The 54534-nt window shown below is 66.6% G+C and carries 58 protein-coding genes, 1 tRNA gene and 1 other RNA gene (2 of these 60 cut by a window edge); 31 read left to right on the forward strand and 29 right to left on the reverse strand.

Annotated features, from left to right (window positions below; genetic code table 11):
* Positions 1-81: the beginning of an ABC transporter ATP-binding protein gene (locus Ga0080574_RS22525; protein ID WP_076704933.1), read on the reverse strand. Its footprint begins 1059 nt before the window's first position; the window shows 81 of its 1140 coding nt (coding positions 1-81); its start codon is at positions 79-81; its stop codon lies off the left edge, out of view.
* Here Ga0080574_RS22525 and Ga0080574_RS22530 point away from each other — a divergent pair.
* Positions 56-1093 (forward strand): LysR family transcriptional regulator, encoded by a 1038-nt coding sequence (locus tag Ga0080574_RS22530; RefSeq protein WP_198039759.1) that lies wholly within the window; start codon positions 56-58, stop codon positions 1091-1093. The genes Ga0080574_RS22525 and Ga0080574_RS22530 overlap by 26 nt on opposite strands.
* A gap of 193 nt (positions 1094-1286) precedes the next feature.
* Here the strand turns inward: Ga0080574_RS22530 and Ga0080574_RS22535 are convergent, their stop codons facing one another.
* Entirely contained in the window at positions 1287-1694 is a 408-nt protein-coding gene (locus Ga0080574_RS22535; RefSeq protein ID WP_076704935.1) for a SufE family protein, read from the reverse strand.
* Between the two features lie 132 nt (positions 1695-1826).
* Between Ga0080574_RS22535 and Ga0080574_RS22540 the strand changes: the two genes are divergently transcribed.
* Positions 1827-2336 (forward strand): hypothetical protein, encoded by a 510-nt coding sequence (locus Ga0080574_RS22540; RefSeq protein ID WP_076704937.1) that lies wholly within the window; start codon positions 1827-1829, stop codon positions 2334-2336.
* A 92-nt stretch (positions 2337-2428) separates the two neighbouring features.
* On the opposite strand, the gene rnd is transcribed toward Ga0080574_RS22540, so the two are convergent.
* Positions 2429-3586: a ribonuclease D gene (gene rnd / locus Ga0080574_RS22545; protein WP_076704939.1), complete on the reverse strand. Its 1158-nt coding sequence runs from the start codon at positions 3584-3586 to the stop codon at positions 2429-2431.
* A gap of 243 nt (positions 3587-3829) precedes the next feature.
* On the opposite strand from rnd, the gene Ga0080574_RS22550 reads away from it, so the two are divergent.
* Complete coding sequence (locus tag Ga0080574_RS22550; RefSeq protein ID WP_076704942.1) at positions 3830-4021, forward strand: hypothetical protein; 192 nt, start codon at positions 3830-3832, stop codon at positions 4019-4021.
* Here Ga0080574_RS22550 and purN read toward each other — a convergent pair.
* Both purN and purM read right to left on the reverse strand, forming a co-directional pair.
* Positions 4012-4608 (reverse strand): phosphoribosylglycinamide formyltransferase, encoded by a 597-nt coding sequence (gene purN / locus Ga0080574_RS22555; protein ID WP_076704944.1) that lies wholly within the window; start codon positions 4606-4608, stop codon positions 4012-4014. The two genes, Ga0080574_RS22550 and purN, sit on opposite strands and share 10 nt — an antisense overlap.
* On the reverse strand, positions 4605-5651 hold the full coding sequence (gene purM / locus Ga0080574_RS22560; RefSeq protein WP_076704946.1) for a phosphoribosylformylglycinamidine cyclo-ligase: 1047 nt from the start codon (positions 5649-5651) through the stop codon (positions 4605-4607). Before purM ends, purN begins: the two co-directional genes overlap by 4 nt.
* A gap of 236 nt (positions 5652-5887) precedes the next feature.
* Between purM and ssrA the strand changes: the two genes are divergently transcribed.
* The 9 genes from ssrA to Ga0080574_RS22605 all read left to right on the forward strand — a co-directional run bounded on the left by ssrA (position 5888) and on the right by Ga0080574_RS22605 (position 12446).
* Positions 5888-6239: a transfer-messenger RNA gene (gene ssrA, locus Ga0080574_RS22565) on the forward strand.
* A gap of 57 nt (positions 6240-6296) precedes the next feature.
* On the forward strand, positions 6297-6950 hold the full coding sequence (locus Ga0080574_RS22570) for a DUF1194 domain-containing protein (RefSeq protein WP_076704948.1): 654 nt from the start codon (positions 6297-6299) through the stop codon (positions 6948-6950).
* A 49-nt stretch (positions 6951-6999) separates the two neighbouring features.
* The gene (gene chrA, locus Ga0080574_RS22575) at positions 7000-8235 is read left to right on the forward strand and encodes a chromate efflux transporter (RefSeq protein ID WP_076704950.1); all 1236 of its coding nucleotides are present in this window, start codon (positions 7000-7002) and stop codon (positions 8233-8235) included.
* 81 nt (positions 8236-8316) lie between these two features.
* Positions 8317-8784, forward strand: coding sequence for an SspB family protein (locus Ga0080574_RS22580; RefSeq protein ID WP_076704952.1), 468 nt, complete (start codon positions 8317-8319; stop codon positions 8782-8784).
* A gap of 12 nt (positions 8785-8796) precedes the next feature.
* On the forward strand, positions 8797-9426 hold the full coding sequence (locus Ga0080574_RS22585) for a class I SAM-dependent methyltransferase (protein WP_083716927.1): 630 nt from the start codon (positions 8797-8799) through the stop codon (positions 9424-9426).
* A gap of 102 nt (positions 9427-9528) precedes the next feature.
* On the forward strand, positions 9529-10923 hold the full coding sequence (gene fumC, locus Ga0080574_RS22590) for a class II fumarate hydratase (protein WP_076704954.1): 1395 nt from the start codon (positions 9529-9531) through the stop codon (positions 10921-10923).
* A gap of 97 nt (positions 10924-11020) precedes the next feature.
* Entirely contained in the window at positions 11021-11992 is a 972-nt protein-coding gene (locus Ga0080574_RS22595) for a serine hydrolase domain-containing protein (protein ID WP_076706106.1), read from the forward strand.
* 53 nt (positions 11993-12045) lie between these two features.
* The gene (locus Ga0080574_RS22600) at positions 12046-12222 is read left to right on the forward strand and encodes a DUF4169 family protein (RefSeq protein ID WP_076704956.1); all 177 of its coding nucleotides are present in this window, start codon (positions 12046-12048) and stop codon (positions 12220-12222) included.
* Entirely contained in the window at positions 12219-12446 is a 228-nt protein-coding gene (locus tag Ga0080574_RS22605; protein ID WP_076704958.1) for a ribbon-helix-helix domain-containing protein, read from the forward strand. The genes Ga0080574_RS22600 and Ga0080574_RS22605 overlap by 4 nt, the downstream gene beginning before the upstream one ends.
* Positions 12447-12577: 131 nt before the next feature.
* Here the strand turns inward: Ga0080574_RS22605 and lipA are convergent, their stop codons facing one another.
* Entirely contained in the window at positions 12578-13528 is a 951-nt protein-coding gene (gene lipA / locus Ga0080574_RS22610; RefSeq protein WP_076706107.1) for a lipoyl synthase, read from the reverse strand.
* A gap of 233 nt (positions 13529-13761) precedes the next feature.
* On the opposite strand from lipA, the gene Ga0080574_RS22615 reads away from it, so the two are divergent.
* Positions 13762-13848, forward strand: a tRNA-Leu gene (locus Ga0080574_RS22615).
* Positions 13849-14047: 199 nt separating this feature from the next.
* Here Ga0080574_RS22615 and Ga0080574_RS22620 read toward each other — a convergent pair.
* The 4 genes from Ga0080574_RS22620 to recA all read right to left on the reverse strand — a co-directional run bounded on the left by Ga0080574_RS22620 (position 14048) and on the right by recA (position 18635).
* Positions 14048-14335: a DUF1330 domain-containing protein gene (locus Ga0080574_RS22620; protein ID WP_076704966.1), complete on the reverse strand. Its 288-nt coding sequence runs from the start codon at positions 14333-14335 to the stop codon at positions 14048-14050.
* 2 nt (positions 14336-14337) lie between these two features.
* Positions 14338-14622 carry a DUF1330 domain-containing protein gene (locus Ga0080574_RS22625; RefSeq protein ID WP_076704968.1) on the reverse strand — a complete coding sequence of 95 codons (285 nt, stop codon included), beginning with the start codon at positions 14620-14622 and terminating at the stop codon, positions 14338-14340.
* A gap of 4 nt (positions 14623-14626) precedes the next feature.
* Positions 14627-17302 carry an alanine--tRNA ligase gene (gene alaS, locus Ga0080574_RS22630; RefSeq protein ID WP_076704976.1) on the reverse strand — a complete coding sequence of 892 codons (2676 nt, stop codon included), beginning with the start codon at positions 17300-17302 and terminating at the stop codon, positions 14627-14629.
* 244 nt (positions 17303-17546) lie between these two features.
* On the reverse strand, positions 17547-18635 hold the full coding sequence (gene recA / locus Ga0080574_RS22635; RefSeq protein ID WP_076704978.1) for a recombinase RecA: 1089 nt from the start codon (positions 18633-18635) through the stop codon (positions 17547-17549).
* Between the two features lie 180 nt (positions 18636-18815).
* Between recA and Ga0080574_RS22640 the strand changes: the two genes are divergently transcribed.
* Positions 18816-19409: a gamma-glutamyl kinase gene (locus tag Ga0080574_RS22640; protein ID WP_076704980.1), complete on the forward strand. Its 594-nt coding sequence runs from the start codon at positions 18816-18818 to the stop codon at positions 19407-19409.
* Positions 19410-19419: 10 nt separating this feature from the next.
* Here the strand turns inward: Ga0080574_RS22640 and Ga0080574_RS22645 are convergent, their stop codons facing one another.
* The 3 genes from Ga0080574_RS22645 to guaB form a co-directional block, all read right to left on the reverse strand.
* Positions 19420-21666 carry a hybrid sensor histidine kinase/response regulator gene (locus tag Ga0080574_RS22645; protein ID WP_083716982.1) on the reverse strand — a complete coding sequence of 749 codons (2247 nt, stop codon included), beginning with the start codon at positions 21664-21666 and terminating at the stop codon, positions 19420-19422.
* A 181-nt stretch (positions 21667-21847) separates the two neighbouring features.
* Complete coding sequence (locus Ga0080574_RS22650; RefSeq protein WP_076704984.1) at positions 21848-23002, reverse strand: RsmB/NOP family class I SAM-dependent RNA methyltransferase; 1155 nt, start codon at positions 23000-23002, stop codon at positions 21848-21850.
* Positions 22999-24447, reverse strand: coding sequence for an IMP dehydrogenase (gene guaB / locus Ga0080574_RS22655; RefSeq protein ID WP_076704986.1), 1449 nt, complete (start codon positions 24445-24447; stop codon positions 22999-23001). The genes Ga0080574_RS22650 and guaB overlap by 4 nt, the downstream gene beginning before the upstream one ends.
* Positions 24448-24711: 264 nt before the next feature.
* On the opposite strand from guaB, the gene speB reads away from it, so the two are divergent.
* From speB to gap, 10 genes are all read left to right on the forward strand, one after another.
* Positions 24712-25668: an agmatinase gene (speB, locus tag Ga0080574_RS22660; RefSeq protein WP_076704988.1), complete on the forward strand. Its 957-nt coding sequence runs from the start codon at positions 24712-24714 to the stop codon at positions 25666-25668.
* Positions 25669-25782: 114 nt separating this feature from the next.
* The gene (locus tag Ga0080574_RS22665; protein WP_076704990.1) at positions 25783-26925 is read left to right on the forward strand and encodes a CaiB/BaiF CoA transferase family protein; all 1143 of its coding nucleotides are present in this window, start codon (positions 25783-25785) and stop codon (positions 26923-26925) included.
* An 84-nt stretch (positions 26926-27009) separates the two neighbouring features.
* A complete protein-coding gene (locus Ga0080574_RS22670) occupies positions 27010-29046 on the forward strand; it encodes an ASKHA domain-containing protein (protein ID WP_076704992.1) in 2037 nt (678 codons plus the stop codon).
* A 157-nt stretch (positions 29047-29203) separates the two neighbouring features.
* Positions 29204-29782 (forward strand): YqaA family protein, encoded by a 579-nt coding sequence (locus Ga0080574_RS22675; protein ID WP_076704999.1) that lies wholly within the window; start codon positions 29204-29206, stop codon positions 29780-29782.
* Positions 29779-30258 carry a disulfide bond formation protein B gene (locus tag Ga0080574_RS22680; protein ID WP_076705001.1) on the forward strand — a complete coding sequence of 160 codons (480 nt, stop codon included), beginning with the start codon at positions 29779-29781 and terminating at the stop codon, positions 30256-30258. Before Ga0080574_RS22675 ends, Ga0080574_RS22680 begins: the two co-directional genes overlap by 4 nt.
* Positions 30259-30549: 291 nt before the next feature.
* Positions 30550-30795, forward strand: a complete 246-nt coding sequence (locus tag Ga0080574_RS22685; RefSeq protein ID WP_076705003.1) for a PepSY domain-containing protein — start codon at positions 30550-30552, stop codon at positions 30793-30795.
* A gap of 65 nt (positions 30796-30860) precedes the next feature.
* Positions 30861-31400, forward strand: a complete 540-nt coding sequence (locus tag Ga0080574_RS22690; RefSeq protein WP_076705006.1) for a cytochrome b/b6 domain-containing protein — start codon at positions 30861-30863, stop codon at positions 31398-31400.
* The gene (locus tag Ga0080574_RS22695) at positions 31397-31924 is read left to right on the forward strand and encodes a helix-turn-helix transcriptional regulator (RefSeq protein ID WP_076705008.1); all 528 of its coding nucleotides are present in this window, start codon (positions 31397-31399) and stop codon (positions 31922-31924) included. The genes Ga0080574_RS22690 and Ga0080574_RS22695 overlap by 4 nt, the downstream gene beginning before the upstream one ends.
* 32 nt (positions 31925-31956) lie before the next feature.
* Complete coding sequence (locus Ga0080574_RS26325; protein ID WP_198039760.1) at positions 31957-32100, forward strand: hypothetical protein; 144 nt, start codon at positions 31957-31959, stop codon at positions 32098-32100.
* A 105-nt stretch (positions 32101-32205) separates the two neighbouring features.
* Positions 32206-33207: a type I glyceraldehyde-3-phosphate dehydrogenase gene (gene gap / locus Ga0080574_RS22700; RefSeq protein ID WP_076705010.1), complete on the forward strand. Its 1002-nt coding sequence runs from the start codon at positions 32206-32208 to the stop codon at positions 33205-33207.
* Positions 33208-33268: 61 nt separating this feature from the next.
* Here gap and Ga0080574_RS22705 read toward each other — a convergent pair whose 3' ends face one another.
* A complete protein-coding gene (locus Ga0080574_RS22705) occupies positions 33269-33484 on the reverse strand; it encodes a hypothetical protein (protein ID WP_076705012.1) in 216 nt (71 codons plus the stop codon).
* A 200-nt stretch (positions 33485-33684) separates the two neighbouring features.
* Here Ga0080574_RS22705 and Ga0080574_RS26330 point away from each other — a divergent pair, with 200 nt between their 5' ends.
* Both Ga0080574_RS26330 and Ga0080574_RS22710 read left to right on the forward strand, forming a co-directional pair.
* Complete coding sequence (locus tag Ga0080574_RS26330; protein WP_198039761.1) at positions 33685-33855, forward strand: hypothetical protein; 171 nt, start codon at positions 33685-33687, stop codon at positions 33853-33855.
* Positions 33856-34179: 324 nt separating this feature from the next.
* Positions 34180-35565 carry a DEAD/DEAH box helicase gene (locus Ga0080574_RS22710; protein ID WP_076705014.1) on the forward strand — a complete coding sequence of 462 codons (1386 nt, stop codon included), beginning with the start codon at positions 34180-34182 and terminating at the stop codon, positions 35563-35565.
* 117 nt (positions 35566-35682) lie between these two features.
* Here Ga0080574_RS22710 and Ga0080574_RS22715 read toward each other — a convergent pair whose 3' ends face one another.
* The 10 genes from Ga0080574_RS22715 to Ga0080574_RS22760 all read right to left on the reverse strand — a co-directional run bounded on the left by Ga0080574_RS22715 (position 35683) and on the right by Ga0080574_RS22760 (position 46243).
* Complete coding sequence (locus tag Ga0080574_RS22715) at positions 35683-36765, reverse strand: ABC transporter ATP-binding protein (RefSeq protein WP_076705016.1); 1083 nt, start codon at positions 36763-36765, stop codon at positions 35683-35685.
* Positions 36766-36768: 3 nt separating this feature from the next.
* The gene (locus tag Ga0080574_RS22720; RefSeq protein WP_076705018.1) at positions 36769-37554 is read right to left on the reverse strand and encodes an ABC transporter permease; all 786 of its coding nucleotides are present in this window, start codon (positions 37552-37554) and stop codon (positions 36769-36771) included.
* Complete coding sequence (locus Ga0080574_RS22725) at positions 37551-38537, reverse strand: ABC transporter permease (RefSeq protein WP_076705020.1); 987 nt, start codon at positions 38535-38537, stop codon at positions 37551-37553. The genes Ga0080574_RS22720 and Ga0080574_RS22725 overlap by 4 nt, the downstream gene beginning before the upstream one ends.
* 76 nt (positions 38538-38613) lie before the next feature.
* On the reverse strand, positions 38614-39720 hold the full coding sequence (locus tag Ga0080574_RS22730; RefSeq protein ID WP_076705021.1) for an ABC transporter substrate-binding protein: 1107 nt from the start codon (positions 39718-39720) through the stop codon (positions 38614-38616).
* 56 nt (positions 39721-39776) lie between these two features.
* Positions 39777-40877 (reverse strand): NAD/NADP octopine/nopaline dehydrogenase family protein, encoded by a 1101-nt coding sequence (locus tag Ga0080574_RS22735; protein WP_076705023.1) that lies wholly within the window; start codon positions 40875-40877, stop codon positions 39777-39779.
* Positions 40874-41461 (reverse strand): peroxidase-related enzyme, encoded by a 588-nt coding sequence (locus tag Ga0080574_RS22740; RefSeq protein ID WP_076705024.1) that lies wholly within the window; start codon positions 41459-41461, stop codon positions 40874-40876. Before Ga0080574_RS22740 ends, Ga0080574_RS22735 begins: the two co-directional genes overlap by 4 nt.
* The gene (locus Ga0080574_RS22745) at positions 41458-41937 is read right to left on the reverse strand and encodes a hypothetical protein (protein ID WP_076705026.1); all 480 of its coding nucleotides are present in this window, start codon (positions 41935-41937) and stop codon (positions 41458-41460) included. Before Ga0080574_RS22745 ends, Ga0080574_RS22740 begins: the two co-directional genes overlap by 4 nt.
* Positions 41934-43397, reverse strand: a complete 1464-nt coding sequence (locus Ga0080574_RS22750) for an NAD(P)-binding domain-containing protein (RefSeq protein ID WP_076705028.1) — start codon at positions 43395-43397, stop codon at positions 41934-41936. Before Ga0080574_RS22750 ends, Ga0080574_RS22745 begins: the two co-directional genes overlap by 4 nt.
* Before the next feature lie 51 nt (positions 43398-43448).
* Positions 43449-44786, reverse strand: coding sequence for an MFS transporter (locus Ga0080574_RS22755; RefSeq protein WP_076705030.1), 1338 nt, complete (start codon positions 44784-44786; stop codon positions 43449-43451).
* On the reverse strand, positions 44783-46243 hold the full coding sequence (locus Ga0080574_RS22760) for an aminotransferase class V-fold PLP-dependent enzyme (protein WP_076705032.1): 1461 nt from the start codon (positions 46241-46243) through the stop codon (positions 44783-44785). The genes Ga0080574_RS22755 and Ga0080574_RS22760 overlap by 4 nt, the downstream gene beginning before the upstream one ends.
* A gap of 109 nt (positions 46244-46352) precedes the next feature.
* Between Ga0080574_RS22760 and Ga0080574_RS22765 the strand changes: the two genes are divergently transcribed.
* The 5 genes from Ga0080574_RS22765 to Ga0080574_RS22785 all read left to right on the forward strand — a co-directional run bounded on the left by Ga0080574_RS22765 (position 46353) and on the right by Ga0080574_RS22785 (position 50187).
* On the forward strand, positions 46353-46814 hold the full coding sequence (locus tag Ga0080574_RS22765; protein ID WP_076705034.1) for an Lrp/AsnC family transcriptional regulator: 462 nt from the start codon (positions 46353-46355) through the stop codon (positions 46812-46814).
* 66 nt (positions 46815-46880) lie between these two features.
* Positions 46881-48008 (forward strand): endonuclease/exonuclease/phosphatase family protein, encoded by a 1128-nt coding sequence (locus tag Ga0080574_RS22770; RefSeq protein ID WP_076705035.1) that lies wholly within the window; start codon positions 46881-46883, stop codon positions 48006-48008.
* 250 nt (positions 48009-48258) lie between these two features.
* Positions 48259-48714 carry a DUF2852 domain-containing protein gene (locus tag Ga0080574_RS22775; protein ID WP_076705037.1) on the forward strand — a complete coding sequence of 152 codons (456 nt, stop codon included), beginning with the start codon at positions 48259-48261 and terminating at the stop codon, positions 48712-48714.
* Between the two features lie 84 nt (positions 48715-48798).
* Positions 48799-49248 (forward strand): RDD family protein, encoded by a 450-nt coding sequence (locus Ga0080574_RS22780; RefSeq protein ID WP_076705039.1) that lies wholly within the window; start codon positions 48799-48801, stop codon positions 49246-49248.
* A gap of 126 nt (positions 49249-49374) precedes the next feature.
* Positions 49375-50187: an arginyltransferase gene (locus Ga0080574_RS22785; RefSeq protein WP_076705041.1), complete on the forward strand. Its 813-nt coding sequence runs from the start codon at positions 49375-49377 to the stop codon at positions 50185-50187.
* A gap of 82 nt (positions 50188-50269) precedes the next feature.
* Here Ga0080574_RS22785 and Ga0080574_RS22790 read toward each other — a convergent pair whose 3' ends face one another.
* From Ga0080574_RS22790 to tdh, 5 genes are all read right to left on the reverse strand, one after another.
* A complete protein-coding gene (locus Ga0080574_RS22790) occupies positions 50270-50824 on the reverse strand; it encodes a PqiC family protein (RefSeq protein WP_076705043.1) in 555 nt (184 codons plus the stop codon).
* Positions 50825-50828: 4 nt separating this feature from the next.
* Positions 50829-52934, reverse strand: a complete 2106-nt coding sequence (locus Ga0080574_RS22795) for an MlaD family protein (RefSeq protein ID WP_083716928.1) — start codon at positions 52932-52934, stop codon at positions 50829-50831.
* 6 nt (positions 52935-52940) lie between these two features.
* Positions 52941-53570 (reverse strand): paraquat-inducible protein A, encoded by a 630-nt coding sequence (locus tag Ga0080574_RS22800; RefSeq protein WP_076705045.1) that lies wholly within the window; start codon positions 53568-53570, stop codon positions 52941-52943.
* A complete protein-coding gene (locus Ga0080574_RS22805; RefSeq protein WP_076705046.1) occupies positions 53534-54181 on the reverse strand; it encodes a paraquat-inducible protein A in 648 nt (215 codons plus the stop codon). The genes Ga0080574_RS22800 and Ga0080574_RS22805 overlap by 37 nt, the downstream gene beginning before the upstream one ends.
* 100 nt (positions 54182-54281) lie before the next feature.
* Positions 54282-54534, reverse strand: the 3' end of a protein-coding gene (gene tdh, locus Ga0080574_RS22810; RefSeq protein WP_076705048.1) for an L-threonine 3-dehydrogenase. The gene runs 788 nt beyond the window's last position; only the last 253 of its 1041 coding nucleotides appear in the window; the start codon falls outside the window, past its right edge; its stop codon occupies positions 54282-54284.

Consider the following 54534-nt stretch of genomic DNA (forward strand, 5'->3'; position numbering starts at 1 on the left):
CGCGATATCCAGCGACACACCCCGCAGGATGTCGGTGTTGCCGAAGGATTTCCGGATGTCTTTCAGCTCAACTGTCGCCATGGGGCCCCTCGTGTTTTTCGAGGCCGTCATAGGGAGTCTCTACGACAGTCATGTTACGGTTACAGGCAATGCCTATGCCGTCCGCATGAAAAGCTTGCCCCCCAAGGATCCGGTCACCGCGCTGACCTTTTCGCGCCTCAGGGCGCTGAACGCGGTGACGGAAACCGGCAGCTTCTCGGCCGCGGCCCGACGCCTGGGCGTGTCGCAGGCCACCGTCAGCCAGCAGGTGCGCGATCTCGAACGCGCGCTTGGTGTCGAGTTTTTTCGGCGCAGTGCCAATGACATGCTGCCGACATCCCTGTGTCAGCAGCTCTACGAGACCGCCCGCCAGATCGAGGACGGCACCGGCAGGATCGCGGAGATCCTGCGCCAGCACCGCACGATGAAGCATGGCGAACTGCGCGTGGGCCTCGGCCAGCCGCTCCCGGGCATGGCCCTGATACGTGCGTTTCGCGCAAAGTTTCCGGGTGTCGACGTCAAAATCGAGATGGGCAGCTGGGGACGAATCGTCGATGCCGTGGGCGAAGGCCGCGTCGATGTCGGCGTGCTGCCCGAGCCGCCCGATCAGGATCGCTTCCGGCGCCGCCAGATCCAGAGCCAGTCGGTCGTCGCCATCGTTCACCCCGGCCACCCGCTGGCTGGACGGACGGCGATTGGCTGCGCCGATCTCATGTCTGAGCGGCTGATTTTCCGCACTGCGGGAAGCTCCACCCAAAAGGTGGTGGATGAAGGGTTTCGCCGCGCCGGCCTCGCGCCGCGCCCGTCCATCGTGATGGACACCCGTGACGGCGTGCTGGACGCGGTCAGCCACGATCTCGGTGTTGGCTTCATGTGGAGCAAGGGCGCGAGCCGTCAGGCTGAACTGGCACAGGTGCCCTGTCGCGAGATGAGCCGCGAGCGGGCTGACCATGTCTTTGCCCTGCGAACGACCTCGAACCCGCTCGGCAATGCCTTCTTTGCGCTGGAACCGGAGCGGGAGGAGAGCTCTTACAAAGGTGGCTCAAGCGTATGAAAGAAAAAGATTAATACTTGAGGCCAATGCGCCGGCGGCGCAACGCCGCCGCGGTGAGGCGTCTGCGCGTCCGCCCCCGACAACCCGATGCGCGCCCGCCATGGGAAAACGAGATAACCTTGCATTTCCAGCAGCTTACCGGGCGACACTCACGCGATCATGCCCAAGCCCGAAGGTCCGGCCCCAGCGCGGTTCATGCCGCCGCCGCATACTCCCGGATCCGCTCCACCATCGCCCGCAGCCCGTTCGAGCGCTGTGCAGAGAGATGATCGTTCAGCCCGAGCCGGCCCAGCTCTGCGCGGGCGTCGAGCTTGCCGACCTCGCCCACCGGCAGCCCGTCATAAAGCCGGTGAAGCACCGCGATCAGACCGCGCACGATCATCGCGTCGCTGTCGCCCTGAAAATGGAACCGCCCGTCCTCGACCGCCGGGTGCAGCCAGACCTGGCTGGCGCAGCCCTCGACCTTGGTGGCGGGCACCTTGAGCGCGTCGGGCAAGGGCTCCATCGACTTGCCCATCTCGATCACCATGCGGTAGCGGTCTTCCCAATCCTCGAGAAACTCGAAATCCTCGACCACCTCTTCGAATGCCGCCTGTGCCATATTCGTCTCCTGCTGTCGCCTCTAGAGGTAGGCAGGCGCGGCGGAAAGGTCCAGCCCCCCGCACGGGATGCTTTTCAAGCCTGACACAATGCGATAACCCTCACGGGCAGGCAGGCAAGGGGCAGTGACGCCATGAAGAAATCTCTCTCGGTCCTGATCGTCGCCGGGGTTGTGCTGACCGGCTGCGGCACTGTGCGCGAGTCGCGGATGAACCCGTTCAACTGGTTCGGAGGCAGCGAGCCGGTGACCGTGAACACCGCCGCCACCGGCGCCGATAACCCGCTGATCCCGGCGCGCCGCGCTTCGATCTTCCGCCCCGGGGAGGAAGACTATGCCGGCTGGCCAGTCGAGACCATTGAGGAACTGCTGATCGAACGCCGCCCCGGCGGCGCAATCATCCGCGTCACCGGCATCGCTGACCGCGCCGGCCCGTTCGATGTGCGCATCGTCGAGGACGAAGCTGCCAGCGACGCCGACACGTTGGTCTATGAATTGCAGGCGCTGCAATCGGCCGGACCGCGCAATGTCGGGCCGCGCGCCCGCATGGTCACCGCCGCGATCTGGCTCACCGAGCAGGAACTGGCGGGCATCCGCGAGATCCGCGTGCAGGGCGCCAGCAATGCCCGTGTGTCACGCCGGTAACGGATAGTCGCCGTTGGCGGTGGGTCAAAGACCTGCCCCTAAGGTCGCCTGAACGGTGGGGTTTCAGCCCACCACCGCCCGGAACGACACTCTCAGATCTCGATCACTTCGACTTCGCGGCCCTTGACCGCGAGGCCGATCTGCCCCTCGCAGAGCCGCAGCGCGTCCTCTCCGAACACTTCGCGGCGCCAGCCGGTCAGCGCCTTGACGTCGCGCATGCCCGCCGCCATGGCGTCGAGATCCGCCGCCGGTGCGATCAGCCGCGCCGCCACGCCCGAGGCCTCGGTGCGCGCCTTCAGCAGCACCCGCAGCAGATCCGCCAGCGCCGGGTTCACCTGCAACTGGTCGCGGGAAGTGTCGGGCTTCGGCAGCTCGTCCTTGGGGCAGTCGAGCCCGGCCTGGATCGCCGCCAGGATGCCCTCGGCGATGGCGCCCTTGCGCGCCTCGCGCAGCAGCAGCCGCGAGCGGCCCAGATCCTCCATCGTCACCGGCTTGGTTGAGGCCAGCTCGGTCAGCGCGTCGTCCTTGAAGACCCGGTTGCGCGGGATGTTCTTGGACTGCGCGTAATCCTCGCGGAAGGCCGCCAGCTCGCGCACCAGCGCCAGAAAGCGCGGGCTCGACGAGCGCGTCTTGACCCGCTGCCAGGCCTCTTCGGGCCGGGTGATATAGGTTTCCGGATCGGTCAGAACCGCCAGCTCCTCGGCCACCCAGCGGGCACGGCCGGTGCGCTCCAGCTCCTTTGCCAGATGCTCGTAGATCACCCGCAGATGGGTGACATCGGCCAGCGCGTATTTCTTCTGCGCATCGGTCAGCGGGCGGCGCGACCAGTCGGTGAAGCGCGAGCTCTTGTCGAGCGACTGCCGCGCGATACGCTTGACCAGCGTCTCGTAGCCCACCTGCTCGCCAAAGCCGCAGACCATCGCCGCGACCTGGGTGTCGAAGAGCGGATCGGGGATCACCCCGTGGTCGATGAAGAAGATCTCCAGATCCTGCCGCGCGGCATGGAAGACCTTGACCACCGACGTGTTGCGGAAGAGATCGAGCAGCGGATCGAGCGACAGCCCGTCGGCCAGCGGATCGACCAGAACCGCGTTCTCGTCACCCTTGCCCGGCGCCGCGAGCTGCACGAGACAGAGTTTGGAATAATAGGTCCGTTCCCTGAGGAATTCGGTATCGACCGTGACATAAGGGGCCTCTGCCGCAGCCTCGCAGAACGCGGCAAGCTCTTGCGTCGTGGTGATGGTCTTCATTAGGGCTCCGGCGGCTCTTGCTTATCGTTTGATTATCGCTGGGTTGCCCTCCTACACCCGCGCGGGCGGCAGAGCAAAGACATCGCGACGAAAACCCAACTCTGAGGCGCTTAGTGACGGGTTTTGACCACGGATTCATTCCAACCCGTGATGCCCAAGAAAATAAACATTCATTTTAAGAATACCTGACGCCTCGCTATATCGGAGCCGTCACCGCAACCCACGTCTTCCGGAGATTCCGACATGACGATTCTCGATCTTCACCCCGCCCCGTCCCGGTCGCTCGAACGCGCCGCGCGCCCCGCTCTGCTGCCCTGGCTCGCCGCCCTTGTCCTGCTTGTGATCGTCGGCGTCCCGGCGCTTCTGGCGCCGCCGGCAGAGCTGGCGCCCGATGGCTGGCACGGCAATGTCGCCGCGCATCGCGCTCAGCCCTGAGCGAGTCGCAGCCTCTCGCGATTGCCCTCGGCAAAGCGCCTGAGCACCGCCGGATAGAGGCGGTGCTCCTGCACCAGCACCCGCGCCGCCAGCGCGTCGGGCGTGTCGCCCGGCAGCACCGGCACGGTGGCCTGCCCGAGGATCGGGCCTTCGTCCAGCTCCGGCGTGACCTCGTGCACCGTACAGCCATGTTCCGCATCGCCCGCCTCGAGCGCCCGGGCATGGGTGTGCAGCCCGCGATATTTCGGCAGCAGCGAGGGGTGGATGTTCAGCATCCGCCCCTGCCAGTTTTGCACGAAGCTCGCGGTCAGCACCCGCATGAAGCCCGCAAGGCAGAGAATATCCGGCGCGGCCTTTTCCAGCTCTGCCTGAAGCGCGGCCTGAAACGCCTCGCGGTCGCCCTTGAAGGGCCGGTGATCGACCACCGCCGTGGGCACGCCCATCTCTGCGGCCTTCACCAGACCGCCGGCATCGGCATTGTTCGACAGCACCAGCACGGGGCGGGCCGGATGATCGCCGGTCATGCTCTCGACCAGCTTCACCATGTTCGAGCCGCCGCCCGAGATGAAGATGGCGACCCGTTTCAAAGGAGCGCGCCCTCATAGACCATGCCCGGCGTGCCGGTAACGGTGCCCAGCGTATGGACGGTCTCGCCTTCCGCGCGCAGCAGCGCGGTCAGCGCCTCGGCCTGTGCCGCGTCCACCGCCAGCACCATGCCGATGCCGCAGTTGAAGGTCTTGAGCATCTCCGCCTGCGCCATGCCGCCGATCTCGGCCATCCATTTGAACACCGGGGGCAGATCCCAGGCGCCAAGGTCGATCGTGGCGCCCATGCCCTCGGGCAGCACGCGCGGCAGGTTCTCGGTCAGCCCGCCGCCGGTGATATGCGCCAGCGCGTGCACGCCGCCCGCCCGCACCGCCGCCAGCGCCTGTTTCACATAAAGCCGCGTCGGGGTCAGTAGCACCTCGCCGAGGCTACCCTCGGCCCAGGGGCAATCGGCCTCCCAGCCCAGCCCCGAGACCTCGACCAGCTTGCGCACGAGGCTGTAGCCGTTGGAATGCACCCCGTCCGAGGCCAGCCCCAGCAGCACATCGCCCTCGGCCACACCGGCGGGCAGCTCGCTGCCGCGCTCCATGGCGCCGACGGCAAAGCCCGCGAGGTCGAAATCGCCCGCCGGATACATGCCCGGCATCTCGGCGGTCTCGCCGCCGATCAGCGCGCAGCCCGAGCGCACGCAACCCTCGGCGATGCCCTCGATCACCCGCGCGGCGCTCTCGGTGTCGAGCTTGCCGGTGGCGAAGTAATCCAGAAAGAACAGCGGCTCGGCGCCCTGACACACCAGATCGTTGACGCACATGGCGACAAGGTCGATGCCCACGCCGTCCACATGGCCGGTGTCGATGGCGATGCGCAGCTTGGTGCCCACCCCGTCGGTGGCCGCCACCAGCACCGGATCGCTGTAGCCCGCCGCCTTCAGATCGAAGAGCGCGCCGAACCCGCCCAGCCCGGCGACAGTGCCTGTGCGACTGGTGCGCTTTGCCGCGGGTTTGATGCGGTCGACCAGCGCGTTGCCCGCGTCGATATCCACGCCCGCATCCGCATAGGTGATGCCGTTCTTGCCGTCGCTCATGCCGCCCTCCGGGTTTCTTGCGCGCGGCTTTAGCGCATGGGCGCTCCGAAGGAAAGCGTCATGCCATGCGGAGAGGCCGCCCCAAAAGAGGCGTATTTGGAAAGAGAAGAAGATGCAGGCCGGTCGAAAGCGCCGCCCGCTGCCCTTCTTCTCTTGGCAAAATACGCCCGCCGGAGGCGTCCCGAGCGTCCCGCCCCTGCATGGTGCCGGAAATTCTGCGCAATCCGTCACGATCCCCCCTTTGATTCCGCGCCCGGCTTGCCTATATTTCCAGCGTTCCCTCGGGAACTATGGACATAAACGCGCTCGTAATAAGCGGATCGGACCCGGGGGCGGTACCCGGCGGCTCCACCATATCACCCTTCGTTGGGGGGAGCATGGGGCCGAAACAGGATCGACGAACGTCTAAAGGGGTTAGCTTTGTCCCGGTGAGCCACCACCGTTATCGGTGCAAATTGCATAATTGCCAACGACAATCATGCTCCGGTTGCAGTTGCTGCGTAAGCAGTAACAAGACCGAAATCTAAGCCCTTGCGCCTAGCCGCGTAAGGCGGGGTTCGCAGGCACCTGGCAACAGAAGCCTGCACTTCCCTCCCCCTATCAGCGCAATTGACCGGTGCCCCGCGCCCTGCCAGCATCACACCCATGCTGCGCGCGTTTTGCCTCTGCCTCGCCCTGCTCGCCGCGCCCGCGCGCGCCTGCGAGACGGCGCTGCTGCTGGCGATGGATGTGTCGAACTCGGTGGATGCCGCCGAGTACCGCCTGCAGGCGGAGGGACTGGCGAGCGCGCTGGCCGATCCCGGGATCGCGGCGATTCTGGTGCAGGACAAGGTGGCGCTGGCGGTGATGCAATGGGCCGGCGACGGGCGGCAGCAGATGAGCATCGGCTGGGTGCAGATGCGCAGCGCCGAAGACGTCACCCGCCTCGCCGCGCGGGCGCGCGCCATGGAGCGCGCCTTTGTGCTCTCGGACACCGCGCCGGCCTCGGCGCTGCACAGCGCCATCGACCGCTTCGCCGCGGCGCCCGACTGCACCCGCCGCGTCATCGACGTCTCGGGCGACGGCACACCCAATGCCGGCGGCTCGACCGGCGCCGCGCGGCAGCGGGCGCAGCGCGCCGGGATCACCGTGAACGGGCTGGCCATTGAGGCGCCGGGGCGCGGGCTCGCCATCACCAATTTCTACCGCCGCGCGCTGATCACGGGCGACGGCTTTGTGATGACCGCACGCGGCCACCGCTCCTTTGCCGAGACGCTGCGGCGCAAGATGCTGCGGGAAATCTCGCGTGTCACCGGCTGAGCGGCGCGCCCGTCATGGCGCCGTTACAGAGCCCGGTCACACCGCGCTTATGCCCGCGTTTTCCCTGCTCTTCACCACCTTCGCCCGGATCGGCCTGCTGAGCTTCGGCGGCCCCGCCGCGCAGATCGCGCTGATGCACCGGGTGCTCGTGGAAGAGCGCGGCTGGCTGAGCGAGCGGCAGTTCCTCTCGGCGCTGAGCTTTTGCATGCTGCTGCCCGGGCCCGAGGCGATGCAGCTGGCCACCTATGCCGGCTGGCGGCTGCGCGGCACTGCCGGCGGGCTGCTGGCGGGGGCGCTCTTCGTGCTGCCCGGAGCGCTGGTGATCGCGGCGCTGGCGGCGCTCTATGCCGCCTATGGCGCCCGCCCCGAGACCGAAGCGCTGATGCTCGGCGTCAAGGCGACGGTGATCGTCATCGTGCTTCAGGCGCTGGCGCGGCTGTGGAAAAAGGCGCTGACCGGGCGCGACGCCGTGGTGATCGCGGTGCTGGGTTTTGCCGCGCTCTACCTGTTCGCGGCGCCCTTCCCGCTGGTGATCGCGGCGGCGGGGCTTTATGGCGCGCTGTCGCGCAGCGCCGCCCCCGAGGCCATCGCCGCGCCGCAGCAGCGCGCGCCCACCCTGCCCCGCATCGCGCTCTGGGCGGGGCTCTGGCTGGCGCCGCTGCCGCTGCTTTACGCGCTCGGGCAGACACTACTCTTCGATCTGGGGCTGTTCTTCGCCAAGCTCGCCGTGGTCTCCTTTGGCGGCGCCTATGCGGTGCTCGCCTGGATGGCGCAGGAGGTGGTGCAGCTGCGCGGCTGGCTCAGCCCGGAACAGATGGTCGACGCGCTGGGGCTGGCCGAAACCACGCCCGGCCCGCTGATCCTGGTGACGCAATTCACCGGCCAGCTCATCGGGCATGAAGCGGGCGGCTGGCTGCTGGCGCTGGCGGCCTCGGTACTGACGCTGTGGATGACCTTCCTGCCCTGTTTCCTCTGGATCTTTGCCTTTGCGCCGCATCTGGAACGGCTGCTGGCGCGGCCCCGGCTGCAAGGCGCGTTGCGGGCGATCACCGCCGCCGTGCTCGGCGTGATCGCCAACCTGTCGCTGTGGTTCGCGCTGCATGTGCTCTTTGCCGAAACCCTCACCGCCCCGGCGCCCGTCACCGCCACGCTGCCGGTGCTCACCAGCCTGCGCCCCGAGGCGCTGGCGCTCGTCGCGCTGGCGGCGGGTTTGCTCATCGGGCTGAAACGCTCGGTGCCGCTGACACTGGCGCTCTGCGCGCTCGCCGGCTGGCTGCTGGGCTGAGCGGAGAATTTTCCGGTTGCAGAGTCTTTTACTCGCCGCCAAATCGAATATGGTGACAGAACCGACACAAGGATTTGTGCCATGTCTGGCGGCATCGACTATGGAAATCTCATGCACCGCGCCATGCGCGGCCTCATTCAGAACGTTCTAGAGGACGTTCGGGAGCGCGGCCTGCCCGGTGAGCATCATTTTTTCATAACCTTCGACACCCAGCACCCGGATGTGGAGATCGCCGACTGGCTGTCCGACCGTTATCCGGGAGAGATGACCGTGGTGCTTCAGCACCGCTTCGACAATCTCGAGGTGACCGACGACGGATTCGCGGTGACGCTCAGCTTTGGCGAGGCGCCGGAGCGGCTCTATATCCCCTATGATTCGATCAAGACCTTCGTCGATCCGTCGGTCGAGTTCGGCCTGCGCTTCGAGACGCATGAGGACGAGGACGAAGACGACCCCACCCCGCCCGAAGACGGGCCCGACGGCCCCGGCGAGGGCGAGGCGCAGCACGATGCCGAGGTCGTGCGGCTTGATGCGTTCCGCAAGCAGTAGCGCCAGACACCGGTGACAGTTCCCGAAACCAGGCCCTCCGGGGCGCCGTCCTCCCGCCTGCGCCTGCCCGAGCGATTCCGGCCCGATGCCGATTTCTCGCTGTTTCTGGGACAGGCGCTGCGCAGCCCGCAATCGGTCTCGGCGCTGGCGCCGGCCTCCGACCGGCTGGCCACCGCCATGGCGCGCTGCATCCCCGAGGGCAGCGGGCCGTTGGTCGAGCTCGGCCCCGGCACCGGCAAGATCACCCGGCGGATCCTTGCGCGGGGAATCGCCCCCGCCGATCTGCATCTCATCGAGATCAACGACGAGTTCGCCGGGCTGCTGCGCCAGCGCTTTCCCGATCTCACCGTGCATCACTGCGGCGCGCAGAGCGTCGGGTCGCTCGGCCTGCCACCGCTGCGCGCGGTGGTCTCGGGCCTGCCGCTGCTGTCCTTCCCCGCGCCGCTCCAGGCGCGCATCCTGCGCGCCGCCTTCCGGCAGCTCGCACCCGGCGCGCCGTTCATCCAGTACACCTATGGCCCCGGCGTGCCGGTGGCGTCGCGGCTGATGCGGGCGCTGCACCTGCGCGCAAGACGCTGCGCGGTGGTCTGGGGCAATCTGCCGCCGGCGCAGGTGCTGACCCTGCATCGCGACGCCGGCTGACCGCCCGAAAGGCGCATGTTAACGGTATCCCAAGGTATACAGCCTTGCCTTTCCCGTAACGTGGAGTAAGAGATTTCGCGACCGCGATCAAAGGAGGTTCCCGTGACCCAGACCCGTACCGAAACCGACAGCTTCGGCCCGCTCGAGGTTCCCGCAGACAAGTACTGGGGCGCGCAGACGCAGCGCTCGATCATGAACTTCCCGATCGGCTGGGAAAAGCAGCCGGTGCCGATCATCCGCGCGCTCGGCGTGGTGAAAAAGGCCTGCGCCATGGCCAACAAGGCCAACGGTGCGATGGAGGCAAAAATCGCCGATGCGATCATCGCCGCCGCCTCGGAAGTGATCGAGGGCAAGTTCGACGACAACTTCCCGCTGGTGGTCTGGCAGACCGGGTCGGGCACCCAGTCGAACATGAACGCCAATGAGGTGATCTCGAACCGCGCCATCGAGATGCTGGGCGGCGAGATGGGCAGCAAGAAGCCCGTCCACCCGAACGATCACTGCAATATGGGCCAGTCGTCCAACGACACCTTCCCCACCGCCATGCATGTGGGCATCGCCATGCAGGCGCGCGACGTGCTGCTGCCGGGGCTGAAAAAGCTGCTGGCCGCGCTGGAAGCCAAGTCGGACGAGTTCAAGGACATCATCAAGATCGGCCGTACCCACACCCAGGACGCCACGCCGCTGACGCTGGGTCAGGAGTTCTCGGGCTATGCGCATCAGGTGCGCAAGGGCATCCAGCGCGTCGAGGCCTGCCTGCCCGACATCTACGAGCTGGCGCAGGGCGGCACCGCCGTGGGCACCGGGCTCAACACCAAAAAAGGCTGGGGCGAGGCCGTGGCCGCGAATATGGCCGAGATCACCGGCCTGCCCTTCGTCACCGCGCCGAACAAGTTCGAGGCGCTGGCGGCGCATGACGCCATGGTGATGTTCTCGGGCGCGCTCAAGACCGTGGCGGCAAGCCTCTTCAAGATCGCCAACGACATCCGCCTGCTGGGCTCCGGCCCGCGCTCCGGTCTGGGCGAGCTGATCCTGCCGGAAAACGAGCCGGGCAGCTCGATCATGCCGGGCAAGGTGAACCCGACCCAGGCCGAAGCGCTGACCATGGTCTGCGCCCATGTCATGGGCAACGACGCCGCCGTCGGCATGGCCGGTTCGCAGGGTCATTTCGAGCTCAACGTCTATAACCCGATGATGAGCTACAACGTGCTGCAGAGCATGCAGCTTCTGGGCGACAGCGCCTCGGCCTTCACCGACAATATGGTGTCGGGCATCCAGGCCAACGAGACGCGCATCGAGAAGCTGATGAAGGAATCGCTGATGCTGGTGACGGCGCTGGCGCCGACCATCGGCTATGACAACGCCACCAAGGTCGCCAAGACCGCACACAAGAACGGCACCACGCTGCGCGAGGAAGCCATCGCGCTCGGCTTTGTCGACGAAGAGACCTTCGACCGCGTGGTGCGTCCCGAAGACATGATCGGCCCCAAGGACTGATCTTTGCGGCGCGGGGGGCCTCCCCCGCGCCCGACCCTACGCAGATGTGAACGGCCTGCGCCTGCACGCCGCCCGCGGCTGCCATATCTTTGCCGGTATGGACCGCCGTATCTTTCTCAGCACCGCCCTCGCCACGCCCTTTCTCGCGCCGCGCTTTGCCTCGGCACAGGAGATCGCGTCCGTTCTCGAGACGGAGAACCAGCTTCACTCCATCCAGGTGCTGCGCGGCGATGAGCTGCTGCTCGCCGAGGCGCCGCGCGGGCGCGGGCTGGATGCGGCGGCCAATATCAAATCCTGCTCCAAGAGCCTCGTCGCGCTGATGCTGGGCCGCGCGCTTGAGCGCGGCGATATCGCCTCGGTCGATGCCACGCTGGGCGAGGTCGCGCCGGGGCTGATCCCCTCCTCCGCCGATCCCCGGGTGCGCGATATCACCATGGAAGACCTGGTGACCTTGCGCGCCGGGCTGGAGCGCACATCGGGCGGCAATTACGGCGCCTGGGTGTCGTCGGGCAACTGGGTGGCCGATGCGCTCTCGCGCCCGTTGGTGGCCGAGCCGGGCGGGCGCATGCTCTATTCCACCGGCAGCACCCATGTGCTTGGCGCGGCGCTGGCGCGGGCAACCGGCCAGAACCTGCTGCAACAGATGCGCGAGGGCCTGGGCACGCCGCTGGGGATCGAGATCCCCGCATGGACGCGCGATCCGCAGGGCAACTATCTTGGCGGCAACGAAATGGCGCTGACGCCGCGCGCCATGCTGCGCGTCGCCCGGATGATGCGCGACGGCGGGCGCTACGATGGCGCTCAGGTCGTCGCCGAGGACTGGCTGGAGGCCTCGCTGGATCCGCGCACCACCTCGCGCTGGTCGGGCATGGGTTACGGTTATGGCTGGTTCCTCACCCGCTCGGGCTATGGGCTGGCGCGCGGCTATGGCGGGCAGGTCATCGCCTTTCACCGCGACCGCGATCTGGCCGTGGCGATCACCTCGGATCCGCTGCGCCCGGCGCGCTCGGGCGGGTATTTCGGCACGCTGACCGACCTGCTAGATGGGCCGATCCTCGCCATGGCGTGATGGCGCCGATCTCGGCGCTTCCGCCGCCGGCTCAGGCGCGATAAGCTGTTTGCATGACCACCCCGGTGAATCTCAATCGCTACCGCAAGGAGAAGGCCCGCGCCGAAAAACGCGCCAGGGCTGATTCCAACGCGGTCAAGTTCGGTCGAAGCAAGGCCGAGAAATCCAGCGAGCTCGCCCGCAAGGAGAAAGCCGCGCGCGATCTCGACGGCCACAGGCGCGACGAATGACGGGACGACCGGTCAAACACTCGCTGAGCCTGCGCGGGCACAGGACTTCGGTGTCGCTTGAGGAGGCGTTCTGGAACGAGTTCCGCGCCATCGCCCGGGCGGAGGGCAAGGCGCTCAATGCGCTCGCCGCAGAGATCGACGAAACCCGCGGGCTCGAGGCCGGGCTGGCCTCGGCGATCCGGGTCTATGTGCTGAAATACGTCAAGGCCCGCGCCGACGGCTGAGCGGGGCGCAAATTCCTTGCAAGGAATTTGGCGGCGGTGCCGTCGCGGCCTGTGCCCGGCGTGCCGAAGGCGGCCAATGCGGGCGCCTCCGGCGGGAATATTTTTGGAAAGATGAAAGACCCGGGTCCGGATCAGGCCTCGGCCAGGGTCTTTTCCCGGGCGGCGCGCAACTGGGCGAAATCGTCGCCGGCGTGATAGCTCGACCGGGTCAGCGGCGTTGCAGAGACCATCAGGAAGCCCTTGCCGTAAGCTGTCTTTTCATAGTTCGCGAATTCCTCGGGCGTGACGAAACGGTCCACCGCGTGGTGTTTCGGCGTCGGCTGGAGATATTGCCCGATGGTGAGGAAATCCACATTCGCGGCGCGCATGTCGTCCATCACCTGACGCACCGACTGGGCGTCTTCGCCGAGCCCGACCATGATGCCGGATTTGGTGAAGATCGACGGGTCGATCTCCTTCACCCGTTGCAGCAGCCGCAGCGAGTGGAAATAGCGCGCGCCGGGGCGCACCGAGGGGTAGAGCCCGGGCACGGTTTCGAGATTGTGGTTGAAGACATCGGGCTTGGCCGCCACCACGGTCTCCAGCACCTCGGGGGCGCATTTCAGGAAATCCGGTGTCAGGATCTCGATTGTGGTCTCGGGCGAGCGGTGGCGGATGGCGCGGATGGTCTGGGCAAAATGCTCCGCGCCGCCATCGGCGAGATCGTCACGGTCGACCGATGTGATCACCACATGGTTCAGCCCCAGCTTCTGCACAGCATCGGCGACGCGGCCCGGCTCGAACACGTCGAGCGCATCGGGGCGCCCGGTGGCGATATTGCAGAAGGAGCAGCCCCGCGTGCAGATATCGCCCATGATCATCATCGTGGCGTGGCCCTGGTTCCAGCATTCGCCGGCATTCGGGCAGCCCGCCTCTTCGCAGACCGTCACGAGCTTGTGCTCGCGCATGATGCGGTGGGTTTCCTGATAGCCCTTGCCGGTGGGCGCCTTGACCCGGATCCAGTCCGGTTTCCTGGGCTGCGGATTGTCCTTGCGATGCGCCTTTTCCGGATGACGCTGGGTCGGGATCTTGAGGTCTCGCACCATTTCTTCCCCGCGATATATGGGTTCCTTGACGGTAACATATAGCACTGAGGCGCGGGTTGCCAGTGGAGCCCGCACCGGCGCGGCGCGGCGCCTGATGCATACCCGCCTTGCGGGGCCCGTGGCGGTGGCCGGAAAGGCAGCGGCAGGGCGGCTGCAATTCGGGCTGGACGGGGCCTTCCGGCTTGGATAGATCCAAGCGCGCAGGGCGTCTTTATCGCCGCCCGGCAAGTGCGGGCGTGGCGGAACCGGTAGACGCGTCGGATTCAAAATCCGGTTTCCGAAAGGAAGTGTGGGTTCGAGCCCCACCGCCCGCACCATTATTATGGGCCTACCGCGCGGAGCGCTACTTGAGGCCCTATAGTGGCCTACCGCCTTCAGCTACTTGAGCTCATAGCTTTTCGAAATCGCTTTCCGAAATCAGAAGCGGGTCGGGTGAGCTGCTCCCTGCCTGACGCGCGGTTTTGCCCCTCATATGCCGAAGAGCGCAGAGGCGCTCCAGGCGCCTCCGCGAAAGCGTTATTCCGAGGTTTCGACGATCAGCAGGTCGCGCTCGGAGGCGTCACGCGCATGGCTCAGCGCCTCCTGATATTCCGGCGAGTGATAGCAGGCCTCAGCGGCTTCGACGCTGTCGAACTTCGCCACCACGTTGCGCGGCCGGTCGGTGCCTTCGAGCTGCACATAACGCCCGCCGCGCGCGATGAAACGCCCGCCATGCTTGGCGATGGCCGGGCCCGCGAGCTTGGCGTATTTGCCATAGGCCTCTTCGTCGGTGACGCTCACATGGGCGATCCAGAGTGCCGGCATGATCAGATTCCTTCTACGATGACGATATCCCGCGTGCTGGCACGCAGGGCGATGGGCAGGATCGCCTGATAGTCGGGGGAGTCGTACCAGGCCCGCGCGGTCTCGGCGTCGGGAAAGGCGATCACCACATGACGGCCCGGCCCCTCGCCCTCGACAAAGCTCTGCGGCCCGCCTTTCACCAGAAACGTCCCGCCCGCCTTTTCGGCGAGCGCGACGGTCTGCGCTGCATAGGTCGCGTAATCCTCCGGATCGGTGACCTCAATGCGGGCGATCAGATAGGCGGTCATGGGATCAGCCCGCCAGCACGGCTTCCGCCGCCGCGATCGCCGCCTCCGCCTCGGCGGCATCCTTGGCCCCGCCCTGCGCCAGATCCGGACGACCGCCGCCGCCCTTGCCGCCGAGCGCCGCAACCGCCGCCTTGACCAGATCCACCGACGAAACCTTGTCGGTCAGATCCCCGGTCACGCCGGCGGCCACGGCCACCTTGCCGCCGGTATCGGCGATCAGCAGCACCGCACCGGAGCCCAGCCGCGCCTTGTGCTCGTCGATGAGCGGCGGCAGATCCTTGCCCTGCACGCCGGTCAGCACCTGCGCCACGAAGGGCACGCCGCCCACCTCGCGCGCCTCGGCACCGCCGCCCTGCCCCGGCCCGCCGGCCATGGCCAGATCGCGGCGCAGCTGCGCCACCTCGTTGTCGAGCTTGCGGCGCTCGTCGAGCAGCGAGGCCACCCGTGACACCGCCTCGGGCCCATGCGCCTTGAGCAGCGCCTCGATCTCTCCCAGCGCCTTGTCGCGGCTGCGCAGCTCGGCCATGGCGGCCTCGCCGGTCAGGGCCTCGATGCGGCGCACGCCCGCCGCCGACGCGCTTTCCGAGGTCAGCGCAAAGGTGCCGATATCGCCGGTCTGGCGCACATGGGTGCCGCCGCAGAGCTCCAGCGAATAGGTCTGCCCGTCGGTGCCCTTGCCGGAGCCCGCCAGCGTGCCCATCGAGACCACGCGCACCTCGTCGCCGTATTTCTCGCCAAAGAGCGCCTGCGCACCGATGGCGCGGGCATCGTCCGGCGTCATGATCCGCGTCGACACCGGGCTGTTCTGCCGGATGAACTCATTCACCTCACGCTCGACCTGCGCCCGCTCCTCCGCCGTCAGCGCCTTGGCGTGGCTGAAATCGAAACGCAGCCGGTCGGGCGCGTTCAGAGAGCCGCGCTGTGCGACGTGATCGCCGAGCGCGCGGCGCAGCGCCTCGTGCAGCAGGTGGGTGGCGGAGTGGTTGGCGCGGATCGCCGTGCGGCGCTTGTGATCCACCTCCATCGCAACCGCGTCGTTCTTGGCGAAACGGCCCTGTTTCACCGTGACCTGATGCGCGGAGATCTTGCCGTCGCCCATCTTCTGGGTGTCGGTGACCTCGGCGATGTCGTCCTCATCCTCCAGCCGGCGCAGCCAGCCGGTATCGCCGACCTGACCGCCGCTCTCGCCATAGAACGGCGTCTGGTTCAGCACGATCCAGCCGCTCTCGCCGGCCTCCAGCGCGTCGACCTCCTTGCCGTCCTTGACCAGCGCCAGCATCTGGCCCTCGGCGCTCTCGGTGTCGTAGCCGAGGAAATCGGTGGCGCCATGGGTTTCGGCGATGTCGAACCAGAGCGCCAGATCGCCGGCCTCGCCCGTGCCCGACCAGGCGGCGCGCGCCTTGGCCTTCTGCTCGGCCATGGAGGCATCGAACCCGTCGGTATCGACCTCGCGGCCGCGCTCGCGCAGCGCATCCTGGGTGAGATCGAGCGGGAAACCATAGGTGTCGTAAAGCTTGAACGCCGACGCGCCGGGCAGTTTCGTGCCTTCGGGAAGACCCGAAAGCTCGTCATCCAGCAGCTTCAGCCCGCGGTCGAGCGTCTGCTTGAAGCGGGTTTCCTCCAGCTTCAGCGTCTCTTCGATCAGCGGCTGCGCGCGATGAAGCTCCGGATAGGCGGCGCCCATCTGGCGCACCAGCGACGGCACCAGCCGGTGCATGACCGGATCTTTCGAACCCAGCATATGCGCATGCCGCATCGCCCGGCGCATGATCCGCCGCAGCACATAGCCGCGCCCATCGTTCGACGGCATCACCCCGTCGGCGATCAGGAAGGAGCTCGACCGCAGGTGGTCGGCGATCACCCGGTGATGGGTCTTGCCCGGCCCATCCGGATCGGTACTGGTGGCATCGGCGCTGGCCTCGATCAGCGCGCGGATGAGGTCGGTGGCGTAGTTGTCATTGGTGCCCTGAAGCAGCGCCGCCACCCGCTCGATCCCCATGCCGGTGTCGATCGACTGCATGTCGAGCGCCCGCATCGAGCCGTCCTCGAACTGCTCGTTCTGCATGAAGACGAGGTTCCAGATCTCGACGAAGCGGTCGCCATCCTCTTCCGGCGATCCCGGAGGGCCCCCCCAGTATTTCTCGCCGTGATCGAAGAAGATCTCGGTGCAGGGGCCGCAGGGGCCGGTGGGGCCCATCATCCAGAAATTGTCGCTGGTGGCGATGCGGATGATCCGGTCCTCGGGCACGCCGACGCTCTTCCAGATCTCGGCGGCCTCGTCATCGGTGTGATAGACCGTCACCAGCAGGCGCTTGGCGTCGATGCCCAGCTCTTTCGTCACCAGCTCCCAGGCGAAGGGGATGGCATCCGATTTGAAATAGTCGCCGAAGGAGAAATTCCCCAGCATTTCGAAGAAGGTATGATGCCGCGCCGTATAGCCGACATTGTCGAGATCGTTGTGCTTGCCGCCGGCGCGCACGCATTTCTGCGCGGTGGTGGCGCGCTTGTAATCGCGGTGCTCGACCCCGGTGAACAGGTTCTTGAACTGCACCATGCCGGAATTCGCGAACATGAGCGTGGGGTCGTTGCGCGGCACGAGCGGGCTCGAAGGCACCACCTGGTGGCCCTGTTTCTCGAAATAGCCCAGAAAGGTTGAGCGGATGTCGTTCAGGCTCTGCATGATCGTCCTTGAAAAGCTGGCGTCTCAGCGGTCCGCGCAGGTGTATCGCCCCGCCCCGCCCCTGTCCATAAGCCGCAACAGAAAAGCCAAGGGGCCGCCCCTGTCTTCTTCTCTATGAAAAATACGCACCGGCACGACATCCGGGCCCGCGCCGCCGTCGGAGGGTCCGCGGACCTCGCTCGCCCCGAAACGCAAACGGGGCGCCCCACCCGGAGCGCCCCGTCTGAAATCCTATGGCAGAGCCTCAGCTCTCCATCACGTCGCCATCGTCGTCGCGGCCCTCGCGGTCGTCCTCGGACATGTGGAAGTCGAGCCCGTGTGCGGCACGGATCTTGTCCTCGATCTCCAGCGCGACGCGGGTGTTTTCCTTGAGGAAGGTCTTGGCGTTCTCGCGGCCCTGGCCGATGCGCTCGTCGCCATAGGAATACCAGGCGCCGGATTTGTCGACCACGCCGGCCTTCACCCCAAGGTCCAGCAGCTCGCCGGTCTTGGAGATGCCCTCGCCATACATGATGTCGAATTCCACCTGCTTGAAGGGCGGGGCCACCTTGTTCTTGACCACCTTCACGCGGGTCGAGTTGCCCACCACCTCGTCGCGGTCCTTGATCGCGCCGATGCGGCGGATGTCGAGACGCACGGAGCTGTAGAACTTCAGCGCGTTGCCGCCGGTGGTGGTTTCGGGCGAGCCGAACATGACGCCGATCTTCATGCGGATCTGGTTGATGAAGATCACCATGCAGTTCGATCTGCTGATCGAGCCCGTCAGCTTGCGCATCGCCTGGCTCATCAGGCGGGCATGCACGCCGACGCTCGAATCGCCCATGTCGCCCTCGAGCTCGGATTTCGGCGTCAGCGCCGCCACCGAGTCGACCACGACCATGCTCACCGCGCCGGAGCGCACCAGCGTATCGGTGATTTCCAGCGCCTGCTCGCCGGTGTCGGGCTGCGAGATCAGCAGCTCGTCAAGATCGACGCCCAGCTTCTTGGCATATTGCGGGTCAAGCGCGTGCTCGGCGTCGACAAAGGCGCAGACGCCGCCCTTTTTCTGTTCCTCGGCCACCGCGTGCAGCGTCAGCGTCGTCTTGCCCGAGCTTTCCGGGCCATAGATCTCGATGATCCGGCCTTTGGGCAGGCCGCCGATCCCCAGCGCGATGTCGAGCCCCAGAGAGCCGGTCGAGGTGGCCTCGATATCCTTCATGGCGTTGTCGCCGCCAAGCTTCATGATCGAGCCCTTGCCGAATTGCCGTTCGATCTGGGCCAGCGCCGAATCGAGCGCCTTTTGCCGGTCTGCGTTTTTCTTGCTGTCCATTGTCAGAAGATCTGCCGTTGCCATGCGTTTCGATCCTTATTTCACACCCCGTAAGGGGCAGCAATCGCTGCTTTCGTTCGCCTCTTGTTCTCATCCTGTATGAGATCAAAAAGAGAACATTTCAAGGTTAATTTTCATGGACCACTCTTCCGGCTCAGGGTTAAAGAGTGGTTTACGACTGTGGAAAATATGAGGTGCGGGCGGATGCTGGTATTCTGGAAAGCGCGGCTGGTGCTGCTGGCGGTGCCCAAGACGGGCAGCTCGGCCTATGAGCGGGCGCTGGCGCCGCATGCGGCGATGACGGTGCTCGACCCGCCGGAGCTGAAACATGCACCGGTCTATCGCTATAACCGCTTCTTCCGCCCGATGTTCGAGAAGATGGGCGTGGAACATATGGAGCTTATGGCGGTGATCCGCGAGCCGATTTCCTGGCTCGGCTCCTGGTACAGATACCGCCAGCGCGGCTTTCTCGAAGGCCGTCCGACCTCGACCCGGGGCATCAGTTTCGACGCATTTGTCGATGCCTATGCGCGCGGCGAGCGCCCGCCCTACGCCAATGTCGGCAGCCAGGCGAAATTCGTCGAGCCGCGCCCCAACGGCACCAATGTCTCGCAGCTCTTCCGGTACGAGAACCAGGCGGGAATCATCGGCTTTCTCGAAGAGCGGCTGGGCGTGACGCTGGATCTGCCGCGCGAGAATGTCTCGCCGCGCGCCGATCTGGCGCTATCGCCGGCGACCGAGGCCAAGCTGCGGCGCAAATGCGCCGCCGATTTCGAAATCTGGGAGCGCGCGCAATAGCGCCGCGCGCTCAGTGCAATTGCCGCTGCACCGTCTCGGTCAGCTGGTTGAGCGAGAAGGGTTTCGGCAGGAAGACCGAGTTCGGCACCTCGTCCTCGCCCTCGGCAAAGACATCCTCCGCATAGCCCGAAACGAACACCACCCGCGTGCCCGGTCGCGCCTCCAGCGCCTTGCGAACCCAAGTCGGCCCGTCCATGCCGGGCATGACCACATCGGTGACGAAGATATCCACGCGGACCATATCGTCGGCCAGCGTGTCGAGCGCGTCCTCGGCGGTGCCCGCCTCGATCACGGTGTAGCCGCGCAGACGCAGGGCGCGGGCGGCAAAGGCGCGCACCGGCGCCTCGTCCTCCACCAGCAGGACCACGCCATTGCCCTGCTGCGCGCGCTTGCGCGGCTTTTCACGGTGCTGCGGCGGGGGCAGCTGCGCCGGGGCGTCGTAGGCTGGAAAGAGCAGCGTGAAACAGCTGCCCTGCCCGATCACGCTGTCGACGAAGATGAAGCCGCCGGTCTGTTTGACGATGCCGTAGACGGTGGAAAGCCCGAGCCCCGTGCCCTCACCGGTGCGCTTGGTGGTGTAGAACGGCTCGAACACCTTTTGCAGCTTGTCCTGCGGGATGCCCGCGCCGCGGTCGATCACCTTGACCGCGGCATATTCGCCCGGCTCGACCAGCGCGCGGTCGCGCTTGAGCGGGTCGAGCAGCGTGCGGCGCTCGGTCTCGATGGTGATCTCGCCGCCCTCGGGCATGGCGTCGCGGGCATTGACCACCAGGTTCATCATCACCTGTTCGAGCTGCCGGCGGTCGCCGCGGATCGTCGGCAGCACCGGGTCGTGGCTGAGCGTGAGCTGCACCTTTTCTCCGACCAGCCGGTTCAGAAGATGGGTGAGGTCGGACAGCGTGTCGCGCAGGTCGAGCACCTCGGGGCGCAGGGTCTGCTTGCGCGAAAACGCCAGGAGCTGGCCGACAAGCGCGGCGGCGCGGTTGGCGTTCTGGTTGATCTGCACCAGATCGCCGTAATCGGGATCGCCCTGATCGTGGCGCAGGAGCAGCAGGTCGCAATGTCCAGAAATCGCGGTGAGCAGATTGTTGAAATCATGCGCCACACCGCCGGCGAGCTGACCGATTGCCTGCATCTTCTGACTTTGCACGAACTGCGCCTCGAGCGTCTTCAGCTCGGTGGCGTCGTTCAGCACCGCCACCAGCTCGGGCCGACCATTGTTATGCACCTGATTCAGCGTGACCTGGACATAGATTTCGCGATCGGCGCGGGTCAGGCGCAGGAATTCCGAGCGATGCAGCCCGCGCCCCGCCGCCGCCTCGCTGAGCCAGTCGGTGATCGAGCGACCCAGCCCCTCCATATAGTCGGTAACGCAACCGCCATCGGCGTGCTCCACCGCGAGCAGCCGACAGGCGACGGCATTGGCGCGCAGCACCGTGCCATCGGCGCCGAGCCGCAACAGCGGCACCGGCAGCGCGTCGAACCCCGTCATGTCGGGCGTATCGCCCTGCGCCGTTTCGACCGGGTGCAGGATCAGCTCCTGCCGACCGATCCCGGCATCTGCGCAGCGCACCGTAAAGCTGCGATGCCCGTCCGGCGTGACGAAGCGGTGTACAGCACCGGAGCTGAGCGGCGGATCCTCGAGCACATCCTCGATACGCTTGACGCGCCGGCCCAGCACCGCGCGGGCGCGCCCGTTCATATAGAGCACCGCCCCGCTGCGCCCGAGCGTGAGCAGCGGCAGCTCCGCCTCGTCCGCGGCGCCGGCGCCGGCGTCACGGTCCGGGCCGGCACGCGGATCGACGCGCCAGATCGCCCGCCCGCCGAAGCCCAGATGCAGCGACAGGCGGAACCGCCCGGCATGGGTGGTCACGTCCTCGCGCGCGGCGCCGCTGTCATTGTCGCCGGCGGCGAGCCTGAGCCGGTGCATCACCCCCTCGGCGCTGGCGATACTGGCATTCAGCACTGCGGCGAGCGGCCGCGCCTCTGGCGCGCCGAACCGGTCGCAGGCGGCGGCATTGGCGAAAATCACCGTCTCGCTTTCATCGGTGACGAAGATCGGGGTGGGCACGTCCTGAGAGAACCGCACGATGGCGGCGAAATCCCGGGCGCCACGACGGCGGCGCAGCAGATGGCCGAGCGCCACAAGCGCCGCCAGCGTGGCAAAACCCGCCCCCGCCGCCAGCAGGCCGATCTGAGCGGCGCCGGCGGGCAGCGCCATGACGCTGCCGAAACAGGCAAGCGCCAGCAGCACCATGAGCGCGGCGCCCCGTATCTCGCCCGGCGCCCATGCCGGGCGCTGCCGCACTGTCGCCGAACCCTCCGCCACATGGCCCCCTTTCGCCGGTCACATCTCTCCTCCAGATGTGCCATGACAGGGTTTAACCAAAGGTAAACCAATTCGAAGATACACACGAAAACCGAAAAACGCGAGCTTATCAGCCCCGGCGCGTCAGGCAGGCAAGATAGAAGCCGTCCCCCCCGTCGCGTGGCAGGAACTGGTGCTCGCTGCCCAGCGTCCAGCCGGGATGTCCGGCGAGGAAATCCGCCACCTGCGCGCCGTTTTCGGGCGTGAGCATGGAACAGGTGGCATAGGCCAGCGTGCCGCCCGGTGCCACCAGCGCGGCGGCGGCGGTCAGGATCTGCGCCTGGGTCCGGCAGAGATCGTCGAGCCCGGCCTCTGTCAGCCGCCATTTGCCCTCGGGCGCGCGGCGCCAGGAACCGCTGCCGGAACAGGGCGCGTCGCAGAGCACGAGGTCATAGGGGCCTTTGGGATCGGCGATGCGGGAGATCTCGGCGCCGGCGCGGGCGGCGCGGGCGGGCAGGTCGGACATGCGGGCGGGGTTGGCGTCATGCGCCGCGACCGGCCCGGCGATGCGCGCCGCCATGGCCAGCGCCTTGCCGCCGCCGCCGGCACAGTAATCGAGCAGGCGCATGCCGGGTGCCAGCGGCAGCGCCGCCACCACCGCCTGGCTGGCGGCGTCCTGAAGCTCCACCAGCCCCTCGGTAAAGGCACGCGAACGGGCGACGCCGCGCGCGCCCTCGGTGACCTCGAGCGCGGTCTCGGCCAGCGGGTGCGGGCGGGTCGCGATGCCCTCCTCGGCCAGCGCCGCGCGGGCGCTGTCACACGTGGCGCGCAGGCTGTTGACGCGCAGAAAGACCGGCGCGCGGTGGCGCAGCTCCTCGGCCGCTTGCGCCGCCTCCTCGCCCAGGGAGGCGCTCCAGAGCGGCCAGAGCCAGTCGGGCAGATCCAGCGCCTCGGCGCCCTCGGGCACGCTGCCCGCGGCGCGCTCGGCCACGGAAAGCGGCGCCGGCGCGTGGCCGGCGCCGGTGAAGAGCGTGTCGGGATCGGTGCCCGCCTGCCGCAGCAACCCCAGCATCCGCGCCCGCCCGCTCTCGCCGCCCCCCAAGGCGGCGGCGGAGCGCCAGCGGCGCAGCGCGTCGAACACATGGTCGCGCACCGCCGCCCGGTCCTTGGAGCCGGCAAAGCGCGAGGCGCGCGCCCAGCGGAGCAGCGCCTGCTCCGCCGCCCGACCGCCGGCGATCTCGTCGAGAATACCGGCGGCGGCGGCAATGCGCGCGGCGGGGGTCATCCGGCGCGGTAGTTGGGCGACTCGCGGGTGATCGTCACGTCGTGCACATGGCTTTCCTGCAACCCCGCATTGGTGATCTTCACAAAGCGGCAATTGCGGCGCATCTCCTCGACGGTGCCGTTGCCGGTATAGCCCATCGCCGCGCGCAGACCGCCCACGAGCTGGTGGATCACCGCTCCCGCCGGCCCCTTGTAGGGCACCTGCCCCTCGATCCCCTCGGGCACCAGCTTGTCGGAGGCGGCGTCCTTCTGGAAATAGCGGTCGGCGGAGCCGCGCGCCATGGCGCCGAGGCTGCCCATACCGCGATAGGCCTTGAACGTCCGCCCCTGGTAGAGGATGACCTCGCCCGGGCTTTCGTCGGTGCCGGCGATCATGCTGCCCACCATGGCGCAGGAGGCGCCGGCGGCGATGGCCTTGGCGAAATCGCCGGAGAACTTGATGCCGCCATCGGCGATGACCGGCACGTCCCCCGCCGCCTGGGAGCATTCCATGATCGCGGTGAGCTGCGGCACGCCGACCCCCGCCACCATGCGGGTGGTGCAGATCGAGCCCGGGCCGATGCCGACCTTGACCGCGTCGGCGCCGGCGTCGATCAGCGCCTTGGTGGCTTCGGCCGTGGCGACGTTGCCGGCAATCACCTGCACCTCGTTCGACAGCCGCTTGGCGCGGCTCACCGCATCGACCACGCCACGGGAATGGCCATGCGCGGTGTCGATCACCAGGATATCCACCCCGGCATCGACCAGCGCCTCGGAGCGCTCGAACCCGGCCTCGCCCACGCCGGTGGCGGCGGCGACGCGCAGGCGGCCGAGACCGTCCTTGCAGGCGGTGGGGTTGAGCACCGCCTGTTCGGTGTCCTTCAGGGTCAGCAACCCGGTGAGCTTGCCGCTCTCGTCGGTGACCAGCAGCTTTTCGATGCGCCGCGCCCGCATCAGGCTGATCGCCTCGTCGCGATCGGCGGGCTCGCGCAGGATGGCGAGGTTGTCCGACGTCATCATCACCCGCACCGGCGTGTCGTCCTGCTGGGCAAAGCGCATGTCGCGGTTGGTGACGATGCCGACGACGCGGTGATCGGTATCGACCACCGGGAAGCCGGTGAAGCCGTAGCGCTCGGTCAGCGCCTTGGCATCGGCCAGGGTCTGATCGGGGGTCAGCGTCACCGGATTGTAGACGATGCCGCTCTCGAAACGCTTGACCCGGCGCACCTGGCGAGCCTGTTCCTCGACCGAGAGGTTCTTGTGGATCACCCCAACGCCGCCGGCCTGGGCCATGGTGATCGCCATGCGCGCTTCGGTCACCGTATCCATGGCCGAGCTGAGCAGCGGGATGTTCAGGGCGATGGATTTGGTGACGCGGGTGCGCGTGTCGGCGGTGCTGGGCAGCACGCTGGACGCGCCGGGGACGAGAAGAACGTCGTCGAAGGTGAAGGCCTCGCGAATCTCCATGGGGCAGCTCCTTGGGAGGGGATCGGTTGGCACGTCCCTATTGCACGGATGCGCGGGAGGGGAAAGCCCCCCTCTTCATGGTGATCGTGGCCAGGCGCGCGCATCTGCGCCGGGCACGGTGCCGGTGGCTGCGGATGCTCTAGCGTATTTGGAAAGAGAAGACGCGCAGGGTGCGGGAGAGGTGGATCGCCGCGCGCCGGCGGTTGCGCTTTTGCGGGGCGCGGCGCAGGCTGGCGCGATCGCAAAAGGAAAGGAGCGCGGCGCATGGCGCATGGTTATCAGACCGGGCGGCTGGACCTGCCCTTCACCGGGATCTGCACCTTTGCCAAGAGGCCCCATGTGCAGGACTGGAGCGCGCTGGAGGCGGATGTGGCGGTGCTGGGCGCGCCCTTCGACGCGGGCACGCAATGGCGCGCGGGGGCGCGGTTCGGACCGCGCTCGGTGCGCGAGGCCTCGACGCTGTTTTCCTTCGGCCATGCAGGGGCTTACGATCACGAGGACGATGTCACCTATCTCGGCCCGGAGCTGCGGATCGTCGATATGGGCGATGCGGATATCGTGCATACGGACACGCTGGCGAGCCATGCCAATATCCGCGTGGGCGTCGAGGCGGCGCTGAAAGCCGGGGCGCTGCCGGTGGTGATCGGCGGCGACCACTCGGTGAACATCCCCTGTCTCGAGGCCTATGAGGGGCACGCGCCGTTCCATCTGCTCCAGATCGACGCGCATCTGGATTTCGTCGACGAGCGCCACGGGGTGACGCGCGGCCATGGCAACCCGATGCGGCGGGCGGCGGAGAAACCCTGGATCTCGGGGCTGACGCAGGTGGGGATCCGCAATGTCAGCTCCACCGCGAAGGAGGGATATGACGATGCCCGCGCGATGGGCTCGGATATCCTCTCGGTGCGCCAGGCGCGCGGGCTGGGCGCGGACGGCGTGGCGGCGCGTGTGCCGAAAGGCGCGCCGGTCTATATCACCATCGACATCGACGGGTTCTGCCCGTCGATCGCGCCGGGCACCGGCACGCCCTCGCATGGCGGGTTTCTCTATTACGAGGTGCTGGAGATCCTCCAGATCGTCGCACGCGAGCACGAGATCGTCGGCATCGACCTGGTGGAGGTGGCGCCCGATTACGACCCGACGGGATCGACCGCCATTCTGGCGGCGCAACTGTTGATGAACCTGCTGGGATTCGTGTTTCACGCCCGATCCATGCGCTGACCCACCCGTTTCATCGGCGGGGATGGGCGCATTGGCAAGGTTGCGCTTGCGCGAACACCCGCTCTGCGGGAAGCTGAAGGCGAGCAGTACCGGACATCAGAGAGCCCAAGGCCCATGTCGCTTCCCCTCGCCGGCGTCACCATCGTCGATTTCAGCCGGATTCTCTCCGGCCCCTATGCCACCATGATCCTCGCCGATCTCGGCGCGGTCGTGATCAAGGTCGAGCGCCCCGGGCGCGGCGACGGTGCCCGCGCGCTGCCGCCGCTGAAGGACGGCAAGAGCGGCTTTTTCGCCGCGATCAACCGGGGCAAGCGCTCCATCGCGCTGGATCTGGAGGCGGAGGCCGACCGTAGCCTGCTCGACCGGCTGCTGGACCGCGCCGATGTGCTGGTGGAGAATTTCCGCCCCGGCGTCATGGCGCGGCACGGGCTCGACTGGGAGGCGCTGCGGCCCCGCCTGCCCCGGCTGATCTATGCCTCGGTGAGCGGCTACGGCCAGACCGGGCCGGATGCGAAACGCCCCGCCTACGATGCCGTGGTGCAGGCGCGCGGCGGGCTCATGGGGCTGACCGGCACAGCCGACGCGCCGGCACGGGCGGGCAGCTCGGTGGGCGATCTGGCGGGCGGCATGTTCCTCGTGCAGGGCATCCTCGCCGCGCTTTACGACCGCGAAAAGACCGGGCGCGGACGGCGGGTCGATATCGGGCTGCTCGACGCGCAGCTTGCGTTGATGGAACAGGCCGTGCCGCAGACCGCGCTCGGCCCCGCGCCGCAGGCCTCCGGCACACGTCACCCGGCGCTGGCACCCTGCGAGGCGGTGGCGGCCTCCGACGGGCCCTTCATGCTCGCCGCCGGGACCGACGCGCAGTTCGAGCGGCTCTGCCTCGCGCTGCAACTGCCGCTGGCCGAGGATCCGCGCTTTGCCGACAATGCCGCGCGGCTCGCCCATGTCCGGCTGCTGAAACGGCTGATCGAGGCCGCCACGCTGGAACATCCGCGCTCGCACTGGCTGTCCAGGCTCACCGCCGCCGGCGTGCCCTGCGCCCCGATCCAGAGCATGGAGCAGGTGATGAAGGATCCGCAGCTTCTGTCGCGCAACATGATCGTCGATGTGCTCGACCGTTACGGGCGCGCCAGCTTCAAGGCCGCCGGCAATCCGATCAAGATGTCTGAGATGGAGGACCGCCCGGCCCGGCCCGCCGCCCCGGAGCTCGACGGAAACCGCGCCGATATCCTGCGCTGGCTGGGCGCGGACTGACGCGGACGGTGCGCATCCGGTCGTTTCCCGGCAGCCCTCCCGCGTCAGGTGCAATAGTCTCGGACGGGCGCAACAGGACACGTCATGACCCAGGATCCCCTCGTCGTCTTCACCCCCTCGGGCAAGCGCGGCCGCTTTGCCGCCGGCACCCCCGTGCTGACCGCCGCGCGGCAGCTCGGTGTCGATCTCGATTCCGTCTGCGGCGGGCGCGGCATCTGTTCGAAATGCCAGGTGGTGCCGGGCTTCGGCGACTTTCCGAAACACGGCATCCATTCCGGCGAAGACGCGCTCTCGGGCTGGAACACCGTCGAGGCGCGCTATGACGAAAAGCGTGGCCTGCCGCCCGGACGACGGCTGAGCTGTCAGGCGCAGATCCTCGGCGATGTGGTGATCGACGTGCCGCCGGAAAGCCAGGTGCACCGGCAGGTGGTGCGCAAGGCGGCCTCGGCGCGGGTCATCGAGATGGACCCGGCGACGCGGCTCTACTACATCGAGGTCGAGGCGCCGGACATGCACGAGCCGACCGGCGATCTCGAACGCATCGCGCGGGCGCTGAAGGCGCAATGGGGCATCGAAAAGATATCCACAGAGTTTTCCACACTTGCCTCCCTGCAACCTATCCTGCGCAAAGGCGACTGGAAAATCACCGTCGCCCTGCACAAAACCGATATTTCCGCCGATCCGCGCCTCATTGCCGCCTGGCCCGGGCTGCACGAGGCGGGGATCTACGGGCTGGCGATCGACCTCGGCTCCACCACCATCGCCGCGCATCTGACCAATCTCGACAGCGGCGATGTGGTCGCTTCCTCGGGGATCATGAATCCGCAGATCCGCTTTGGCGAGGATCTGATGAGCCGGGTGTCCTATGCGATGATGAATCCCGGCGGCGATGCCGAGATGACCGCCGCCGTGCGCGAGGCGATTTCGACCCTGGCCAGCGAGATCGCGCGCGAGGCCGGCATCGACCCGGCGCTGATCCTCGAGACGGTGTTCGTCTGCAATCCGGTGATGCATCACCTGCTGCTGGGCATCGACCCGGTGGAGCTGGGACAGGCGCCCTTTGCGCTCGCCACCTCCTCGGCGCTCAATCTCACCGCCGCCGATCTGGGGCTGACCACCCTGCCCGCCTCGGCGCAGGTCTATATCCTGCCTTGCATCGCCGGCCATGTCGGCGCCGATGCCGCCGCCGTGGCGCTGTCGGAGCAGCCCGGCAAATCCGAAGACCTCGTGCTCATCGTCGATGTCGGCACCAATGCCGAGATCCTGCTGGGCGACAAGACCCGGGTGCTGGCCTGTTCCTCGCCCACCGGCCCCGCCTTCGAGGGTGCGCAGATCAGTTCCGGCCAGCGCGCCGCCGCCGGCGCCATCGAGGCGGTGCGCATCGACCCCGAGACCAAGGAGCCGCGGTTCCGCATCATCGGCAGCAAGTTCTGGTCGGACGAGCGTGGCTTTGCCAAGGCGGTGGCGCGCAGCGGCATCACCGGGATCTGCGGCTCGGGCATCATCGAGGCGGTGGCCGAGATGCGCATGGCAGGCGTCTTGGACGCCTCGGGGCTGATCGGCTCGGCGGAGCAGACCGGCAGCGCGCGCTGTATCGCCGAAGGGCGCACCCATGCCTATGTGCTGCATGACGGGCGCGCCACCGGCGGGCCGCTGATCACCGTGACCCAGGGCGATATCCGCGCCATCCAGCTGGCGAAATCGGCGCTTTATGCGGGCGCGCGGCTGCTGATGGACACGCGCGGCGTCGACAAGGTCGACCGGGTGGTGCTCGCGGGCGCTTTCGGCGCGCATATCTCGCCGCTGCATGCCATGGTGCTGGGGATGATCCCCGATGTGCCGCTCGACAAGGTAACCTCGGCGGGCAATGCCGCCGGCACCGGCGCGCGGATCGCGCTTTGCAACCTCGCCGCGCGGCGGCAGATCGAGGCGGATGTGGGCGCCATCACCAAGGTCGAGACCGCCATCGAGCCGCGCTTTCAGGAGCATTTCGTCGCCGCCAACGCCATCCCCCACGCCACCGATCCTTTCCCGGAACTGGCGCGCGAGGTGACGCTGCCGCAGGTCGGGTTCAAGAAGGGCGACGAGGGTGGCGGACGCCGCCGGCGGCGCCGGGCGTAACTGCGCTGTCCGCAAACCGACTTGACGGGGGCAGCGGCGCCCGACAGAGCAGCAGCGCGCGGCACCGGGGACACGCTCGAAGTGGCAACACGAATTCGTCGGTTGCGCCAGACGCCCCGGCATGCTTCCTGCGCAACGGAAACCCGGAGATCCCGCCATGCTGCGCCGCCTCTATGACTGGACGATGTCGCTCGCCGATCATCCGCGGGCGCTCTGGGCGCTGGCCGCGGTGTCCTTCATCGAGGCCTCGGTCTTTCCGATCCCGCCCGACGTGCTGATGATCCCGATGGTGCTCGCCGCACCGCGCCGGGCCTGGCTGATCGCGCTGGTGGCGACCGTGTCGTCGGTGCTGGGCGGGCTCGCGGGCTATGGCATCGGGCATTTCTTCTTCGAGGGGCTGGGCCGGCCGATCCTCGAGACGCTCGGCAAGGCCGATCACATGGAAGCGTTCAACGCGCGCTTCAACGGCGTGGGCTTCTGGGCCGTGCTGATCGCGGGCGTCACCCCCTTCCCGTTCAAGGTGATCACCATCATGTCGGGCTGGACGGCGATGCCGCTCGGCACCTTTGTGGTCACTGCCATTGTGGCGCGCGCCATCCGCTTCTTTATCGTGGCAGGTCTGCTCTGGGGCTTCGGCGCGCCGGTGCGCGACTTCATCGAGCGTCGGCTGGGCCTCGTCTTCACCCTCTTCGTGCTGCTCCTCTTGGGCGGCTTCTACCTCGTGAGGTATCTTTGAAACGCTCCCGCACGCTCCTCGTTCTGCTCGCCGCCGCCGGCTCCGCCGCGGTGCTGCTGGGCGCCTTCGGCTTTCAGTATCTGGGCGGTCTGCCGCCCTGCAAGCTCTGCCTCTGGCAGCGCTGGCCGCATGCCGCCGCCGTGCTCTTCGGCGCCGGCGCGCTGGCCACACGCGGACCTGCCATGCCGCTTCTGGGCGCGCTGTCGGCGGCGACCAGCGGTGGCATCGGGGTCTATCACACCGGAGTCGAGCGCGGCTGGTGGCCGGGGCCGGACAGCTGCACCGCCTCGGGTCAGATCACCGGCATCAGCGCCGACGATCTGCTCAACCAGATCATGAGCGCCGAAATCCAGCGCTGCGACGAGGTGCTGTGGGATCTGTTCGGCCTGTCGATGGCAAGCTGGAACGCCATTGTCAGCCTGGTGCTGGTGGCGCTGTGGCTCGCCGCCGCCGCACGGAGCGCGCGCCGGGGCTGAACGCGCGGGAGCGGTGGGCAGATTGCCCACCCTACGGCGATCAAGAGACGCCACGGCCCCATCAATGAGGCCCCGGATCAGGTCCAGTGCGGAAGCACCGAAGGGTGGGCCGTTTGCCCACCCTTTTTTACGCTCTCGTCACAATTCCCCGGCAAAAGCGCCCTCAACCAAAGTTGCAGGGCACGGATACTGCACCTTCCGGCCCATGGCAGCTGTCGACCCGCACCGTCAGATCGGTCTCCGAGGCAGGGGCACACCCCGCTGCCGCGTCATAACCCAAGGAGACATCACATGACCAAGATCCTCGCCGCCGCCCTCGCCGCGCTCACCCTTACCGCGCCCGCCATGGCCTCGCCCGATGTCGATGCCGACACCGCCGCCAAGGTCCGCGAAAAGCTCACCGCCGAGGGCTATGAGGTCCGCAGGATCGACAATGAGGACGGCATGATCGAGGTCTATGCGCTGAAAGACGGCGCGCGGCTGGAACTCTATCTCGACGCCGAACTGAACGTCGTCCGCTCCAAGACCGACGATTGAGCCATGCGCACGGCCCCGGCGCATCGCTCCGGGGCCGCTGCACAAAGCCACAAAGGAGCGTCGCCATGACCCGCCACCCCATCTGGGACCCGCTGCTGCGGGTGTTCCACTGGAGCCTCGCCGGGCTCTTCACCGCCAACGCCTTTTTCACCGACGAAGAGAGCGCCACCCATGAATGGGTCGGCTATGCCATCGGCGGGCTGCTCGCGCTGCGCCTGCTCTGGGGCTTTGTCGGCCCGCATTCCGCGCGCTTTGCCAGTTTCCTGCCCAACCGCGCCCGCATTCGCGGCCAGCTCACCGACATGGCCACAGGCCGCCGCCGGGTGCATCTGATGCACACGCCCATCGGCGCGCTGATGATCTACAACCTGCTGCTGACCCTCGCCGGCATCGTCGCCACCGGGGTGATGATGACCACGACCATGTTCTGGGGCATCGGCTGGGTCGAGGAGATGCATGAGGTTCTGGTCGGCTGGGCCGAGATCTCGGTGCTGCTGCATGTGGCCGCCGTGGTCTTCGAAAGCCTGCGCACCGGGGTGAACCTGCCCGGCGCGATGATTACGGGTGTCAAAAACGTGCCGGATGGGGCAAATATCGAGGCATGACCACCGCCACACCGACCGGAGCCGAGCGCTCCGCCCCGCTTGTCGGGCTGATCGCCGTGCAGATCCTCTGCGCGGCCTTCTTCCTTTTCGATGTCGCCAAGGACGGCATCGAGATCGGCTGGCCACCGTTTACCCACTGGGAATTCGTGGTCGAGCTGCTGGCGGCGCTGTCGCTGATCGCGGCGGTGGCGGTCGAGCTGCGCTGGCTGATGGCGCTCCTGCGGCGCAAGGCGCATCTGGAGCGGCAGCTCTCGCTGGCCGCCGGCGCCTTTCACGACATCGTTGCGGCGCAGTTCGAAAGCTGGGGGCTGACGCCCTCGGAACAGGATGTGGCGATGCTGACGCTCAAGGGGCTGGCCATCGCCGAGATCGCCGAAATCCGCGGCTCGGCGGAGGGAACGGTGAAATCCCACCTCAACGGCATCTACCGCAAGGCCGGGGTGACCGGGCGCGGCGCCTTCCTCAGCCTCTTCATCGAAGAGCTCATGTCCACCCCCAGGAGCGCCCCGCCAGAAGGCGCGTGACAGCGCCACCGCGCTCTGGCATGACGGGCGCCATGACCAATCGGCTCGCGATCTGGATCGGCCTGATCGTCGTCGCAGCACTGGCGGCGGATATCTGGCTTTATGGCTCGGAACACCTGCTGTTTCTGGGCCGCAAACTGTTCGTCCTGCTCGATTGGCTGGCCTTCTGGCACTGAGGCCCGGCGCATGACCGGGCAGCGGATACGGCGCAGGTTGACTTAGTGTCGGCAACCTGATGACCTGCCGGCATCAGCCGGATACCGAACAGCGAGGAGATATCCATGACCGTCAAAGTCGCCATCAACGGCTTCGGGCGCATCGGGCGCAATGTGTTGCGCGCAATCATCGAATCGGGCCGCACCGATATCGAGGTGATCGCCATCAACGACCTCGGCCCGGTCGAGACCAACGCCCACCTGCTGCAATTCGACAGCGTGCATGGCCGCTTCCCCGTCGAGGTGAAGGTCGACGGCGACACCATCGACGTGGGCCGCGGCCCGATCAAGATCACCGCGATCCGCGACCCCAAGGAACTGCCCTGGGGCGATGTCGACGTGGCGCTGGAATGCACCGGGATCTTCACCGCCCGCGAAAAGGCGGCGCTGCATCTGGAGAACGGCTCCAAGCGGGTTCTGGTCTCGGCGCCGGCCTCGGGTGCCGACAAGACCATCGTCTTCGGCGTCAATGACAGCGCGCTGACCAGCGACGATGTCGTCGTGTCGAACGCCTCCTGCACCACCAACTGCCTGTCGCCGGTGGCCAAGGTGCTGAACGATGCCATCGGCATCGAAAAGGGCTTCATGACCACGATCCACAGCTATACCGGCGACCAGCCGACGCTGGACACGATGCACAAGGATCTCTACCGCGCCCGCGCCGCGGCGATGTCGATGATCCCGACCTCCACCGGCGCCGCCAAGGCCGTGGGCCTCGTGCTGCCGGAGCTCAATGGCAAGCTCGACGGGGTGGCGATCCGGGTGCCGACGCCGAATGTCTCGGTGGTGGATCTGGTCTTCGAGGCCAAGAAGAGCACGACCGTGGAAGAGATCAACGACGCGATCCGCACCGCCGCCAACGGCCCGCTCAAGGGCGTTCTGGGCTATACGGACAAGAAACTCGTGTCCTCGGATTTCAACCACGACTCGCACAGCTCGGTCTTCCACACCGACCAGACCAAGGTGATGGAGGGCAGCATGTGCCGGATCCTGACCTGGTACGACAACGAATGGGGTTTCTCCAACCGCATGGGCGATACCGCCGTGGCGATCGGCAAGCTGATCTGATCATCCGTCGCTTTGACGACGCAGGCAATTTCGAGGGGCGGGGCCGGAACAGGCCCCGCCCCTAGTCTTTCAGCGCTTCGCGTGCGGCGGCATAGCCCTGTCTCGCGCCCTGCTCCACCGAGTGCCCCGCCTGGTGCGACGGCAGCATCTGCACTGTCACCGGCGTGGGCGGCGGAATGGCCCGTCGCAGTGAGGCCGGGCTGCTGGCCGGCGCGCGCATGCCATTGCCAAGATCGGAGCGGCGCTGCGGCAGGGCGCCGGCTGTCCGGATGTCCATCCTGTCACCTCCTGAAAAACACGGCATTAACGTTAATGCTGAAAGGTTGCGAAGACCTTACCTGCCCAGGGTTCCGGCGGGCCGATAACGCCGCCATGCAAAACATGCAGGCCGGGGTTGGGTTTTCGGAAGTTGTGCTGCGGCGCAGCATTCCCCAGGTTAGCGCCAACAGAAACCGAAGGCGACCCAAGGAGAGAGACATGACCCGCCTTTACGAAACCCTCCGTGACCGGCTCGACCGCCGGACCCGTTACCGCCGCACCCTGCGCGAGCTGCGCAGCCTGCCGCTCGACACGGCGCTGGATCTCGACATCTATCAGGGCGATGCCCGGCGTATCGCCAGCGAAGCCGTCTACGGCCGGAGCGCATGACACTCGGGCCCGGGCCACACCCCGGCCGACTCTAAGGGGTGCCCCAGAGACCACTATGGTCGGGGCGCTCCGGCGCGCCAGCGTTCGGAAAGCAGCAACAATCATCACTTACTGTTTCCGGATAGACCGCAAAGCCGCCATTCCCGCCGCCTCGCGGCAACTCTTTTTCCGCCCAAATCGCGCCGTGATTGACCTTTGCCCCCTGTTTCCGGTAAAAGCCGCCGCATCGGGATCGTACATGCACGAACCGCAGGGCCATCCGGGCCCGATCCCAGACCAGATGCGCGGGCCCAGTCTTAGTGTCCGCACCCAAATCGGACACCTATGACAAAGTTTTCTGACCTCAATCTGAACCCGAAAGTCCTGAAAGCCATCGAGGAGGCGGGCTATGAAAGCCCCACCCCGATCCAGGAAGGCGCGATCCCCTCCGCGCTCGAGGGCAAGGACGTGCTGGGTATCGCCCAGACCGGCACCGGCAAGACCGCCAGCTTCACCCTGCCGATGATCACCCTGCTGGCCCGTGGCCGCGCCCGCGCGCGCATGCCGCGCAGCCTGGTGCTCTGCCCGACGCGCGAGCTTGCCGCGCAGGTGGCCGAGAATTTCGACATCTACGCCAAGCATGTGAAGCTCACCAAGGCGCTGCTGATCGGCGGCGTCAGCTTCAAGGAGCAGGATGCGCTGATCGACAAGGGCGTCGATGTGCTGATCGCCACCCCGGGCCGGCTGCTCGACCATTTCGAGCGCGGCAAGCTGCTGCTCACCGGCGTGCAGATCATGGTGGTGGACGAGGCCGACCGCATGCTCGACATGGGGTTCATCCCCGATATCGAACGCATCTTCTCGCTGACGCCCTTCACCCGCCAGACGCTGTTCTTCTCCGCCACCATGGCGCCGGAGATCGAGCGCATCACCAACACCTTCCTCTCCGCCCCCGCGCGGATCGAGGTCGCGCGTCAGGCCACTGCCTCGGAGACGATCGAACAGGGCGCGGTGTTCTTCAAGGCGTCGCGCCGTGACCGCGAGGGCAGCGAGAAGCGCCGTGTGCTGCGCGAGCTGATCGAGCGTGAGGGCGAGGCCTGCACCAACGCCATCGTCTTCTGCAACCGCAAGGTCGATGTGGATGTGGTGGCGAAGTCGCTGAAGAAATACGGCTATAACGCCGAGCCGATCCATGGCGATCTCGACCAGAGCCAGCGCACCAGGACGCTGGATGGCTTCCGCGACGGCTCGATCCGGCTGCTGATCGCCTCGGATGTGGCGGCGCGCGGGCTGGATGTTCCCAGCGTCAGCCATGTGTTCAATTTCGACGTGCCGAGCCATGCCGAAGACTATGTGCACCGCATCGGCCGCACCGGCCGCGCCGGGCGCGAGGGCAAGGCCTTTACCATCGTCGTGCCGAAGGACGAGAAGAACTTCGAAGACGTGGAAAAGCTGCTCGAAAAAGAGATCCCCCGCGTCGAACTGCCGAGTGCGCCGAAACCCAAGGCGTCCGCCAAGCAGGATGTGGCCGAGGAGCCCGCGGCTGCGGCGCCCGAAAAGGCCGATAAAGGCGAGAAGAAAAGCACCCGCTCGCGGTCGCGCAAATCCGACAAGCCGGCGCAGGAAAAGCCCGCGCGGCGCTCGGAGCGGAACGACAACAATGTCGTCGGCATGGGCGATCACATGCCCGAGTTCATCGCGCTGAGCTTCGAGGAACGCCGCGCCAGCTGAGGCGGGCGTTTCCGGGGCGCGCGCTTGCTGCGCCCTACTTCTTCGAAGCAGGTCTTACCAGACACGAAAAAAGGGCGGGCCCGAAAGCCCGCCCTTTTTGCAGTCTTATAAGGGGGATCAGTCGCGCAGCACAGCCATGCTGCTCTCTTCCCAGCCGATCCAGACTGGCGCCTCGCCCACCGACTGGCCGGTATCCGCATCCACATAGGCCTTGAGCGTCGCGCCCTGCGCCTCTTCCACCAGCAGATCCAGCGCCATGCGGCTGCCGAGGAAGGTCTTGCCGACCACCCTGCCCTGCACCGCGTTCGCCGTCGCCGGGCGCTCGGCGTGAAAGCCCAGCCGCTCCAGACGCACCGAGGCGGTGATCGGCGTGCCCGCCTGCGGCACGCCACCCGGCGCATGGCCGCGCAGGGTCTGGCCGAACCAGTCCATCACCACCGCGCCGCCCTCGGTGCCGCGCAGCTCGCCGGTGAGCAGGTTCGTCTCGCCGATGAACTCTGCCACAAAGCGGCTCGCGGGATGGAAATAGAGCTCTTCGGGCGTGCCGTCCTGTTCCACCTTACCCTTGTTCATCACCACGATGCGGTCGGACATGGTCAGCGCCTCTTCCTGATCGTGGGTCACGAAGAAGAAGGTCTTGCTGGTGCGGCGCTGGATGCTTTTCAGTTCCTGCTGCACCTGCCCGCGCAGTTTCGCATCGAGCGCGCCCAGCGGCTCGTCGAGCAGCAGGAGCGCCGGATCGGGCGCCAGCGCCCGGGCCAGCGCCACACGCTGCCGCTGCCCGCCGGAAAGCTGCGCCGGGTAGCGGTCGCCATAGGCGTCGAGCTCGAGAAAGGACATGATCTCGTCCTGCCGGCGGCGAATTTCGGGTTTGCTCATCCCCTTCAGCTCCAGCCCGAAGGAGATGTTCTGCCGCACGGTCATATGCGGAAACAGCGCGTAATCCTGAAACACCATGTTCACCTGGCGTTTCTCCGGCGGCAGACGGGTCACATCGGTGCCGTCGAGGATGACGCTGCCCGAGCTCGGCTGCTCGAACCCGCCGAGAATGCGCAGCGTGGTGGACTTGCCGCAGCCCGACGGGCCGAGGAAGGTGACGAATTCGCCGCGGGCGATATCGAGGGTGAGATCGTCCAGCGCCGTGGTGTCGCCGAAATGCTTGGAGACGTTCTGGATGCGGACGAGCGCGTCTGAGGTCATGGCTCAGGACTCCTTGTTCATGCGGCGGGTAAAGCGCTCGGCCCAAACGCCGACAACGGCGGTCAGGACCAGCGCCGCCGTGGCGATGGCGTTGATCTCGGGCGACATGCCCGATTTCAGCTTGGCGAAGATCAGCACCGGCAGGGTCGGCTCGTAGCCGCCGAGGAAGAAGGAGCGGACGAAATCGTCGAAGCTGAGCAGAAGGCAGAAGATGCTCGCCCCCATGATCGCGGGGATCAGATAGGGCAGCGAGATGCGCAGGAAGGCGATGAGCGGGTCGGCGCCCAGATCGCGCGCCGCCTCGATCTGGCTTTTCGGCAGGGTCGAGAGCCGCGCCATGACCACAAGCACAACAAAGGGCACGTTATGCACCGCATGGGCCCAGACGATGGCGCCCATGCCGGGCTCGATGCCGAGATAGCGGGCATAGATGCGGAAGGCGATGGCCGAGATGATCCCCGGCACCAGCGCCGGCAGCACGGTCATGCCGAAGATCGCCGCGCGGCCCCAGAACTTGCGCCCTTCCAGCAGCACCGCGATCCAGGTGCCGACAAAGACCGAAATCAGCGTCGACAGCACCGCGATCCCGACCGAATACCCAAAGGCGGAAATCACCTCGGCATTCTCGAAAAGCCCCATATACCACTCCAGCGTATAGGAGCGGATCGGGAAGCCGATGAACTTGCTGTCCTTGAAGCCCATCAGCACCATGAGCACCAGCGGCACAAAGACATAGGCGACAAAGCCCCAGTAGACGCAGGAGAGCAGAATGCGGTTGCCCCGGGTCATTTCGCATCTCCCTTGCGCAGCGCGGTCATGAGTTTCTGGAACAGCGTGGTGATGACCAGCGCCGCGAGGAACATGATCACCGCAAAGGCAGCCCCCGTGGGCCATTCATCGCCCGCGACATGGAAGAACCCGGCGATGGTCTCGGCGAACACCGTGGTCGAGGGCCCGCCCAGCAGCACCGGCGTGGCATAGAACCCCGTCGAGATCAGGAAGACCAGCGTGCAGCCCGAGGAGATCCCTTCGAGGGTCAGCGGCAGGGTCACCCGGCGGAACCGCGTCCAGGCGCCCGCGCCAAGATCGGCGGCGGCCTCGTTCAGCGATTTCGGCAGCTTCTCCAGCGCCGAATAGAGCGGCAGCAGCATGTAGAGCGCGGTCAGGTAGACGATGCCGACGCCCATGGAAAAGCTCGTGTACATGAAGGGGATGGGCCGGTCGATCAGCCCCAGCCATTTCAGCACGAGGTTCACCGCGCCGGTATTGCCCAGCAGGATCATGATCGCATAGGTGCGCACGATCTCGCCCACCCAGAACGGGATGAGCAGCATCAAAAGCAGCAGCATGCGGTTCTTGGGGCTGACATGGCGCGCCAGGAAATAGGCCACCGGATAGGTCAGGATCAGCGTGCAGAGCGTGAAGACGAAGGCAAAGCTCAGCGTCCGGAAGAACGGCATCCAGAAGATGCTGTCGCCCAGAAAGCGCAGGTAGTTGTCGAAGGTGAAATGCTGCTCGGTCCCCGGGGCGACCGGATAGGCATCGGTCAGCGACACGCGGAGCATTTGCAGCATCGGCCCCAGATGCTGGGTCAGCACCCAAAGCACCGGAAAGGCCGCGAGAATCAGGAACTGGCGGCGCGGCGTGGCAGTGGCGATCTGCACCAGCGCCCGGTACGGCGCCCAGGAAGCCAGCCGCCCCCAGAAGGTGCGGTCGCCTCCGGCAGCCGGGACGGCACCGCGTTCTTCGCGCGCGGATGCGTCATAGGTCATGATATGCCCTTTCGAAAGGCTTGGCGGAGACCCCGCCCGCGACTGACGGCACGGACGGGGCTGCGGTTCAGTACGCTTACGCGGCCTTGATGGCCTCCACAGCCGGGTCGACGAAGCCGTATTTCATCTCGTTCGCCTCGGCGCGGAAGAACTGGAGGTTGGCCAGCTGCTCGTCCGGGAAGGAGGTGGATTTCTTCTCCAGATCGGTCAGATATTCCGACGCGCCCTTGTAGGTCGAGATGAAGCCCGACGCCTTGGTCATCGCCGCGCCGATCTCGGGCGAGGCGAGAATGGCATTCAGGAAGGTGTAGGCGTTGTCCGGGTTCGGGCAGTTCTTGGCGATGTTGTAAGTGTAGACAAAGCCGTAGGAGCCCTCTTTCGGGATCGACATGCCGAGCGGGAAACCGTCATTGATCAGCGCCGCCGCCGGGCCGTTCCAGCTATGGCCCAGCACGATGTCCTGGTTGACGAACATCTGCTGCACCTCGGCGCCGCTGTCGTAATATTTACGCACCAGCGGCTTTTTCTCGATGAGATACTGCTTGGCCTCTTCGACGATGGCCTCGGCCTTTTCCGGGTCGCCCAGATACTCGACCATATTGCCGTCATAGCCCATCTTGAGCATGATGATCGACATCATGTCCTGGATGATATAGGCGGTCTGGCCCTTGTATTTCTCGCTGAAGAGCGTGTCCCAGGTATCGGCCTCTTCGGGGCTGACATAGTCGGTGTTGTAGGCCAGCACCTCCATGCCCGAGAGGATCGGCGCGCCCCATTTCTCGCCATTGATGGTCGACCAGTCGGATTCGCTGAAGGTCGGGTTGATATTGCCCCAGTTGCTCAGCCGGTCGGTGTCGAGCGGCGCCAGCAGGTCGCTGTCGATGAATTGCAGAAAGCGGTGGCCGGCCACGGTCATGATGTCCACCGAGGGGTTCGGCGCCTCGGCGGCGAGCAGGTTGAACTGCTTGCCCTGGTCATCGACCAGCCGGACATTGACCTTGATGCCGGTCTCGGACTCGAACTGCTCCTTGAAGGCCTCGGGGACGAAATCGTTATAGGTCCAGATATTGACCTCGCCGCCCTGCGCATGGGCGCGGCGCAGATAGGCGGGGCTGGCCAGCGCCGCGCCGGTCATGGCGGCGGTGGTCAGCAGTTTGCGGCGGTTGAGAATGAGTTTGCTCATGGTGCGCGTCTCCGTGTTGGATCGTATTGTGTTGTCTGTTTGCCGTATCTTCGAGGTCACGACGCCGGTTCCGGCGTCTTCCGCAGCAGGCCGGTACGGGCGGCCTGGCGCAGATCGTCGAGGCTGTAGCGGTCCAGCTCCAGCGCGTTCAGTAGCTCGTTTTCATGCGCGAAATCGCGGGCATACATGGCGGAGAAGATCTTGATCCCCGCCTCGTGCAGCTCTGCGGGATGGCCAGTGAGCCGTCCCAGAATGGCGGTGAGTTGCAGCCCGTAGGGCACATCCTCGGTGACATAGCGGCTGTCGGCGGTAGCCGGCCCGGTGCCGCCATTGCCCTGCGCATGCATCTGCTGGTTCATCTCCGAGATCGTGGAGATCGGCACATGAAAGCTCTGGCTGAAATGCTCGAAGATCGTTTTGGTCTTGAGCCCCAGCGCCTCGGCGATGGCCAGCCGCTCCAGATCCAGCGCCTCCAGCAGCGCGCCCACCTTGGGGGTGACGTTCTGGCCCTGACTCCAGGTCTCGCCGCGCTCCATGCGGGTGATATTGCCAAGCGCGATGCCCAGATGGTTCTGCGGGTTGAGATTGGACAACGAGATCGCCAGCAGCCCGTCGCGCGGCACAAAGACATCGCCGAAGAGCCTGGTGCAGACCGCGCGGGCGCAATCGCTGCGGGTCTCGGGCACGGTGCAGAGATCGACCTTCTTGCGCACGGTATTGACCTGCACGCTGGCGCCCTCGCCCCGCCGTCCGGTCACAACCGTGGTGCCCCAGGCGGTCACGGCGGCCTCCACGCCGCGCGCGGCAAGGGCCTGCATCAGATAGACCGCGCCGAGCGAGGCGTGCGAGCTGATGAGGATGTGCTGGCCGTCGCGGATATGCGGCGCCAGCGCATCGAACACCGCCTTGTGGCCATAGCCCGGCAGCGCGATCAGGATCGCGTCGTTTTCCTCGGCCAGCTGCTGCGCCGAGGCCGCGACGCGCGAGTCGAACTGCGTCTCGATGGCGCCGGTGGCGGTCAGCAGCCCGTCTTGCAACGCGGCGGTCGAGGCGCCGGAGGGCGACCAGAGCATCGGGTCGTGGCCGTTCTGGTGCAGCAGCGCCGCCGTGCCGAACGCGATGGAGCCCGCGCCCGCGATGCCGACCTTCGCGCTCATGCCGGCACCTCCTGCCGTACCGGATCGCCCAGCACATGCATCAGCCGGTTGGCCCAGCCGAACAGCGCCGCCGAGAGGATCAGGTCGAGGATTTCCTCGTCGCTGAGCCCCGCTTCGCGCAGCTTGGCCATATCCTCGGGCGCGGCATCGACCGGGCTTTCCGAGAGCTTGCGCGCAAAGTCGAAAATCGCGCGATTGCGGGGGCTTAGATCGGCTTTCTCACCCTTTGCAAAAAGTTCGTCGGTGACCGCCGTGTCCTTCTCAAGCTTGGCGTGGCGGTCCGCATGCACGGCGGCGCAATAGATGCAGCGGTTGACCATGCTGGCGCCGATGGCGCCGAGCTCGCGCTCGGCCCGGCTCATGCCGCCGGGATCGTACATGATCGCGTTGAAGAGCGGCGAGCGCACCTTGAGGCTTTCGACGTCATGCGCCAGCGTCAGCACATAGTCCGAGACCTTGGTGTTCGAGGGCGTCACCTGAAGCGCATCGAGCTGTTCCTCGGTCGCCTCTTGCAGATCCACCGGCGTGACGCGTGGCTGCCAGTGCGGAACTTTGCGGGTGAATTTGTGCACGATCCGGCTCATGCCGCTTCCCCTTTCATCAGGCGCAGCCCGGCGACGACGCGGAGCTGATAGGCCATGAAGGCGCAGAGCTCACAGAGCCGGACGATATCCGCATCCGCAATTCCTTCGGCCTGAAGCGAAGAAATGTCCTCGGCGGCGATGTCGCGGGTCCGGTTGGCGGCCTTGTCGAAAAACGCCACGACCGTGCCAAAGCCCTCCGCCACGCCATCGCGCGCCGGATCAGCCAGCGCCACCATGGCGCCGGCCTTGTCGAGATAGCGCTCGGCCAGCGCCGGCTCGCCGCCCGCCGTGGCGAGCCGTGCCGCAAGCGCTGCACGCAGATCGTGCGGGAAGGCGCCGGGATCGCGCGGGCTCAGCACCGCGTCCTCGGCGGCCTGGGTCGCCTCGATGATCTTGGTGCGGGTCTCGGCGGCGGCCGCCACCGGCCCCTGCGCAATGCCCGCCGCCTTCAGTGTCGTGCTGTCGAAAATGCTCATGCCACCTGTCCTTCCGCCGGCTGCGGCAGCGGGGTCGGTTCCCACTCGCTGCCGTCGAGCTCGGGTGTTTCGTAATTCAGCATGTCCTGCCAGTGCGTCTCCAGATCCTCGGCATAGAGCGTCGCCGCCATCGCCCGCGACAGCCAGGCCGCGCCCTCGGACACGCCCGGAATATCGCCCGAGACCTTGCCGAGACTCGCAGAGGCGCCGTAGTTGAAGCAATAAACCTTGCTCAGCCAGGGCACCTCGCCCGGCACCTTCTCGCGGAAGGTGAAGTCGGGGTTGAGATAGGGAAAACGGCCCAGATCGGCGTTCTGCTCGTCCTCCGGCGGGGTGTAGACATCCTGCCAGAGCAGGATCTTGCCCGCCACGTCGCCGAACTCGGTGCGCGCCATCGGGTCGATGACGAAACCGGTGCCGAGGATGACGAAATCCGCCACGTAGGACGTGCCGTCTGCGAAATGCACCTCGACCTCGTCACCGCGCTGCTCGATCTTTGTCGTCGCCTTGCCGAAATGGAAATGCGCGTTCTTGTGGCGGCTCACCCGCAGGGTGGAGCCATGTGGCGGCGGCGTCTGGGTGGCAAAGCTGTACTGCATGAAGCGCCAGCGCCATTCGTCGGGAAGATCGGCGAAGCCGGCGGTGAAGCCGAAGCTGCCGATGCCCATCATCTTGTTGATCGTCGGCATCTCCTTGCGGCGGATCACATGGCGCACCTCGGCGGCGCCGTGCTCCAGCGCCTCCGCCGCGTTGTCCACCGCCGAGGCGCCCACCCCGATCACCGCCACGCGCTTGCCTTTGAGCGCGTCGAAATCGATCTCGTCGGCGCTATGCGCCCAGAAGCGGCGCGGCAGATCCTTGATGAAGCCGGGAATGTTCGGCCCGCCAGTGCCGTCGCGCCCGGTGGCAAAGACCAGCTTGCGGCAGAGGATCGTGCCCTCCTCGGCGCCCGACACGGTGAGCCGCAGCAGATCGCCCTCGGGCTCGACCTTGTCGACCGAGACGCCGTTTTCCACCGGTACGTTCAGCGCCTTGCGATACCAGCGCAGATACTCCATCCACATCGGGCGCGGAATCTTGTCCATCTTCTCCCAGGCTTCCGCGCCGTGCTGGGCGCGATACCAGGCCTGAAAGGTCAGCGGACCGAGGCCAAAGGCCGGGCCGGTCAGGGTTTTCGGCGAGCGCAGCGTCTCCATCCGGGCATAGTTGAGCCACGGCCCTTCCAGCCCCTCGGGGCTGCGGTCGAGCACGCGGATATTGCGCACGCCGCCGGTTTGCAGGCCGAGCCAGGCCACCATGCCGCACATGCCGCCGCCGATGATCACCACATCCGTCACGCCCTCCCGCGCCGGCACCCAGTCCTTGCCGGGATAGCAGAGGAAATCGAGGTCTTCGTGGAGGCGGGCCTCGAGGGCCTCAAGGCCCTGCGCGTCGATCGGAGAAGTGTCATTCGTGTGCATACGAATCGTCCTACAGGAAAAGCGTGTTGCGGTTCAGCATCAATAAGGGCGTCAGGCAGTGGTTTTTGCCCAATCCGGATGCAGCTCGTCTATGTGATAGGCATGGGCGTGGCGATGGCGGGGCCCATGTCCGGGATGGTTGCGCAGATGCGGGTGATCCGCGGGCAGCTCGGGGTGGTCATGCACGCGCTCCAGCGGATCATGCGCCGGCCAGACCCGGGTGGCGATGAGCGCCACCAGCGCCGCGAGCAGCGAGAGCGCCAGCATCGCCTGTTCCAGCGTCAGCAGGCTGGCGAGCCAGCCGGCCAGCGGATAGGCGACCAGCCAGCCGCCATGGCTGAGCGAGAACTGCGCCGCGAAGACCGCCGCCCGGTCCGCGCGCGCCGCCGAGCGGGTGATCACCAGCCCGCCGGGCGTCAGCACCAGCGACGAGGCCAGCCCGAAGGCCGCCCAGATGACCAGCAGCCCGGCCAGCGGCGGCTGCGGGATGAGCGCAAAGACCGCGCCGGAGACCGCGAAGGCAAAGATGCCGGCGAGCATCGCCTGCCGCTCGCCGGTACGGCGCACCAGGCGCGGCACGAAAACCGCCCCCAGCGCCGCGCCGAAACCATAGCCTGCCATCAGCACCGGATAGAGCCCCTCGGCATCGCTGAGCCTTGCGCCGGCATAGACCACCGAGTTGACCAGCACCCAGGCCATGGCCAGCGACAGCGCAAGGTTCAGCAGGAAGAGGCCACGCAGCCGGGGTGTGCGACTGTAGATCTTCATGCCCCGCAATGCGCGGGTCAGGAACGGCCCCTTGCGCTCGGCATGGCCCTTGGGCGGAAAGCGCGTGGCGAGCAGGAAGGCGACCGAGCCCAGGAACGAAAGTGCTGCACAGAGGAACAGCGCCTCGGGCGCGACGAGCTTCAGCACCGCTGCCGCGATCACCGGGCTCAGCACCGATTCCAGCGTATAGGCGATGCGCGACCAGGCCAGCGCCTTGGTATAGGTCTCTTCCTCGGGCAGCACATCGGGGATCACCGACTGAAAGAGCGGCGTGAAACCCGAGGCCAGCACGAAGAACAGAAAGGCCAGAGTCGCGATCTCCCAGGTCTGCGAGACAAAGACCATCGGGATCAGCAGCAGCATGCGGCCGAAATCCAGCGCCACCATGGCGCGTTTGCGCGGCAGCGCGCCGAGCAGGCTTTCGGCAAAGGGCGCGAGCCCGACATAGGCCACCATCTTCAGCGCCAGCAGCAGCCCGAGAATGCGCCCGCCCGCCGCCGGCCCGCCGATCTCGTAGGCCATCAGCGACAGCGCCACGGTCAGCAGCCCGACCGCGAGCAGCGAACAGACCTGAGCGGCGAACAGGGTGCGGAAGGCGCGATTGGCGAGCGGGCTGGTCACGATGCGAGGATCTCCTTTGCGGTGCCGACGGGCGCGAACCGCGCGGTCTGCGCGTCGACCCGGTACTGCGACATATAGTCTGACGCCTCCCGGGCCAGATTGTCCACCGCAGCGATGATCATATCCGCCTTGTCGTCACTCATCAGTGCGGAAAAATTGAGCCGTACCCAGCCCGGCTTGGCCACTTCCTCGCCATGGGCGATGGCGTCGAACGTGTCGTCCGACGAGGCCTCGTCGAGCCCCAGAAGCCGGTGGGCATAGGATCCGGCGCAGGCGCAGCCGCCGCGCGCCTGGATGCCGTACACGTCGCTCAGCAGCCGGGTGAAGAACTGATGATGCACCAGCCCGCCCCGGGCGTCGCGCACCCGGAAGGAAAAGATCGGCAGCGCCTCCGGCCCTTGCAGCCCGAGCAACTCCAGATGCGGATTGTGGCGCCAGACCGCCTCGGCCCGGGCGCGCAGCGCGGCGTGGCGGGCGTCGAGCCAGTCCCGCCCCAGCGCCTCCTTGATGAGCATCACCAGCGCCACGCGGATATCGCCGACGACATTGGGCGTGCCGCCTTCCTCGCGGTCGGCGAGGCTGCCGGAATAGGCATGCCCCCAGGGCGAGACAAAGCTCACCGTGCCGCCGCCGGGCAGCGTCGGCGTGCTCCGCCGGGCGATGGCGTCGCGCAGGATCATCACCCCCGAGGCGCCGGGACCGCCGGGAAACTTGTGCGGCGAGAACACGATGGCGTCTTTCTCGGCGTCGCTGCCCTGCTTCATGTCCATGGCGATGTAGGGCGCGCCGCCGCCGTAATCCCAGACCGAGACGGCGCCGTGACGCTTCAGCAGCCGGGTCACCGCATCCACATCGGTGAGGATGCCGGTCACGTTCGACGCCGCCGAAAAGCTGCCGACGATCAGATCGGCGCCCTCTGCCGCGACCAGCGCCTGCTCCAGCGCCGCCAGATCCGGTCCGCCCTGCGCATCCTCGGCAATCTCGATCACCTCGGCGCCGCTCTCGCGCCATGGCAGCAGGTTGGAGTGATGCTCATACGGCCCGATCAGCGCCACGGCGCGACCGCCGCGCGCGGCGATGCCGGCGATGTCCAGCAGCCCGACGATACGGTTGATCCCGGCGGTGGTGCCCGAACCGGCAAAGACCACGCTCGTGCCGGCACCGGCGCCGGTCATGCGGGCGATCTCGGCCCGCGCCGCCTCGCGCAGACGGGTGCAGAAGGCGCCGCAATAAGAGGCCTGGGTATGGCTGTTGGCATAATACGGCAGCACCCGGTCGCGGATGAAATCCTCCACCTGCGCAAGCGCCCGGCCCGAGGCGACGTAATCGGCATAGACCAGCGGCTTGGGGCCGAACGGCCCGTCGATCCGAGCCGCCTCGCCGATCAGCCCGGCGCGCAGCCAGTCCACCAGATCGGGGCGTTTGAGCGAATGCGCGAAGTCGTCGAGGGGGGCCATGGCCGCTCCGTTGGTCAGGTATCTTCGCGAAAAGTATGACGCGAGATACGAAAAAAACTTCACAGTTTTTCATCTTTATGAATCTATCATTCTATCATATGAACGATGAATGACCATCAAACTCGATAAAATTGACCACCGCATTCTTGCCGAACTCCAGCGCGACTCATCGCAATCGCAGCGCGCGCTGAGCGAGCGTGTGGGCCTGTCGCAAAACGCCTGCTGGCGGCGGCTCAAGGCGCTGGACGCGGCCGGCGTGATCCGCAACCACACGGTGGTGCTCGACCGCAATCAGCTCGGCGCCGGGCTGGTGGTCTTTGTGATGATCAAGACGCGGCACCACTCCGCCGACTGGCTCAAGCGCTTCCGCAAGCATGTCTCCTCGATCCCCGACGTGATCGACTTCTTCCGCATCGGCGGCGAATACGATTACCTGCTCAAGATCATCACCCGCGACATGATGAGCTATGACGAGGTCTACAAGACGCTCATCGAAGAGATCGAGCTGGAGACCGTGACCTCTTATTTCGCCATGGAAGCCATCGAGGAACAGCGCCCGATCCCGATGTGACGGCATCTTCACTTGAGCGAACGCGAGTCCTGTGAGACCCTTCGCTCATTGGTTGAGGAGATTGCTATGCGTGTTGCGGCCTTCAACGTCGAAAACCTATTTGATCGCATCAAAGCCTTTAACGACGACGCTCCCGACACCCACAAGGCGGTGCTCGAGGCCCATGCAGAGCTCAACACGCTCTTCGAGAAACCGGTCTACAGCGCCGCCGACAAGGCCCGGATGCTGGAGCTCATGGATGTGCTCGGCATCCTGAAACGCGACGAGGGCGCCTTTGTCTGGCTGCGCAAGATCCGCGGCAAGATCGTCACCCGGCCCCGACGCGGCCCGGTGCGCATCGCCGCCGATGGCCGCGACGACTGGGTCGGCTGGCTGGAGCTGAAGACCGCGCGCGTCGAGGAAGAGGCGATCACCATGACGGCGCGCATGATCCGCGACATGCAGGCCGATATCCTCGCCCTGGTCGAGATCGAAAGCCGGCCGGTGCTGACCGAGTTTCACGATTTCATCTATGCCCCGCTCGCCGGCCACAGCTATCGCCAAATGATGGTGATCGACGGCAACGACCGGCGCGGCATCGACGTGGGCATCATGGCAAAGGACGGATTCTCCATCCCCTCCATGCGCAGCCATGTGGATGAGGAGGAGAACGGCCGCACCGTGTTTTCCCGCGACTGCCCGGAATACATCCTGCAAACACCCGGCGGCGAGAGGATCGCCGTGCTGCCCAATCATTTCAAATCCAAATATGGCGGCAACAATCAGTCTTCGAAAGACAAGCGCGCGGCGCAGGCGCGCTTTGCCGCGCAGTATTATGAGCGGCTGCTCGATGAAGGCATCGAGCATGTGATCGTGCTGGGCGATCTGAACGACACGCCCGACAGCGACGAGCTGCAACCGCTGCTCGGGACAACGCTGCGGGAAATCACCGATCACCCGAACTTCACAGAATTCGAGTTCGACGCCTCCACCGGCGATCGCGGCATCGGTACCTTTGGCACCGGCGCCGACAGCAAGAAGATCGACTATATCCTGCTCTCGCCCGCGCTCTGGGCCCGGGTTATCCGCGGCGGCATCTACCGCAAGGGCGTGTTCACCGCCTCGCACCGCTGGGAGATGTATCCGGAACTAACCAAGCCGCTTTATGCCGCCTCCGACCATCACGGCATCTGGGTGGATCTGGATCTCGACTGAGGCAAAGCGGGCGGAAACCGTTCGCCGGGGCACGGGGTTTCCGCCAAGACAGGTCGAAAATCGCGCCCCTGACGCCTGAGACGGGCGGGGAAACGGCGCAAGTTTCCACCGTAACAAACTGATAAAAAACGACAATATAAGAAAATGTAAAATTCATTCACATCAACCCTTGATAACCCGCCCTGCAATCCCGATCTCTAGCAATGTGAAAGACATTCACATCCACAAACGAGAGACAAAGGACCTGCAAATGACCGCCGCTGTGCACTATGAAGCCCGCCCCGCCAACCCCGGCTGGCTCAAGCGTGCCGAGGCCTGGCTCGACGACCGCGGCAGACCCGCTTGGATCGTGGCCATGGTGCTTGGCTTCGTCTTCTTCTGGCCGATCGGCCTCTTCCTTCTTGCCTATATGATCTGGAGCAAACGCATGTTCGGAGCATCCTGCCGTCAAAACCGCGCCCGTAACCGCAACCGCGGAAGCTGCCAAAGCTACCGCCACGGCTTCAACGCCATGCGGCCCTCGGGCAACTCTGCCTTCGACGCCTACAAGGCCGACACGCTGCGCCGGCTCGAAGACGAGCAGAAGAGCTTTGAGGAATTCCTCCAGCGGCTGCGCGAAGCCCGCGACAAATCCGAGTTCGACCAGTTCATGGACGAACGCGCCACGTCCGCGCAGGACGTGAAAGACGAGAAAGAGGACGCCTGAGGTGCCTCCGCCATGGCCCCGCCCCGGGGCCATGGGCTACACTGCCCCCCGATCCCTCCGACCCAAGGCCCAGAGAGACCCTGCATGTATTCCGACGAGCCCTATAGCCAGCTGCCCGACCCGGTGCGCCAGAGCGCCTTTTACGACAGCGTCACCATCAAGCGCGGCCTCGCCTGGGTGATCGACTCGATCATCGTGACGGTGCTGGTGGCCCTGGCACTGGTGCTGACCGCCTTTCTCGGCGCCTTCGTGTTCTTTGCGCTGTGGATGCTGGTCAGCTTCGCCTACCGCGTCGCCACCATCGCCAATGGCTCGGCGACCTGGGGCATGCGGATGATGGCGATCGAGTTCCGCGACTGGCGCGGCCAGCGGCTGGATCTCGGCCAGGCCTTCCTGCACACGCTGGGGTACACCGTGTCGGTTTCGGTCGCGCCGCTGCAACTGATTTCCATCGTATGCATGTTCGCCACCGAGCGTGGCCAGGGCCTCACCGACCTGATGCTCGGCACCGTCGCGCTCAACAAGCGGGCCTGATCGTCGCATCCGGAGCAGCGTTCTGGAAAGACTTGTGAAAACCCGCCCCTCCCGGCCTGTCTGGGGGGTTGGCGGGTTTCCGATTCGTTGCTACGGTTTCGCGACGTTTCTGCCGACAGGATACAAATGCGCCATTCGCTGCCACTCGCGCCGCAGTTCTATGTGACAGCCCCGCAGCCCTGCCCCTATCTTCCGGGCCGGATGGAGCGGAAGCTGTTCACCGCCCTTCAGGGCGACAGCGCGGAAAAGCTGAACGACAGCCTGTCGAAGCAGGGCTTTCGCCGGTCGCAGAATGTGCTTTACCGGCCCTCCTGCTCGGATTGCTCGGCCTGTCTCTCGGCGCGGATCGACGTGCGCCGGTTCGAACCGTCGAAAAGCCAGCGCCGCACGCTCAAGCGCAATGCCAATCTCGCCCGCCGCGCCTCCAGCCCCTGGGCCACAGAGGAGCAATACGCGCTGTTCCGCCGCTATCTCGACGCGCGCCACGCCGATGGCGGTATGGCCGACATGGATATCTTTGAATTCGCCGCTATGATCGAGGAAACCCCGATCCGCTCGCGCGTGGTGGAATACAGCGACGTGGCCAGCGGCGCGCTCAAGGCTGTGTGCCTGACCGATGTGCTCGATGACGGCGTGTCGATGGTCTATTCGTTCTACGAGCCGGAATTGCAGCGCAAGAGCCTCGGCACCTGGATGATCCTCGATCATGTGGAGATCGCGCGCGAGGCCGGCCTGCCCTATGTCTATCTCGGCTACTGGGTGCCCGGCAGCCCCAAGATGGGCTACAAGGCGCAGTTCGGCGCGCTGGAGGTTTATCGCCGCGGCTGCTGGGAACGCATGGAAGACCCGGAGGAATACGAGCAGGAACGCCATCCGCTTTCCACCGATCCCATCGCCGAGCAGGTGGCGAATATCTCGCTGCCCGATAGCCGGGGGTAAAGCCGAGATGCGGCGCGGCGCCCTTCGGGCTCGGGGGTACCGTTCGTAGGGTGGGCAATCTGCCCACCGCCACCATACCAAACTACCGCGACAGGCTCTCGGTGATCTCCGCCGCAAGCTGCGCAATCGCCGCGCCGGTCGCCTGCGCGATGCCCGCCGGGGTCGCCTCGGCCAGCGGCACCGAGATCGCAAACCGCTCGATGCGCTCGCGCACCACTCGGTCATAGGACGAGATCGCGTATTGTCCGCTGAGCGCCACCGTGCCGTCGGCCCGCGCCACCATCTGCGCCACCGTCACCTGCACCGCCGCCTGTGCGTCTTCCTCCAGCGGCCAGGGCTCTGCCGCGACCGTCGCATTGGAGGCGCGCCCGATATGCTCGGCAATGGCCAGCGTCACCGCGCGGGACGGATCGTCGGCCCAGAGCGCGTTGTCGATCTGCGTGAGCGCGCCGTCTTCGCCCTCCAGCACGATCTCCGAGGCCTCCGCATAGGCCGGCAGCGAGACCTCCCGCACCTCAAGCGTCGCCACGCGCAGCCGCGCGCTCGCCGCCTGGATCGGCGGCTCGATCAGATAGCGCGGCTCGGCGCCGGAACAGGCGGCGAGGATCAGGGCGGCGAAGGGCAGAATGCGATACATGGGCTCAGCGTCCGAACAGGAGGGAATTGGGATTGCGCTCGATGGCGCGGGCGAGCTTGGAGAGCGCGGCGGCGGCTTCGCGCACCTCGCGCAGGGCCGAGACGGTCTCGCGGTTGAAGCTGGAATTGTCGCCATAGCTCTGCACCACGACCTCCGCCTGGCCCACCAGCCGCTCGATGCGGGCCGAGAGGCTGGGCAGGCTCTCGGCGGCCTCTTCGATGGCGGCGGCGGCATCGCTGGCCGAGGCCAGCGTGGCGTTGGCATTCTCGACCACCCCGCCCTCGCGCAGCTCGGCCAGCACCGCGCGCACCTCGTCGAGCGCCTCCGACAGGCTGCCCGGCAGCGCGCGGGTGTCGTCGCTGTCGATCAGCCGATCGGCACTGTCGAGCAGATCGGTGGCTGAGGCGACGAAGGCATCGATCTCCATCGAATTGGCCTTGGCGGTGAGCTGGCGCAGATCGCTGATGAGATCGGGCACCTCGCCGGTGGCGGCAGAGAACTCGTCGGCCACCGCGCTCACCGTCTCGGTGGCGGCGGAGGCGTTTTCCAGCGCCTCGACCAGCTTGCCGACCATATCGGCGGCGCGCAGATCCTCGGCGATGCCGCGCAGCTCGCCCACGGCGGCGGTCAGCTCGCCCGGCAGCGCCTGCGCCGCCTCGCCGCCGATCAGCCCGCGCGCATCGTCCATCAGCGCGGTGAAGGCGCCCGGCGCGCTGCGCAAGTCCTCGTCGCCGGCAAGGTTCTCGATGGAGGCGAGCGTGGCGATGGCCTGTTCCATCAGCTCCTCGACCGGCAGGTTGTCGATGCGCTGGAACAGCCCTTCGGCGGTGGCCGCCACATCCGGCAGATCGGAGGGCACCGAGGGAATGACCGGCGCCTCCGTGTCGAAGATGCCGAGCGCCGCCGGCGCCGCATCGGGGATCTCGGCCAGCTCGACCATCAGATCCTGGCTGAACAGCCCCTGCGCCGCCAGCCGCGCGCGCAGCCCCTGCTGCACGGCCTCGGCGAGAAAGGCGATGGTTTCGGCCTGCGGCGCCTCGGGCGCCAGCCCCAGCGAGCGCGGGTCGATGGAGATCGACGCACGCAGCTTCACCTGCTGCTGGCCCTGCACCTCTTCGATGAACGCGCCGAGCGCCTTGACCGAGCCGACCTTGAGCCCGCGATAGGTGACCGGCGAGCCGGCTTCGAGCCCGCGCACGGATTCGTCGAACTCGACCACCAGATCGACCGCATTGTCGATGGATTCGCTGAACACGCTGTCGCGCGCCGAGCTTTCGTCCTCGAAGAGATCGAAGACATAGCGCGACTGCACCGGGCTGCCGCCGGAGAACACCGTGTCGAAGGCGATGCCGCCCCGGATCAGCGCCGCGACCGAGCCCACCGAAAGGTTGATGCCGCTGGGGCCGACATTGACGTCGAACCCGGAGGTATCCCAAAACCGGGTGGCGGTGGTGATGCGGCGGTCATGCGGCGCGTCGATAAAGGCGTCGACGATCACGCCGGTGCCGGAATCGAGCAGCCGCGGCGTCTCGATCCGCCCGACCTCGATGCCCTGGTGAAAGATTGGCGCGCCGGCGGTGAGCATTGTGCCGTCGGAAGCGCGCAGCACGATGCGCGTGCCCTTCATCCCCGGCTTGACCAGCGGCGTTTCGTTCAGACCTTCGAAAGTGGTGGCCTCGGCGCCCTGCTGCGGCTCGAACGCCGCCTCGATATAGACCCCGGAGAGCACCGTCGAGAGGCCGGTGATGCCGGAGGCGCTGACCTCCGGGCGCACCACCCAGAACTGCGCATCCGCCGGCAGCGACTCCGCCACCGTGTTGTCGATCCGCGCGCTCACGATGACCGATGTCAGGTCGCCTGAGAACTCCACCGCCTCGACAAAGCCGACGCTCACGTCGCGATAGCGGATCGCCGTTTCCTCGGGCACAACGCCCGCGGCGTTCTCGAAATGGATCTCGATGCGGGCGCCGCGCTCGGCCCAGCTCTGCCAGGCGATGAGCAGCGTCACCGCCAGCGCCGCGAAAGGCACCAGCCAGACCAGCGAGAGGTTTCGCCAGATCGACCGCTTCGGGCCTTCGATCTCCATATCCGCCGGGCGCGGGTCACTCATAGGTCTTTACTCCCCGTCCGCGTCCCAGATGAGACGCGGGTCAAAGCTCTGGGCCGAAATCATCGTGAATGCAACGGAAAGCGCGAAGCTCACCGCCGCGATCCCGGGATTGATCTGCGCCGCGAAGTCCAGCTGCACCAGCGAGGACAGGATCGCCACCACGAAGACGTCGATCATCGACCAGCGCCCGATGAACTCCACCACTTCGAACAGCACATGCCGTTTATGCGCCGACAGGCTGACACGGCGCTCCACGCTCAGTGCCAGATAGGCGATGGCGATGAATTTGGCGACCGGAATGATGATCGAGGCGACAAAGACGATGGCCGCGACACCGTAGGAGCCGTGATGCACGAGGTCCACCACCCCGCCGAAAATCGTGCTCTCCGTGGTCTGGCCCAGCAGCGTGGTGCGCAGCATCGGGTAGATATTGGCCGGGATGTAGACCACCAGCCCGGCAAAGAGCCAGGCCCAGACCCGCTGCACGCTGGTGCCGTCACGGCTCGACACCGGGGCACCGCAACGGGTGCAGATGGTGACGCCGGGCGCGTGGACGCGGCCGCACTGGGTGCAGCCCACAAGCCCCGCCGCCTTCGCGGTCAGGATCCGTTGCGGCGCGCTTCCAGCGTCTTCCATACGGTCACCCTGCTCATGAAGTTGTCTTTCAGCACGGTCACCACGACCAGTGCCACAAAGGCCCAGAAGGCCGGGCCGATGAACACATGCGCCAGCCCCGCCACCTTGACCAGCGCCACCGCGACGCCGACGATAAAGATCTCGGCCATCGCCCAGGGCCGCAGCGCCTCAGTCAGCCGAAAGGCCGGCTCCGCATGCGGCGCCGGGCGCCAGCCGAAGGCCATCGGCGCCAGCACATAGATCAGCGCCACAAAGCGGATCACCGGCAGGATCACGATCAGCGCCGCCATGGCAAAGGTCAGCGGCGCGGTCAGGCCGGAGGAGAACGCCATCACCGTATCGAGCAGCGACGCGCGGTGGATGCGCCCCGCCGCCTCCAGCTCCAGGAACGGGAAGAAGATCGCCGCCACCATCAGGATAAGCGCCGCAAGCGCCAGCATGATGATGCGTGTCATCGCCGTGTTGCGCGGCGCCTCCAGCACCGCGTGGCAGCGCACGCAGCGCGCCGTCTCGCCCGGGCGCACATCGCGCAGCCGGTGCAGCGCGTCGCAGGACGGGCAGGCGATCAGCCCGTCGGTATCGGGCAGCGTTGCGGGAGGCTGTGCGGTCATGTCCGGCAATCTAGTCCGCCACCGCGCCGGGGGAAAGTGCTGGCGCCGCAGCATTTTGCCCGGACGGGCATTTCTGCCCGCCCGCTGCGCTCAGTTCGGCTCAGCGCCGCCAGTCGAGCACCACCTTGCCCGAGGCGCCGCCGCGCATGGTCTCGAAGCCGTCGCGGAAATCGCGCGCGGCAAAGCGATGGGTGATCACCGCGCGGATATCGAGCCCGTTCTCCAGCATGGCGATCATCTTGTACCAGGTCTCGAAGATCTCGCGTCCGTAGATGCCCTTGAGCGTGATCGCCTTGAAGACGATGCGCGACCAGTCCACCGGGCTCTTGCCCGGCGGGATGCCGAGCAGCGCG

Source organism: Salipiger abyssi, from assembly GCF_001975705.1.
Taxonomy (GTDB): domain Bacteria; phylum Pseudomonadota; class Alphaproteobacteria; order Rhodobacterales; family Rhodobacteraceae; genus Salipiger; species Salipiger abyssi.

Excerpts from the sequence above, each read along its gene's own strand:
- Ga0080574_RS22725 (WP_076705020.1), bottom strand. The coding sequence starts at position 38,537 with ATGACCTATGACGCATCCGCGCGCGAAGAACGCGGTGCCGTCCCGGCT.
- Ga0080574_RS22690 (WP_076705006.1), top strand. The coding sequence starts at position 30,861 with ATGACCCGCCACCCCATCTGGGACCCGCTGCTGCGGGTGTTCCACTGG.
- Ga0080574_RS22800 (WP_076705045.1), bottom strand. The coding sequence starts at position 53,570 with ATGGAAGACGCTGGAAGCGCGCCGCAACGGATCCTGACCGCGAAGGCG.
- speB (WP_076704988.1), top strand. The coding sequence starts at position 24,712 with ATGGCGCATGGTTATCAGACCGGGCGGCTGGACCTGCCCTTCACCGGG.
- Ga0080574_RS22645 (WP_083716982.1), bottom strand. The coding sequence starts at position 21,666 with ATGGTGCTGCTGGCGCTTGCCTGTTTCGGCAGCGTCATGGCGCTGCCC.
- Ga0080574_RS22605 (WP_076704958.1), top strand. The coding sequence starts at position 12,219 with ATGACGGGACGACCGGTCAAACACTCGCTGAGCCTGCGCGGGCACAGG.
- Ga0080574_RS22770 (WP_076705035.1), top strand. The coding sequence starts at position 46,881 with ATGCGTGTTGCGGCCTTCAACGTCGAAAACCTATTTGATCGCATCAAA.
- Ga0080574_RS22740 (WP_076705024.1), bottom strand. The coding sequence starts at position 41,461 with ATGAGCCGGATCGTGCACAAATTCACCCGCAAAGTTCCGCACTGGCAG.
- chrA (WP_076704950.1), top strand. The coding sequence starts at position 7,000 with ATGCCCGCGTTTTCCCTGCTCTTCACCACCTTCGCCCGGATCGGCCTG.
- Ga0080574_RS22530 (WP_198039759.1), top strand. The coding sequence starts at position 56 with ATGTCTTTCAGCTCAACTGTCGCCATGGGGCCCCTCGTGTTTTTCGAG.
- Ga0080574_RS22600 (WP_076704956.1), top strand. The coding sequence starts at position 12,046 with ATGACCACCCCGGTGAATCTCAATCGCTACCGCAAGGAGAAGGCCCGC.
- purM (WP_076704946.1), bottom strand. The coding sequence starts at position 5,651 with ATGAGCGACGGCAAGAACGGCATCACCTATGCGGATGCGGGCGTGGAT.
- Ga0080574_RS22765 (WP_076705034.1), top strand. The coding sequence starts at position 46,353 with ATGACCATCAAACTCGATAAAATTGACCACCGCATTCTTGCCGAACTC.
- rnd (WP_076704939.1), bottom strand. The coding sequence starts at position 3,586 with ATGAAGACCATCACCACGACGCAAGAGCTTGCCGCGTTCTGCGAGGCT.
- Ga0080574_RS22685 (WP_076705003.1), top strand. The coding sequence starts at position 30,550 with ATGACCAAGATCCTCGCCGCCGCCCTCGCCGCGCTCACCCTTACCGCG.
- Ga0080574_RS22790 (WP_076705043.1), bottom strand. The coding sequence starts at position 50,824 with ATGTATCGCATTCTGCCCTTCGCCGCCCTGATCCTCGCCGCCTGTTCC.
- Ga0080574_RS22695 (WP_076705008.1), top strand. The coding sequence starts at position 31,397 with ATGACCACCGCCACACCGACCGGAGCCGAGCGCTCCGCCCCGCTTGTC.
- Ga0080574_RS22730 (WP_076705021.1), bottom strand. The coding sequence starts at position 39,720 with ATGAGCAAACTCATTCTCAACCGCCGCAAACTGCTGACCACCGCCGCC.
- Ga0080574_RS22570 (WP_076704948.1), top strand. The coding sequence starts at position 6,297 with ATGCTGCGCGCGTTTTGCCTCTGCCTCGCCCTGCTCGCCGCGCCCGCG.
- Ga0080574_RS22710 (WP_076705014.1), top strand. The coding sequence starts at position 34,180 with ATGACAAAGTTTTCTGACCTCAATCTGAACCCGAAAGTCCTGAAAGCC.
- Ga0080574_RS22775 (WP_076705037.1), top strand. The coding sequence starts at position 48,259 with ATGACCGCCGCTGTGCACTATGAAGCCCGCCCCGCCAACCCCGGCTGG.
- Ga0080574_RS22620 (WP_076704966.1), bottom strand. The coding sequence starts at position 14,335 with ATGCCGGCACTCTGGATCGCCCATGTGAGCGTCACCGACGAAGAGGCC.
- Ga0080574_RS22650 (WP_076704984.1), bottom strand. The coding sequence starts at position 23,002 with ATGACCCCCGCCGCGCGCATTGCCGCCGCCGCCGGTATTCTCGACGAG.
- Ga0080574_RS22760 (WP_076705032.1), bottom strand. The coding sequence starts at position 46,243 with ATGGCCCCCCTCGACGACTTCGCGCATTCGCTCAAACGCCCCGATCTG.
- Ga0080574_RS22795 (WP_083716928.1), bottom strand. The coding sequence starts at position 52,934 with ATGAGTGACCCGCGCCCGGCGGATATGGAGATCGAAGGCCCGAAGCGG.
- Ga0080574_RS22750 (WP_076705028.1), bottom strand. The coding sequence starts at position 43,397 with ATGCACACGAATGACACTTCTCCGATCGACGCGCAGGGCCTTGAGGCC.
- alaS (WP_076704976.1), bottom strand. The coding sequence starts at position 17,302 with ATGCAGAGCCTGAACGACATCCGCTCAACCTTTCTGGGCTATTTCGAG.
- Ga0080574_RS22785 (WP_076705041.1), top strand. The coding sequence starts at position 49,375 with ATGCGCCATTCGCTGCCACTCGCGCCGCAGTTCTATGTGACAGCCCCG.
- Ga0080574_RS26330 (WP_198039761.1), top strand. The coding sequence starts at position 33,685 with ATGACCCGCCTTTACGAAACCCTCCGTGACCGGCTCGACCGCCGGACC.
- Ga0080574_RS22675 (WP_076704999.1), top strand. The coding sequence starts at position 29,204 with ATGCTGCGCCGCCTCTATGACTGGACGATGTCGCTCGCCGATCATCCG.
- Ga0080574_RS22665 (WP_076704990.1), top strand. The coding sequence starts at position 25,783 with ATGTCGCTTCCCCTCGCCGGCGTCACCATCGTCGATTTCAGCCGGATT.
- Ga0080574_RS22595 (WP_076706106.1), top strand. The coding sequence starts at position 11,021 with ATGGACCGCCGTATCTTTCTCAGCACCGCCCTCGCCACGCCCTTTCTC.
- Ga0080574_RS22540 (WP_076704937.1), top strand. The coding sequence starts at position 1,827 with ATGAAGAAATCTCTCTCGGTCCTGATCGTCGCCGGGGTTGTGCTGACC.
- Ga0080574_RS22580 (WP_076704952.1), top strand. The coding sequence starts at position 8,317 with ATGTCTGGCGGCATCGACTATGGAAATCTCATGCACCGCGCCATGCGC.
- Ga0080574_RS22720 (WP_076705018.1), bottom strand. The coding sequence starts at position 37,554 with ATGACCCGGGGCAACCGCATTCTGCTCTCCTGCGTCTACTGGGGCTTT.
- Ga0080574_RS22640 (WP_076704980.1), top strand. The coding sequence starts at position 18,816 with ATGCTGGTATTCTGGAAAGCGCGGCTGGTGCTGCTGGCGGTGCCCAAG.
- Ga0080574_RS22780 (WP_076705039.1), top strand. The coding sequence starts at position 48,799 with ATGTATTCCGACGAGCCCTATAGCCAGCTGCCCGACCCGGTGCGCCAG.
- Ga0080574_RS22670 (WP_076704992.1), top strand. The coding sequence starts at position 27,010 with ATGACCCAGGATCCCCTCGTCGTCTTCACCCCCTCGGGCAAGCGCGGC.
- Ga0080574_RS22550 (WP_076704942.1), top strand. The coding sequence starts at position 3,830 with ATGACGATTCTCGATCTTCACCCCGCCCCGTCCCGGTCGCTCGAACGC.
- Ga0080574_RS22535 (WP_076704935.1), bottom strand. The coding sequence starts at position 1,694 with ATGGCACAGGCGGCATTCGAAGAGGTGGTCGAGGATTTCGAGTTTCTC.
- Ga0080574_RS22625 (WP_076704968.1), bottom strand. The coding sequence starts at position 14,622 with ATGACCGCCTATCTGATCGCCCGCATTGAGGTCACCGATCCGGAGGAT.
- recA (WP_076704978.1), bottom strand. The coding sequence starts at position 18,635 with ATGGCAACGGCAGATCTTCTGACAATGGACAGCAAGAAAAACGCAGAC.
- gap (WP_076705010.1), top strand. The coding sequence starts at position 32,206 with ATGACCGTCAAAGTCGCCATCAACGGCTTCGGGCGCATCGGGCGCAAT.
- Ga0080574_RS22745 (WP_076705026.1), bottom strand. The coding sequence starts at position 41,937 with ATGAGCATTTTCGACAGCACGACACTGAAGGCGGCGGGCATTGCGCAG.
- Ga0080574_RS22735 (WP_076705023.1), bottom strand. The coding sequence starts at position 40,877 with ATGAGCGCGAAGGTCGGCATCGCGGGCGCGGGCTCCATCGCGTTCGGC.
- Ga0080574_RS22715 (WP_076705016.1), bottom strand. The coding sequence starts at position 36,765 with ATGACCTCAGACGCGCTCGTCCGCATCCAGAACGTCTCCAAGCATTTC.
- Ga0080574_RS22805 (WP_076705046.1), bottom strand. The coding sequence starts at position 54,181 with ATGACCGCACAGCCTCCCGCAACGCTGCCCGATACCGACGGGCTGATC.
- guaB (WP_076704986.1), bottom strand. The coding sequence starts at position 24,447 with ATGGAGATTCGCGAGGCCTTCACCTTCGACGACGTTCTTCTCGTCCCC.
- Ga0080574_RS22705 (WP_076705012.1), bottom strand. The coding sequence starts at position 33,484 with ATGGACATCCGGACAGCCGGCGCCCTGCCGCAGCGCCGCTCCGATCTT.
- Ga0080574_RS26325 (WP_198039760.1), top strand. The coding sequence starts at position 31,957 with ATGACCAATCGGCTCGCGATCTGGATCGGCCTGATCGTCGTCGCAGCA.